Origin of the sequence: Moorena sp. SIO4A1 (assembly GCF_010672065.1) — a bacterium.
Lineage (GTDB): Bacteria > Cyanobacteriota > Cyanobacteriia > Cyanobacteriales > Coleofasciculaceae > Moorena.
The window spans coordinates 7,927-65,597 of the sequence record NZ_JAAHHX010000033.1 but is presented as its reverse complement, the minus strand read 5'-3'; the positions used below and the strand labels follow the sequence as shown (position 1 = coordinate 65,597).

The 57,671-nt window shown below is 43.2% G+C and carries 54 protein-coding genes and 4 pseudogenes; 32 read left to right on the top strand and 26 right to left on the bottom strand.

What is annotated here, in order from left to right; genetic code table 11:
• Nucleotides 1-121: 121 nt before the first annotated feature.
• The 5 genes from F6K53_RS21540 to F6K53_RS21520 form a co-directional block, all read right to left on the bottom strand.
• On the bottom strand, nt 122-850 hold the full coding sequence (locus F6K53_RS21540) for a CmcI family methyltransferase (RefSeq protein ID WP_293027594.1): 729 nt from the start codon (nt 848-850) through the stop codon (nt 122-124).
• Nucleotides 851-979: 129 nt separating this feature from the next.
• Nucleotides 980-1,831 (bottom strand): phytanoyl-CoA dioxygenase family protein, encoded by an 852-nt coding sequence (locus tag F6K53_RS21535; protein ID WP_293027592.1) that lies wholly within the window; start codon nt 1,829-1,831, stop codon nt 980-982.
• Between the two features lie 17 nt (nt 1,832-1,848).
• Nucleotides 1,849-3,159 (bottom strand): DUF3326 domain-containing protein, encoded by a 1,311-nt coding sequence (locus F6K53_RS21530; RefSeq protein ID WP_293027589.1) that lies wholly within the window; start codon nt 3,157-3,159, stop codon nt 1,849-1,851.
• Between the two features lie 222 nt (nt 3,160-3,381).
• A complete protein-coding gene (locus F6K53_RS21525) occupies nt 3,382-3,519 on the bottom strand; it encodes a hypothetical protein (protein WP_293082160.1) in 138 nt (45 codons plus the stop codon).
• Nucleotides 3,520-3,661: 142 nt separating this feature from the next.
• On the bottom strand, nt 3,662-4,933 hold the full coding sequence (locus tag F6K53_RS21520) for a lipid-A-disaccharide synthase-related protein (RefSeq protein ID WP_293082157.1): 1,272 nt from the start codon (nt 4,931-4,933) through the stop codon (nt 3,662-3,664).
• A 171-nt stretch (nt 4,934-5,104) separates the two neighbouring features.
• On the opposite strand from F6K53_RS21520, the gene F6K53_RS21515 reads away from it, so the two are divergent.
• The 7 genes and pseudogenes from F6K53_RS21515 to F6K53_RS21485 all read left to right on the top strand — a co-directional run bounded on the left by F6K53_RS21515 (nt 5,105) and on the right by F6K53_RS21485 (nt 9,749).
• Complete coding sequence (locus F6K53_RS21515; protein WP_293082155.1) at nt 5,105-5,380, top strand: hypothetical protein; 276 nt, start codon at nt 5,105-5,107, stop codon at nt 5,378-5,380.
• A gap of 43 nt (nt 5,381-5,423) precedes the next feature.
• A pseudogene (locus tag F6K53_RS21510) lies at nt 5,424-5,906 on the top strand (cobalamin-dependent protein); the annotation flags it as partial.
• Nucleotides 5,907-6,371: 465 nt separating this feature from the next.
• Nucleotides 6,372-6,920 (top strand): annotated as a pseudogene (locus F6K53_RS21505) (radical SAM protein); the annotation flags it as partial.
• Between the two features lie 129 nt (nt 6,921-7,049).
• Nucleotides 7,050-8,300, top strand: coding sequence for an RNA-guided endonuclease TnpB family protein (locus F6K53_RS21500; RefSeq protein ID WP_075906557.1), 1,251 nt, complete (start codon nt 7,050-7,052; stop codon nt 8,298-8,300).
• A gap of 30 nt (nt 8,301-8,330) precedes the next feature.
• Nucleotides 8,331-8,852: a DUF4070 domain-containing protein gene (locus F6K53_RS21495; protein ID WP_293082153.1), complete on the top strand. Its 522-nt coding sequence runs from the start codon at nt 8,331-8,333 to the stop codon at nt 8,850-8,852.
• Nucleotides 8,853-8,986: 134 nt separating this feature from the next.
• The gene (locus F6K53_RS21490; RefSeq protein WP_293043420.1) at nt 8,987-9,166 is read left to right on the top strand and encodes a hypothetical protein; all 180 of its coding nucleotides are present in this window, start codon (nt 8,987-8,989) and stop codon (nt 9,164-9,166) included.
• Nucleotides 9,147-9,749 carry a hypothetical protein gene (locus F6K53_RS21485; RefSeq protein WP_293027573.1) on the top strand — a complete coding sequence of 201 codons (603 nt, stop codon included), beginning with the start codon at nt 9,147-9,149 and terminating at the stop codon, nt 9,747-9,749. Before F6K53_RS21490 ends, F6K53_RS21485 begins: the two co-directional genes overlap by 20 nt.
• 91 nt (nt 9,750-9,840) lie before the next feature.
• Here F6K53_RS21485 and F6K53_RS21480 read toward each other — a convergent pair whose 3' ends face one another.
• A complete protein-coding gene (locus tag F6K53_RS21480) occupies nt 9,841-9,999 on the bottom strand; it encodes a hypothetical protein (protein WP_293072101.1) in 159 nt (52 codons plus the stop codon).
• Nucleotides 10,000-10,167: 168 nt separating this feature from the next.
• On the opposite strand from F6K53_RS21480, the gene F6K53_RS21475 reads away from it, so the two are divergent.
• The 6 genes from F6K53_RS21475 (at nt 10,168) to F6K53_RS21450 (ending at nt 15,091) form a co-directional block, all read left to right on the top strand.
• A complete protein-coding gene (locus F6K53_RS21475) occupies nt 10,168-11,001 on the top strand; it encodes a CbiX/SirB N-terminal domain-containing protein (RefSeq protein ID WP_293027570.1) in 834 nt (277 codons plus the stop codon).
• Nucleotides 10,998-11,804, top strand: coding sequence for a uroporphyrinogen-III C-methyltransferase (cobA, locus tag F6K53_RS21470; RefSeq protein ID WP_293027567.1), 807 nt, complete (start codon nt 10,998-11,000; stop codon nt 11,802-11,804). Before F6K53_RS21475 ends, cobA begins: the two co-directional genes overlap by 4 nt.
• A gap of 501 nt (nt 11,805-12,305) precedes the next feature.
• On the top strand, nt 12,306-13,277 hold the full coding sequence (locus tag F6K53_RS21465) for a protochlorophyllide reductase (protein ID WP_293072100.1): 972 nt from the start codon (nt 12,306-12,308) through the stop codon (nt 13,275-13,277).
• Nucleotides 13,278-13,735: 458 nt separating this feature from the next.
• Nucleotides 13,736-14,560, top strand: a complete 825-nt coding sequence (locus F6K53_RS21460) for a class I SAM-dependent methyltransferase (protein ID WP_293072099.1) — start codon at nt 13,736-13,738, stop codon at nt 14,558-14,560.
• 103 nt (nt 14,561-14,663) lie between these two features.
• Complete coding sequence (locus F6K53_RS21455; RefSeq protein WP_293072098.1) at nt 14,664-14,828, top strand: hypothetical protein; 165 nt, start codon at nt 14,664-14,666, stop codon at nt 14,826-14,828.
• Complete coding sequence (locus F6K53_RS21450; RefSeq protein WP_293072097.1) at nt 14,825-15,091, top strand: hypothetical protein; 267 nt, start codon at nt 14,825-14,827, stop codon at nt 15,089-15,091. Before F6K53_RS21455 ends, F6K53_RS21450 begins: the two co-directional genes overlap by 4 nt.
• Here the strand turns inward: F6K53_RS21450 and F6K53_RS21445 are convergent.
• Nucleotides 15,063-16,274, bottom strand: coding sequence for a transposase (locus tag F6K53_RS21445; RefSeq protein ID WP_293082151.1), 1,212 nt, complete (start codon nt 16,272-16,274; stop codon nt 15,063-15,065). The two genes, F6K53_RS21450 and F6K53_RS21445, sit on opposite strands and share 29 nt — an antisense overlap.
• Nucleotides 16,275-16,435: 161 nt before the next feature.
• On the opposite strand from F6K53_RS21445, the gene F6K53_RS21440 reads away from it, so the two are divergent.
• The 4 genes from F6K53_RS21440 (at nt 16,436) to F6K53_RS21425 (ending at nt 20,529) form a co-directional block, all read left to right on the top strand.
• Nucleotides 16,436-16,801: a type II toxin-antitoxin system RelE/ParE family toxin gene (locus F6K53_RS21440; protein WP_293072791.1), complete on the top strand. Its 366-nt coding sequence runs from the start codon at nt 16,436-16,438 to the stop codon at nt 16,799-16,801.
• A 268-nt stretch (nt 16,802-17,069) separates the two neighbouring features.
• The gene (gene leuS, locus F6K53_RS21435) at nt 17,070-19,667 is read left to right on the top strand and encodes a leucine--tRNA ligase (protein ID WP_293072794.1); all 2,598 of its coding nucleotides are present in this window, start codon (nt 17,070-17,072) and stop codon (nt 19,665-19,667) included.
• A gap of 183 nt (nt 19,668-19,850) precedes the next feature.
• Nucleotides 19,851-20,024 carry a hypothetical protein gene (locus tag F6K53_RS21430; protein ID WP_293082148.1) on the top strand — a complete coding sequence of 58 codons (174 nt, stop codon included), beginning with the start codon at nt 19,851-19,853 and terminating at the stop codon, nt 20,022-20,024.
• A gap of 124 nt (nt 20,025-20,148) precedes the next feature.
• Nucleotides 20,149-20,529, top strand: a complete 381-nt coding sequence (locus F6K53_RS21425; RefSeq protein WP_293072797.1) for a hypothetical protein — start codon at nt 20,149-20,151, stop codon at nt 20,527-20,529.
• Nucleotides 20,530-20,596: 67 nt separating this feature from the next.
• Here F6K53_RS21425 and F6K53_RS21420 read toward each other — a convergent pair whose 3' ends face one another.
• Entirely contained in the window at nt 20,597-21,154 is a 558-nt protein-coding gene (locus tag F6K53_RS21420) for a pentapeptide repeat-containing protein (RefSeq protein ID WP_293072800.1), read from the bottom strand.
• A gap of 312 nt (nt 21,155-21,466) precedes the next feature.
• Nucleotides 21,467-23,629 carry a Tex family protein gene (locus F6K53_RS21415; protein ID WP_293069726.1) on the bottom strand — a complete coding sequence of 721 codons (2,163 nt, stop codon included), beginning with the start codon at nt 23,627-23,629 and terminating at the stop codon, nt 21,467-21,469.
• 252 nt (nt 23,630-23,881) lie between these two features.
• Between F6K53_RS21415 and F6K53_RS21410 the strand changes: the two are divergent.
• Nucleotides 23,882-24,337, top strand: a pseudogene (locus F6K53_RS21410) (VOC family protein).
• 115 nt (nt 24,338-24,452) lie between these two features.
• Complete coding sequence (locus tag F6K53_RS21405) at nt 24,453-25,664, top strand: transposase (protein ID WP_293069784.1); 1,212 nt, start codon at nt 24,453-24,455, stop codon at nt 25,662-25,664.
• 183 nt (nt 25,665-25,847) lie between these two features.
• Here the strand turns inward: F6K53_RS21405 and msrA are convergent, their stop codons facing one another.
• Nucleotides 25,848-26,312 carry a peptide-methionine (S)-S-oxide reductase MsrA gene (gene msrA / locus F6K53_RS21400; protein WP_287267638.1) on the bottom strand — a complete coding sequence of 155 codons (465 nt, stop codon included), beginning with the start codon at nt 26,310-26,312 and terminating at the stop codon, nt 25,848-25,850.
• Nucleotides 26,313-26,732: 420 nt separating this feature from the next.
• Between msrA and F6K53_RS21395 the strand changes: the two genes are divergently transcribed.
• Nucleotides 26,733-27,131: a hypothetical protein gene (locus F6K53_RS21395; RefSeq protein ID WP_293069730.1), complete on the top strand. Its 399-nt coding sequence runs from the start codon at nt 26,733-26,735 to the stop codon at nt 27,129-27,131.
• A 385-nt stretch (nt 27,132-27,516) separates the two neighbouring features.
• Here the strand turns inward: F6K53_RS21395 and F6K53_RS21390 are convergent, their stop codons facing one another.
• Complete coding sequence (locus F6K53_RS21390; protein WP_293069732.1) at nt 27,517-27,762, bottom strand: hypothetical protein; 246 nt, start codon at nt 27,760-27,762, stop codon at nt 27,517-27,519.
• 509 nt (nt 27,763-28,271) lie between these two features.
• Entirely contained in the window at nt 28,272-28,865 is a 594-nt protein-coding gene (locus F6K53_RS21385) for a PEP-CTERM sorting domain-containing protein (RefSeq protein WP_293069734.1), read from the bottom strand.
• Nucleotides 28,866-29,327: 462 nt separating this feature from the next.
• On the opposite strand from F6K53_RS21385, the gene F6K53_RS21380 reads away from it, so the two are divergent.
• Nucleotides 29,328-29,873, top strand: a complete 546-nt coding sequence (locus F6K53_RS21380) for an N-acetyltransferase (protein ID WP_293069736.1) — start codon at nt 29,328-29,330, stop codon at nt 29,871-29,873.
• A gap of 38 nt (nt 29,874-29,911) precedes the next feature.
• Here F6K53_RS21380 and F6K53_RS21375 read toward each other — a convergent pair whose 3' ends face one another.
• The 3 genes from F6K53_RS21375 to F6K53_RS21365 are packed head-to-tail and all read right to left on the bottom strand — an operon-like array spanning nt 29,912 to nt 34,736.
• Entirely contained in the window at nt 29,912-32,128 is a 2,217-nt protein-coding gene (locus tag F6K53_RS21375) for a tetratricopeptide repeat protein (RefSeq protein ID WP_293069738.1), read from the bottom strand.
• The gene (locus tag F6K53_RS21370; RefSeq protein ID WP_293069740.1) at nt 32,125-33,555 is read right to left on the bottom strand and encodes a caspase family protein; all 1,431 of its coding nucleotides are present in this window, start codon (nt 33,553-33,555) and stop codon (nt 32,125-32,127) included. The genes F6K53_RS21375 and F6K53_RS21370 overlap by 4 nt, the downstream gene beginning before the upstream one ends.
• The gene (locus F6K53_RS21365; RefSeq protein ID WP_293069742.1) at nt 33,552-34,736 is read right to left on the bottom strand and encodes a hypothetical protein; all 1,185 of its coding nucleotides are present in this window, start codon (nt 34,734-34,736) and stop codon (nt 33,552-33,554) included. Before F6K53_RS21365 ends, F6K53_RS21370 begins: the two co-directional genes overlap by 4 nt.
• Before the next feature lie 14 nt (nt 34,737-34,750).
• Here F6K53_RS21365 and F6K53_RS21360 point away from each other — a divergent pair, with 14 nt between their 5' ends.
• Nucleotides 34,751-34,885 carry a hypothetical protein gene (locus F6K53_RS21360; protein WP_293082145.1) on the top strand — a complete coding sequence of 45 codons (135 nt, stop codon included), beginning with the start codon at nt 34,751-34,753 and terminating at the stop codon, nt 34,883-34,885.
• Between the two features lie 400 nt (nt 34,886-35,285).
• Here F6K53_RS21360 and F6K53_RS21355 read toward each other — a convergent pair whose 3' ends face one another.
• The gene (locus F6K53_RS21355; protein ID WP_293028600.1) at nt 35,286-35,519 is read right to left on the bottom strand and encodes a hypothetical protein; all 234 of its coding nucleotides are present in this window, start codon (nt 35,517-35,519) and stop codon (nt 35,286-35,288) included.
• 321 nt (nt 35,520-35,840) lie between these two features.
• Between F6K53_RS21355 and F6K53_RS21350 the strand changes: the two genes are divergently transcribed.
• The 4 genes from F6K53_RS21350 to F6K53_RS21335 all read left to right on the top strand — a co-directional run bounded on the left by F6K53_RS21350 (nt 35,841) and on the right by F6K53_RS21335 (nt 37,751).
• On the top strand, nt 35,841-36,413 hold the full coding sequence (locus F6K53_RS21350; RefSeq protein WP_293069744.1) for a hypothetical protein: 573 nt from the start codon (nt 35,841-35,843) through the stop codon (nt 36,411-36,413).
• The gene (locus F6K53_RS21345; RefSeq protein WP_293069746.1) at nt 36,410-36,679 is read left to right on the top strand and encodes a type II toxin-antitoxin system RelE/ParE family toxin; all 270 of its coding nucleotides are present in this window, start codon (nt 36,410-36,412) and stop codon (nt 36,677-36,679) included. Before F6K53_RS21350 ends, F6K53_RS21345 begins: the two co-directional genes overlap by 4 nt.
• 212 nt (nt 36,680-36,891) lie before the next feature.
• A complete protein-coding gene (locus F6K53_RS21340; protein WP_293069748.1) occupies nt 36,892-37,515 on the top strand; it encodes a DUF938 domain-containing protein in 624 nt (207 codons plus the stop codon).
• 113 nt (nt 37,516-37,628) lie between these two features.
• Nucleotides 37,629-37,751, top strand: a complete 123-nt coding sequence (locus F6K53_RS21335) for a hypothetical protein (protein ID WP_293043963.1) — start codon at nt 37,629-37,631, stop codon at nt 37,749-37,751.
• On the opposite strand, the gene F6K53_RS21330 is transcribed toward F6K53_RS21335, so the two are convergent.
• The 7 genes from F6K53_RS21330 to F6K53_RS21300 all read right to left on the bottom strand — a co-directional run bounded on the left by F6K53_RS21330 (nt 37,726) and on the right by F6K53_RS21300 (nt 46,441).
• A complete protein-coding gene (locus F6K53_RS21330; protein ID WP_293069750.1) occupies nt 37,726-39,198 on the bottom strand; it encodes an aldehyde dehydrogenase family protein in 1,473 nt (490 codons plus the stop codon). The two genes, F6K53_RS21335 and F6K53_RS21330, sit on opposite strands and share 26 nt — an antisense overlap.
• Nucleotides 39,199-39,244: 46 nt before the next feature.
• Nucleotides 39,245-40,051, bottom strand: a complete 807-nt coding sequence (locus F6K53_RS21325; RefSeq protein WP_293028617.1) for an SDR family oxidoreductase — start codon at nt 40,049-40,051, stop codon at nt 39,245-39,247.
• A gap of 15 nt (nt 40,052-40,066) precedes the next feature.
• Nucleotides 40,067-41,140: an N-acetylneuraminate synthase family protein gene (locus F6K53_RS21320; protein ID WP_293043957.1), complete on the bottom strand. Its 1,074-nt coding sequence runs from the start codon at nt 41,138-41,140 to the stop codon at nt 40,067-40,069.
• 271 nt (nt 41,141-41,411) lie between these two features.
• Nucleotides 41,412-42,350, bottom strand: a complete 939-nt coding sequence (locus F6K53_RS21315; RefSeq protein WP_293082142.1) for a glycosyltransferase — start codon at nt 42,348-42,350, stop codon at nt 41,412-41,414.
• Nucleotides 42,351-42,575: 225 nt separating this feature from the next.
• The gene (locus tag F6K53_RS21310; RefSeq protein ID WP_293069752.1) at nt 42,576-43,340 is read right to left on the bottom strand and encodes an FkbM family methyltransferase; all 765 of its coding nucleotides are present in this window, start codon (nt 43,338-43,340) and stop codon (nt 42,576-42,578) included.
• Between the two features lie 27 nt (nt 43,341-43,367).
• The gene (locus F6K53_RS21305) at nt 43,368-44,339 is read right to left on the bottom strand and encodes a glycosyltransferase (RefSeq protein ID WP_293069754.1); all 972 of its coding nucleotides are present in this window, start codon (nt 44,337-44,339) and stop codon (nt 43,368-43,370) included.
• A 413-nt stretch (nt 44,340-44,752) separates the two neighbouring features.
• Nucleotides 44,753-46,441 carry a capsule biosynthesis protein gene (locus tag F6K53_RS21300; protein ID WP_293082139.1) on the bottom strand — a complete coding sequence of 563 codons (1,689 nt, stop codon included), beginning with the start codon at nt 46,439-46,441 and terminating at the stop codon, nt 44,753-44,755.
• Between the two features lie 288 nt (nt 46,442-46,729).
• Here F6K53_RS21300 and F6K53_RS21295 point away from each other — a divergent pair, with 288 nt between their 5' ends.
• The 6 genes from F6K53_RS21295 (at nt 46,730) to F6K53_RS21270 (ending at nt 55,538) form a co-directional block, all read left to right on the top strand.
• Nucleotides 46,730-47,536 carry an ABC transporter permease gene (locus F6K53_RS21295; protein WP_293020438.1) on the top strand — a complete coding sequence of 269 codons (807 nt, stop codon included), beginning with the start codon at nt 46,730-46,732 and terminating at the stop codon, nt 47,534-47,536.
• Nucleotides 47,537-48,286, top strand: coding sequence for an ABC transporter ATP-binding protein (locus F6K53_RS21290; protein WP_293069758.1), 750 nt, complete (start codon nt 47,537-47,539; stop codon nt 48,284-48,286).
• A 152-nt stretch (nt 48,287-48,438) separates the two neighbouring features.
• Nucleotides 48,439-49,410, top strand: coding sequence for a glycosyltransferase (locus tag F6K53_RS21285; RefSeq protein ID WP_293020440.1), 972 nt, complete (start codon nt 48,439-48,441; stop codon nt 49,408-49,410).
• 123 nt (nt 49,411-49,533) lie between these two features.
• Complete coding sequence (locus F6K53_RS21280) at nt 49,534-52,872, top strand: glycosyltransferase (RefSeq protein WP_293082136.1); 3,339 nt, start codon at nt 49,534-49,536, stop codon at nt 52,870-52,872.
• 150 nt (nt 52,873-53,022) lie between these two features.
• A complete protein-coding gene (locus F6K53_RS21275) occupies nt 53,023-54,435 on the top strand; it encodes a methyltransferase domain-containing protein (protein ID WP_293069762.1) in 1,413 nt (470 codons plus the stop codon).
• Nucleotides 54,436-54,476: 41 nt separating this feature from the next.
• Complete coding sequence (locus F6K53_RS21270) at nt 54,477-55,538, top strand: class I SAM-dependent methyltransferase (RefSeq protein ID WP_293069764.1); 1,062 nt, start codon at nt 54,477-54,479, stop codon at nt 55,536-55,538.
• Between the two features lie 278 nt (nt 55,539-55,816).
• Here F6K53_RS21270 and F6K53_RS21265 read toward each other — a convergent pair whose 3' ends face one another.
• The 3 genes and pseudogenes from F6K53_RS21265 to F6K53_RS21255 all read right to left on the bottom strand — a co-directional run.
• The gene (locus tag F6K53_RS21265) at nt 55,817-56,584 is read right to left on the bottom strand and encodes a hypothetical protein (protein ID WP_293069766.1); all 768 of its coding nucleotides are present in this window, start codon (nt 56,582-56,584) and stop codon (nt 55,817-55,819) included.
• A 241-nt stretch (nt 56,585-56,825) separates the two neighbouring features.
• The gene (locus tag F6K53_RS21260; protein ID WP_293069786.1) at nt 56,826-57,032 is read right to left on the bottom strand and encodes a glycosyltransferase; all 207 of its coding nucleotides are present in this window, start codon (nt 57,030-57,032) and stop codon (nt 56,826-56,828) included.
• A gap of 97 nt (nt 57,033-57,129) precedes the next feature.
• Nucleotides 57,130-57,671, bottom strand: a pseudogene (locus F6K53_RS21255) (hypothetical protein); the annotation flags it as partial.

Genomic DNA, 57,671 nt, shown 5'->3' with positions numbered 1-57,671 from the left:
TAGGATTTATGAGGTACGCTGATCAACCTCAAAGTCCCCCTTGATAAGGGGGATTTAGGGGGATCCCTTTGTACCCCATGGCATAGAGAGTTGCTATAGATTGGCTGGCGTAAGTTTCCATCTAGATTTTTTTAAGCATCGAATTCCAATTTTTAGAACCGTTATAACCAAACATATCCTGGTAGTAAGTATCAATTAAGTATTCATCTTGATGCTTCATAAGCCAGTTTTTTAGTGAAAATAGCTTGCGTTTCATCTGTTCAATAAATTCTCGATCTTCCCAATCAGACCACTCTTCCCACATAGCTTTATTTGTGTCTTCAACAATTAGATAATCTCCACTTTGTAAGCCATTATTATGAAAATAGTTTAGGAGACCCACTAAATTAACATGAGCATCTTCTACGATTAACCAAGGATGAGCAAGTGTAGAAAGTAGTGCGGTCGATAAAACCATATCGATCTGGTGACAATCGCCTTCCAAAAATTTTATCTTGGGATTAGCTTTGGCTTTTTCATCAAGTAAGGATAAATCGATATCAACAGAGTAGACACTTCCGTTAATGCCTAACAATTCCAACTGATCTGCTAACCATACTGCACTTCCTCCTGTAGATGCACCAAGTTCAATGATACTTTTAGGCTGGAGTTCGTATATCAGCATAGGATAAATGGCAATTTCCAGAGGACTTTTGTCCATCTGTATCCCTTTCCAGGTTTGTAAATGATAGTTGTCAGTCAGAGGTCTCCAAGCTGACTGGGGAATATCACCTCTATCTTCTCGATCGGAGATTTTGACGAACCGCTTATTCTCTAGACTTTCTTGCTCGGTTAAGTTAGATTTGACCATACTGGGTGCAAGTGGTTATTTAAAGCCTCTGATTATGAGATGCGATTAGCTTATAAGCAGAAGATGCTTGAGTCATAGTTTAGGAATTTTTCGGGGGTAATATTGTTGTCTCATAGTTATTGAGCATCCTCAAAACTTGCTATAAGCTAAGCCAATTCCTTTATCTTCTTCATTTTCTGCTTGGAAGAAATCTTGTTGATTAAAGATGCCATTGTAGTGACCTTCTCTAATCGCCAAATCAGATAACTTGTTCAATGGTTGATAACTGTGATGTGCCTTCCACTCTTCCTTGTAGGGTTCGTTTGACATCCTGTTATAAGTACAATGGAAAATGATTCGCATTTTGTTAGTATAGTTTGGAGTAGAACGATGCAGTAAATTAGCATGGAAAAATAAAGCATCTCCAGCTTTCATTTCGCAAAAAACAATCTCTAATTTATCCAAAACTTTTTGAATTCTTTCAGGATCGGTTACCTCTGAATCGCCAAGTCTCATATGCTTCAAAAGTCCCAACAAATGAGATTTTTTGACCACTTGCATACAACCATTCTCTCTAGTAATGTCCGTGATTGCAATACCACAAGTAATCAGATCGGGAAATATACAGCCATAGTGATACCAAGTTCCATAGTCCTGATGCCAATCAAGATTAGATTTGCTGTAAGCTTTTTTCCTCACCAGTTTGGAGTGAAAATGATAGGATTCTTCACCTAAAATAGCTTCAACCGAATCTACCATTCTAGCTATGCGAGGAAAAACTCCTAGCAGTGAATCACTTAGATGAGAGTAACACACAAAGCTGTTTGAGCTTCCATCACTGTTTTTGTAATACGATTCTGCTGCCCATATGTCTGGATATTTTTCACAAGCTGTATACAATGGTTGGATTTCTTCTAAGTCAAATAAATTGGGTACAATAATGAAACCATTACTATGATATTCGGCAATTTGCTCTTTAGTTAAATGCCTTGTTTTTTTCATATTATACTTAAATTTAATTACAGAAAAATCGGCTGAAGTTGTGGGATCGGACGAATTGTACTTTCAACTGCAATACCATTACGTAAGGCTAATAGCAATCCCGCCGCCTCCATGTAGCTATTGACACGATATATCGGGTTGCCCTGAGTTTCGATTTGCAATCTTTCAGGAGTAATATCGTACTTAGTGGTATTATCTTTAACTAAGATTACCGGCACACCTTGGTCTAAAGATGCTAAGAACGGAATATTTCCCACGGTTGTTTCTGGCATTACCACCGCCGAGACATTCTCTACCGATATCCTGGTTTCCCCTGCTGCTACGGGAGTATCAAACCTTACCGGACGGGGAGAATTGATTAAACCATTGAGGGGCGAACAAACATAGGCACTGGAAATTAATTCTGCTCCATCCCTAGGGTCTACTAATTTCCCAAATCCCGTATGTTCCCACTCTAATAATAAGGGAGCATGGGCAGCAGTAAAGGGATAGAAATTAGTGAGCATGTGGGTCATAATTGCTTCCGCACCGCCCCAAGGATTGGGGATAGATTCCCCTCGGTAGTAAGCTTGACGAATTTTATCGTCTACTTCCAAAGTGGTCATTAAAGCCACTGCCCTAGCGGAAGAATTTTCCACCACATCTAGAGCCTTCATCAATTCGTCCATACCTTTAAATTCCCCGGAAGCATTACCATACTGGGAATAGGTACAGGCGGTTTCTACTGGGCCACCCGTTACAACTACAGGGTCGATATTAATTCCCCCTACAGCGCGCAAGCCATTGAGCGCATTAATCACATTGTTTAAAAATCGCTCATCTCTTGGCTTTTCTATAATTGCTGCAATGTTTTTGCGCTTTTCTGGAATCACTCCAATATTACCCAGGAGTAACTGACAAATCAGATTACCTTCCAGATAAAGAACATTATCCTGACCGAAATAGATATCCGACGCAGTAACGGCATTGGGATTAGTGACCAGATAGTCACAAGCGGTCGCTAACAGATTGGTACTGGGAGTAGCATCTCCGGCAAAACCACCAATTTCTGCTCTGACTCCTGTGGGAATAATACTAACTGCGACAAACGGTTGGTTAGAAACCCGTTGACGAATATTAATGTCTAGTAACGATGACCAAACCGGCTCTCTGTCTGTATCGATAAAGCTGGATTCAAAGGTGAGTGTGTCTCCTTCAACCTTGGTTAAAATCAAGCGAATGGGAACACCTGGTAAGGGAAGCGCAGCAATTTTTTGGGAAATTTCTCTCCAGGTGCGCTGTGGGGGAGGGCATTGGATTTCAAAATCTTTGGTATAGACTTGGGTCATTCTCTGTATTTACTTACTAACAACTTATTCAGCCAACGGGATGAGTTTTACACTAATCATCGACTGCCTTACGAGCTAACAACTCAGTAGGTCTAATTCCCAGAGATTCAGCAAGGGCGAAAACCTAGAGTAATCCATCTTTGATCGTTCATTTCCTTGCCTCCTAAGTTTTCCACTTAGCCATAGTATCGTAAGAATTACTTTTCATGGTATAAAAAAATGTTAAATTTTGTTAAAAGCCCAGTATAGACCGGGAGCCATCGCTTTTGTGATAATGGTTTCGTCAATTTTTATTCCCTGCTGCTGCGAATTTGCCCAATCCACCAAAGTTCCCGACTTCTGCACTAATTCCAAAATCATTATATGGTGTTGACTATATCGATGTTTGGCGATAAATTTTATAGCATAGCATCTTTTTTTTTAGGAAACAGGGAATTGGAAATTGGGTAAAAATTATGTGTACCTCAGTACCATGATAAACTCTATAATTAATAATTAATCCTTAAGAATTCATCTTTGCCATCAAACACTTAGCAATCCGAGCTGCTGCCCCTGGTTGACCAAGGCGTCGCTGTCCATTTTCTGCTATTAGCTGTAACTTGTCTGGGTTCTGCAATAACTGTTGGGCTATGGTTGCCACAAATTCTGGTTGCTGTGCTATTACTAACGATGGACCTAACAAGCGAGTTTGGGCTTCGGCAAAAGCAGGGGTATATTGGGGACCAACTCCTGGCATGGCAATGGCTGGTTTTCCTAACCCGACAAATTGCTCTGTGGCTGTGCCTGCCATGGCGATACAGAAATCCCCTTGGAGCAGGCAGAGGTTATAGTCGTTCTGGGTTAAAATCAGTGTGCCATTTTGCTTGGTAAAGGCCAAAGCTTGTTTGTCCTTGAGCTGGAGATTGAATGGATGGGATGCCAGGGTGACCTCACTCCAACTATGAGCGACTAAAACCTCCCGTAAAAGGTCTTGGCTTAATCCTGGAGCAATGGCAGCGAGAAATAAAAGCGATCGCGAAGCAAAAGTATCCAGTAACCCTGATGCTGCCAAGATGATTTGATCCCAATTGTGATAAGCCTCGGGTATTCTCGAACCCGGTAGTAAGGTAATGGTTAGGGTACGCTTAGTTTCCTTCAATTCTGCATCTTTGTCATAAACCATCGGTGCTGGATAGTTTGGATAAATCCCATCCATCATCGGATTACCCAGATCAAAAGCTGGGATAGACCACTGCTTCAAGATCTCTGTGGTCAGGGTATCTCTAGGAAAAACCCCTAAGCAACGGCGATTAGACATCAGCCAACGCTCCCAAGGCAAATAAACCGAGCCTGACCACCCTTCCCAACGGGGTCGATTGGCTAACCATCCCGATTCATCCCGCAAATAGTATTCGGATTTGGCAGTACCAACAAAGCCATAGGGTAAACCACTCCACCAGGCAAACAACAGTGGTACGATATCTCCTACTGCTAGGATAAAGTCCCCTGATTTAGCCCAACGGCGAATTGCTTTTAATTGGGACCAAATCAATTGCACTAAGCCTCCCTGCACATCACGCCACACTTGCTGTTGGGACATATAGATAAATCCACCCGATGGCATCTGCTCAACGGAGCCGATAATGGGGATATCTAATGGCACATAAGCCTTTCCTTGCCCAACTAAGGGTAACGCGGCTAGTTCTGGACAAGTCGAGTAATGTTGTAATTCCTGTAGAATCTCGACAGCAATCACATCCTCTCCATGACCATTGCTCAGGCATAGTAAACGCATGGTTAATCAGGTTTTAAGATAACTAGGACTTTGGTTGGTTGAAGGTTCGAGGTTGAAGGTTTAAGGTTGAAGGTTCGAGGTTGAAGGTTTAAGGTTGAAGGTTCGAGGTTGAAGGTTCGAGGTTGAAGGTTGAAGGTTCGAGGTTGAAGGTTGAAGGTTCGAGGTTGAAGGTTGAAGACAAGAATTTATAGCGGTTCTGATAGTAATAAAGTACACAAGATTTTTTCCCTACTCCCTACTCCCTACTCCCTACTCCCTACTCCCGATTCCCGATTCCCGATTCCCTACTCCCTACTCCCGATTCCCTACTCCCGATTGCCTACTCCCGATTCCCTACTCCCGATTCCCGATTCCCGATTCCCGATTCCCTACTCCCGATTCCCGATTCCCGATTCCCGATTCCCTACTCCCGATTCCCGATTCCCGATTCCCGATTCCCTAAATTGAGAACTGCTGTAGTATTGTACTATTCTTGATTTCAACATCAAACGTGAGAGTTTTACTCCTGTCTCCTCTGTTCACGAAATCCTATTGGTCTTTTGATAAAGCCATAGAACTGATCGGCTGCAAAGTCGCCCAACCCCCTATGGGTCTGATTACCGTAGCAGCTATTCTTCCTCAAACCTGGGAATTCCGCTTAGTAGACCGTAATGTTCGTTTAGAAACTGACGCTGACTGGGAATGGGCAGATGTGGTGATCGTTTCCGGTATGATTGTCCAGAAACCCGATCTGCTCCACCTGATTGGGGAGGGGAAACGGCGGGGCAAATTGGTAGCCGTTGGTGGTCCTTATGTCACGTCTATAGCAGAGGAAGCTCAAGAAGCAGGAGTAGACTTTCTGATTTTAGATGAAGGTGAGATTACCCTACCGAGATTTGTGGAGGCACTGGCTTTTGGAGAAACCTCGGGAGTATTCCGTGCTCATGGCGAAAGGGCAGATGTCACCAAGACACCAATTCCCCGCTACGATTTACCAAAAAATTTGGGTAATCGCGCCCCGTCCTTACAGGACGGCTTTTTTTTGTTCGCAACTGAAGGCTCCAAAGGAGCATCTATGTATTGACAGTTTGATCGCACCGTGTTAAGATAAAAACATAACAAAAAAACAATTAATGTTCTAGATAAACATGATCTTGAATAAGTAGACAGTGTAAAAAACCTGTTTTGAGATAATCATGTTGCACAATCAAGTCTAACGATTTGGACGTCTATGAAAGTCTAAGATCAAAAAAATGTTCATCTAGATTTGTTATCTAAATTTGTTAACTTAAATTTGTTAACTATTTTAGGTACGGTGGGGCACACCGGAACCCTGGTATTAAACCAAAACGCTTGGGGAGATTTGACCTCTACTCTTCTTGGCTCCGGCCTGGTTGAGCAAGTCGAGTCATTGAGCCAAGAATCCCCGCGTCTCATGACCGGGGAGTGTCAAAGCGAGATGTCGGTACAGTTTTCCCGTGGTTGTCCTTTCGAGTGCGAATTCTGTGACATCTCTGTGCGATATGGCCGTAAACCGCGCACCAAAACCCCTGCTCAAGTATTGGCTGAATTGGAAACCCTCTATATTTTGGGTTTGCGGCTTCCTGTATTTATAGTTGATGATAATTTTATTGGCAATAAACGCCATGTTAAGCTTCTGTTGCAGGAACTAGCTCCCTGGATGGCAGAGCATGGTTACCCCTTTCCTTTGTCCACAGAAGCTTCCTTGAATTTGGCCGAGGATGATGAACTGTTGGAGTTGATGATTGCTGCCAATTTTAGTTCAGTGTTTGTGGGAATTGAAACACCAAATACTGATAGCTTGACCCTGACCAAAAAACATCAAAACACTCGTCAACCCTTACGAGATGCCGTTGAGAAAATTAATCGGGCAGGTTTGCGAGTGATGGCTGGCTTTATTATTGGCTTGGATGGGGAAAAACCAGGAGCAGGCGATCGCATTATCGATTTTGTAGAAGCAACCGCCATTCCCCATCCTGTTTTTAGCTACCCCGGCGAGAAGCCCCGCACCATAATCTTTGATTTGGTGTCGGGATGATAGCCGGGACGGGGTTTATGCAAATTAACATTTATCATTCGCCTGGCTTGTGCTAAGATATTTTACATGGCACTAACCATGAACTACACGTACCGAATTTATCCAGATGCAGCTCAACAGGAATTAATGTTGAGTTGGCTAGAAACTTGCAGACGACTTTATAACCGTTGTTTGCGAGACTTAAAGGACTGGATGAATAGTCGTAAGTGTTCGATTGATAGATGTTCGCTCATACGGGAATATATTATGTCTCCAGACATTCCATTCCCGGGTTATAGGTCACAAAAACGACAGTTAACGCAGTGGAAAAAAACCGAAACTGACCTGAAGGAAGTTCATTCTCAAGTCACTCAAGACGTTGTCAAACGTTTACATAATTCCTGGGAGTCGTTCAGACAGAGAGGGCGAGGTTTTCCACGTTTTAAAAAGTATGGGCGATATCAATCCTTTTTGTTTCCTCAGTTTCCTGCTAATCCCCTCAAGGGAAATAAAATTAAACTTCCCAAGATGGGACTTGTAGACATCAACTTACACCGAGAAATCCCTGATGGATTCAAGATTAAAGGTGTGAGAGTTGTGTCAAGATGTCGAGGAACAAAATGGTTTGTTGTCATAACGATTCAAGCAGATGTTTCTGTTCCCGATCCACCGTCTTTTGGGCGAGCAATCGGAATAGACGTTGGATTGATTGATTTCTTGGCAACATCAGATGGATTAAAAATTCCTAGACAGAAGTTTTTTGTAGACTTACAACGCGAGCTTAAATTGCTGCAACGTAGAGAGTCTCGAAAACAGAAGCGGTCTAAGAATTGGGAGAAAGTCCAAATTAAAATCGCACGATTACACCACAAAATTAACAATACTCGCCAAGACTGGCAACTCAAAGTAGCTCATACTCTCTGTGACCAAGCAGATTCTATTTTTGTAGAGGATATTGATTACCGAGTCATGGCTAAAGGGTTTCTTGGAAAGCATTCTCTAGATGCCAGTTTTGGTCAGTTCAGAGAGTTGTTGAAATGGGTTTGTTGGAAGCGAGGAAAGTTTTTTGCCACAGTAGACCATCGGGGGACATCAAAACAATGCCCTAACTGTGGTGCGGAGTGGGATAATAACCTTTCAATTCGTTGGCATACCTGTAAAGAATGCAGCTACTCCAATAACCGAGATGTTGCCAGTGCCGAAGTGATTCGTAATCGTGGGATTCAAAAGTACCCAAGGACTATTGGGGAAAGGAAACCGCCTGCTGAGAGCGTACTATCGGGGATTTTAAATCTAGATAAGTGCTACGCAGGAACTCTTAACTGTGAGGTTAAGAAGCCCGCGCTGTAATCTCTGATTCAGCGTCGGGAGGATGTCACTATGTTACAAGCCTTGCCCAATACCGCCCTTTGGGATCGGCTCAAACAAGAGGGGCGTTTGCTAGAAGGCAATGAGGAAAATATCAATCAGACAACCCTGACTAATTTTATCCCCACTCGCCCGATAGAACAACTGGCTCAAGAATATGTCAGTTGTTTCTGGGAATTATATAAACCAGAATCCTATTTAGGCAGACTTTATCGGCACTACTTAAATATGAAGCCGAAACCCTATCAGCCTAAATTAGTAATGCCAAAATTTATCTATTTCTGGGCACTGCTAATTATTATCTGGGGCAATGGCATCAAGCGCCAAACCCGCTTCCAATTCTGGGGTCAACTTTTTTCTATCCTCAGGCACAATCCTCAGGTATGGAAACGCTATCTTAGCGATCATGCCTATCTGGAACATTTCCTTGAATACCGCCAAATTGTCCACGATCAAATTCCAGCACAACTCGCTAAGTTTTTAGCAGCACTTGCTAACACTAGACCTCTTGCAGAAGTAGCGGGGGAAGTGTAGTGAGTGTGGGGAGATGGGGAGATGGGGAGGGTGGGGAGATGGGGAGATGGGGAGATGGGGTGATGGGGTGATGGGGAGATGGGGTGATGGGGTGATGGGGAGATGGGGTGATGGGGTGATGGGGTGATGGAGTGATGGGGAGTGTTGTGTTATCGTGGCTAATCCCGATTCCCGATTCCCAATTTCCGATTCCCAATTTCCGATTCCCGATTCCCGATTCCCAATTCCCGATTCCCGATTCCCGATTCCCGATTCCCGATTCCCAATTCCCAATTCTAAATTCTAAATTCCATCATGTCCTTCGATTCCTATAAAACCATTGGCGAAGTACTTCAAGAATTTACAATTACTGCTACTGAAGCCAATTATATCCTGGAAACTGACACTGTAATCAGAGAAGCGTTTAAAGAAGATTTAGAGTTTTGTCTTCGAGAATTTACCGTTGAAGAGTCAGAGTATGCTATTTGTGAGACTATTATTTTTCCGCTCTTAAAAGAAGTATACAGACAGTATCGAGATAAATTTACGCTGTGGAGTCATAAACCAATAACCTATGATCAACAGCTCACGGGAATACCCGATTATATTTTAGCAAAGCGGTCACCCCTTGGCAAGCAAATCTTTGAAAAGCCCTATTTTGTAGCTGTAGAAGCTAAAAAGGATGATTTTATTAAGGGGTGGGGTCAATGTTTAGCAGAAATGATCGCAATTCAAAAGCTTAATGACCAATCTGAGCAAACTATATTTGGAATTGTTTCCAATGGTCAACTTTGGCAGTTTGGTAAACTAAAAGGGAATCTCTATACTAGAGAAATTAACAATTATACAATTTCTGATTTAGAGAGACTGTATTCAGCAATTAATTATGTATTTAGTCAATGTGAACTAGAACTTTAAACTCAGCAATAAGTAAGATAAAGAGCGATCAATTATCCCATAAGTGTTGAACAGGCAACTCAGAACAGGGAACTCATAACAGGAATCTTCCCTATTCCCAGCCCGTAGCGCTATAACTAACAACTTTCGTTACTATAGGTTTTGCCTTCGCGTAGCGTGACCTACGGCCAATCCCATCAGCTGGCCCCTTCACAACTCCCATCTTCGAGATCAAGACTTTGAGTTCCAACTCCAAGCCCCAGTAGGACATTTGCCATCACGGCGCTGGGTTGGGGGATTTGACTGGTGGCTTCATGCTGGTGCAATAGCAGGGAAATTAGCACAATGCAACATTCTTAAGAAATAGTTTATACAAAATTGTCTCTCTAGGAAAGATAGTATTAATTAACACATTCGATCAAGGTAGTTCAATATACCGTTGTCACCCTCATCTGCGTATCTGTTAATCTCCCACGGCAGTCATGACCTGCGTCCCCAGCAGGCTATGGCACAATTGGCTCAGTTGCTGCGAATTCGACTAGCCTCTGAGCAAGCTAAGGCTACAGAGACAATCTTACCGACAATCTCACCACAGGGCAGCAGTGGTGACGGTGATCTGTTAACAGCTAACGGTCTTTCTAGTCAACCTTTGGTAGGTACAGCCACTTTAGAACTAGCTGATATACCCCTACATGAGCAAATTGTCCGATTTGCTCAGCTCGCTAAAGGGGCTGGCTGTAAGGAATTGAAACTATTGCCCCTATTTCTATTGCGGGGAGTACATGTCATGGAGGATATTCCTTGGCAAGTATCTCTAGCGCAACAGAAATTAATAAAGCAACATAACGTAGGTAGTGAAATGGTTATTCATCTACTGCCTCATTTGGGAGCTAATCCAGCTTTGGTGAGGCTGTTGAGAAATCAATGGGCAAAGCTAGATGGCGATGCCAAGATTTTGTTGTCCCATGGAACGAGCCGCCCTGGGGGTCAAGAAGAAACGGGGGCTGTAGCTAACCAGTTGGGGGCTGTGGCGGCCGACTGGTCAGTACAGCCGTCCCTTTGGGAGCAGGTCTCTATAATAGCAAACTCTGGAGCAAAAAAGATTGCCATTTTGGCATATTTTCTTTTTGAGGGAAGAATTACCGATGCGATCGCACAAATGTTACTGGAGATACAGCAGAGGTTGCCTCAAGTGCAGTTGAATCTCGGAAAACCAATTGGGGTGAGTGAGGCATTGATTGATTTGATTATGGATGGGATTAGGCAGAAATGAACCACGAAGACATCAAGGACGCGAAGGTAGTGAGCAATCAATGTTTGGGTAAGGTGTATTTGGTTGGGGCAGGTCCTGGAGATCCCGGATTGATGACCTTGAAGGGAAAGGGGTTATTAGAATTTGCAGATGTGGTAGTTTATGATGCCCTAGTCAGTCCGCAAGTGTTGAAGATGATTAATCCCCAGGCGGAACAGATTAATGCCGGAAAGCGCAGGGGTCGTCATTCCATGTTGCAGCAACAGACAACTCAGCTGTTGATTGAAAAGGCTCACTCTCATGCCGTGGTGGTACGGCTGAAAGGAGGAGACCCCTTTGTGTTTGGTCGTGGTGGTGAGGAAATGGGGGATTTGATTGCGGCAGGGGTGCCAGTGGAGGTGGTACCAGGGATAACTTCAGGAATTGCAGCACCAGCGTATCTGGGAATTCCATTGACCCATCGGGATTATAGTTCTTCCGTGACCTTTGTCACAGGTCATGAGTCAGTGGGCAAGTATCGACCTCAGGTGAATTGGAATGCGATCGCTCATGGCTCAGAAACCATTGTGATTTATATGGGAGTTCATAATCTGCCTCGGATTGTGACCGAATTGTGTGAAGCAGGATTAAATTCCCAGACACCAGTAGTGCTGATTCGCTGGGGCACACGACCTGACTCCGAACAGCTGGTTGGAACCTTAGAGACCATTGTGGCTCAGGTTGAAGAAACACAGTTTTCTGCTCCTGCGATCGCAGTCATTGGTAATGTGGTCAAGTTGCAACAGCTTGAAGGTTTTTCACCGTTGAAGGTTGAAGGGGGTTGAAGGTTTAAGGTTGCAGGTTGAAGGTTAATCGGTTGAAGGTTAATCGGTTGAAGGTTAATTGGTTGAAGGTTAATTGGTTGAAGGTTGAAGGTTGTTCGCCTTTGGCGTTCGGTCTAGGGTAGGTTGAATGTTAATCGGTTGTTCGCCTTTGGCGTTCGGTCTATGGTAGGTTAACCAGTTTAAAGTTAACCGGCTGTAACCTTTAACCTGTAACCCTCAACCTGTAACCCTCAACCTTCAACCTGTAACCTTCAACCTTCAACCTGTAACCCTCAACCTGTAACCTTCAACCTGTAACCTTAAACCTTCAACCTTGTAACCTGTAACCTGTAACCTGTAACCTGTAACCTGTAACCTTAAACCTTCAACCTGTAACCTTCAACCTTAAACCTTCAACCTTCAACCTTCAACCTGTAACCTGTAACCTAAGATAGTATCTTTGATCGCAACTTAGTGTGAGAGCCTAATAAAGTTACGATCAATAGGCCAGTTTTAAACAAAATGGAAAACGATCATAAATCAACGGTCATTATTACAGGAGCCTCGTCGGGAGTTGGTTTGCAAGCTGCCAGAGCTCTTGCCCAAACCTGGGGATGGCATGTAGTGATGGCTTGTCGGAATCTAGATAAAGCTGAAAAAGCTGCCCAAGAGGTGGGAATACCAAAAGACAGCTATACAGCGCTATATATTGACTTAGCTAGCTTTGCCAGTGTCCGGCAGTTTGTGAATGCCTTCAGAGCAACCGGCAGATCCCTCGATGCCTTGGTGTGCAATGCTGCGATCTATCTGCCGTTATTAAAGGAACCGTTGCGAAATCCCGAGGGATATGAATTGAGCGTTGCTACCAATCACCTCGGTCATTTCCTCCTGTGTAATCTGATGCTAGAGGATTTGAAGAATTCATCCTCTTCCCAACCAAGGCTAGTGATTGTGGGAACTGTCACTGCTAATCCCAAGGAATTGGGAGGAAAGATTCCGATTCCAGCACCTCCAGACCTGGGAGACCTCAAGGGTTTTGAAGAAGGATTCAAACCCCCGATCTCAATGATTAATGGCAAAGCCTTTAAATCTGGCAAAGCTTACAAGGACAGCAAACTCTGTAACATGCTGACCATGCGAGAGCTTCACCACCGCTATCATGACTCTACCGGAATAGTTTTCAACTCCCTTTATCCAGGATGTGTTGCTGAAACCGCTCTATTCCGCAATCACTATTCTCTGTTCCAGAAACTATTCCCATTGTTCCAGAAAAACATTACTGGAGGCTATGTGTCCCAGGAATTAGCAGGGGATAGACTAGCAACAGTAGTTGCTGATCCTGACTATAATAAATCCGGTGTTTACTGGAGCTGGGGTAATCGACAAAAAGAAGGTCGTAAGTCCTTTGTTCAAGAAGTTTCTAATGAAGCAATGGATGATTCTAAAGCTAAGCGCTTGTGGGAATTGAGCGAAAAGTTAGTTGGACTAGGGTAACGTTAAATCATGGGCTCTACCGTACTTGTTATGCTAAATAAACACTCTGTAATAGGGAACAGGGAACAGGGAACAGGGAATAGTGGAAAGAGGCTGTATTCAGAAAATTTTGTTAGTTAAATATCATAATTTTCGTTGTACAGTCAGCTTTATGAGTTTTTTCACTCGAAATTTAGCATAAAAGGTACTGCAGAACAAAATCATGGTGCGTCGTTACTAGTTTTGCCGACTCCTTTAGCATGATTTATCCTATTGAGTAGGGAGCAAAATGCTCCCACTACCAAATCACTCATAATCTAGGATTTTTAAATATATCATGAAAATCAATCCTGATTTATCATAAAACCCAAAAATCATGGGATATATTGACACTGTTCCCTGTTCCCTATTCCCTATTCCCTATTCCCTATTCCCTTATTCCATCAATATTATGTTTACATCTAAACTAAAAATGCTAGATGAAAGACATTAAACAACTACTCCAAGCTATCTACTCTAAAGACTTGGAAGAGAAAAAAATTTGGTATTCTTCTGTGGCAGAAGCCTACGACCAGGCCAGACCACGCTATCCTCAGCAACTGATTAACCGTGCCGTGGAGTTAGCCCAACTTCCTTCCGATGGGATTCTTCTTGAAGTGGGATGCGGTCCGGGGATTGCTACGACAGCATTTGCTGACTTGGGCTTCTCTATAGTTGCTATTGAACCCAGCCAGGAATCGTGCCAGCTAGCGCGACATAACTGTAGCCAATATCCAGATGTAGAACTTATTAATAGTACCTTTGAAGAGTGGGAGCTAGAAACTGGTAAATTCCATGCTGTGTTAGCAGCGACTTCTTTTCATTGGGTTTCCAAAGAGATCCGGTATCAAAAAGCAGCTGATGCTCTAAAAGAGAATGGGTTTCTGATTTTGCTATGGAATACTCCCCCTCAACCTAACTATGAGGTTTGCCAACTGTTGAATCAGCTCTATCAAACTCACGCTCCCTCTCTGAAACCCTGTGAAGAGATAGAAACTCATCAACAGAACCTCAGCAAAATTGCAGAAACTGTTATTAATTCCGGGAAATTCCAAGACTTAGTATCGGAACAGTTAGTGTGTGACGTTACCTATAGTATTGATAATTATCTAGCGCTTTTGAGTACTTTGTCACCTTATATAGCTTTAGACCACCAGCAGCGAGAATCTTTGTTTCAAGGGATTAAGGAAATACTAGAGCTAGAAGTGGACAATAGTCTCGAAACTTCCTATCTGTCTGTTCTTCAGATTGCTAAAAAAATCTAGTGGTAAGCATTTAGCTTAAGCGCTACGCGCACGCTACTTGAGGTGCTATCAGCTATCAGTTATCAGTTATCAGCAGACCTCTTGCAAAATTTTCTAAAAATATTTGCGTAATATTTGCGTCAATTATTGTCCACTGTTCCCTGTTCCCTATTCCCTGTTCCCGACATCTAATGTTGTTTGTCTTGGGTTAATATGGCAAATATTGTTGTTTAATGCCATTGGTGCTAGAGTGGTGAAAGGTTTCTTCCCATACAAAGAATCGCAATGAGCAGCAGCCTGAATATCCAGCTAACCGATAAACTACGCCGCTATGTTGATATGCGGGCAAGCGATAATGATGTCTATGCAACCCCTAGCGAATACATCCGGGATTTGATTCGTCGGGATATGCAGGACTATTTGATTGTGTCCGACATTATCCAAGGGCTAGGGGAAATTAGGAATCAAGAATTTGTCCCGGAATCTATCCTCGATATTTTAGAAGAAGTTGACACTCCCCGGTCTAAAGACGCGGGGATTCTTGCTTCATAGACTCGGCTTGCTCAACCTGGTCGGAACCAAGAAGAGTAGAGGCCAAATCTCCGCAAGCGTTCGGATCCAAGATCCAGGTTCCGACATGCCCTGCCGTACCCAAGGCTCGTTTGAGGATATTGATCGCGGCATTGTGGTCTCTGTCTAATTGGCACCCACATTTACAGATATGGGTGCGAGTTGACAGGGACTTCTTTACTTCCTCGCCACAGTGGGAACAGTTCTGGCTTGTATAGGAGGGGTTTACTGCAACGGTTACCCTGCCAAACTTCTTGCCAAAATGCTCCAGCCATTTCCTAAACTGATACCAACCTGCGTCATTAATAGACTTAGCAAGACAATGGTTTTTGACTAAATTTTTTACTCTTAGGTCTTCGTAGGCGACCAGGTCGTTAGACCGGATTACGCAACGTGCCAGTCTCTTGGCATGTTCTTCACGTTGCCTACTTATCCTAAGATGTGTCCTGCCTAATCTATTGATAGCTTTCTTACGGTTGGCTGAGCCTTTCTTTTTCCGGGAAACTCGGCGCTGGTAAAACTTTAAGCGCTTTTCTCCCGTTCTGTAAAATCTGGGGTTAGGTTCACTATCCCCTCTAGAATCAGTGTAAAAATATTTTAGGCCAACATCTAAGCCAATGGTGGCGTCAGCAGGTTCCAACTGTTCATTGATATCAACTGAAACACAGAACTGCACATAATAGCCATCAGCCCGACGAACAATCCGAACCCTCTTAATTTGCTTTTTATCAAAGCGCCATAAGTCCCATGTACCTTTGAGTTTGAGCTTTCCGATTCCCTTTTTGTCACTAAACGTGATTGACTTTTTGTCAGGGGATAGTTTCCAACCAGACTGCTTATACTCAACTGAGCGACAGTGCTTCTGAAATTTTGGGAAACCTTTTTTGCCAGGTACTTTTTTCTTGCAGTTGTCGTAAAAACGAGCGATTGATGACCATGCTCTTTCAGCCGCAGCTTGCCTAGCGGTTGAATTCAATTCATTAGCAAAAGGGAAGTTCTTAGCTAAGGTCTTACAATATTTGTTTAAATCATATTTCGTTAACCCTTTACTATCCATCCACAGTCGAATGCAGCTATTCCTGACAAATTTTACGGTTCTAATAGCCTCATCAATGCCTTTATACTGTTTTTTATTCCCGTATGCCTTGAACTCAAGTATGATCATCAGAACTCGACCTCTTCTGTTACACTATTATGCTAACACGCCCAGCACAAAATGACTACCTACACTCAAAAATGCGGCTTAAGCCGCTATAAACTTTCATCCCCGCTCGCTTTGTGGCGGGGTTTTCAGTTGTTAAAAATATAATAATCCCGATTGTGACTTTGAAAAACTATCTCCTCACCCCCACAGCGCGGCGGCACTTACGGGAAGCAAAAGCATGGTCACGGGCCAGATGGGGCAATGAATTAACAAAACAGTATTTTCATGACCTTGAAAAAGCAGCACAGTTTATCGCCCTTAAGCATCAAAAAGTTGCGAAACGCCAGGAGCTGACAGGGGATAGCTCTCTGTGTTTATTTCCTGTTAGAGAACATTATATTGTCTATGAAGCCTTGGGAGAACAACGCATCGCCATCGCTGCTTTTATCCGTATGGGGAGGGATATTCCGACGCTACTGAGTAAACATGCCGTCACCTTAAAAGAGGAGCTTACCGAACTCCGAAAAAGTAGTTTGAACGAGAATTAATTACTTCTGGCGATCAAAAAAAAATTTTGCTCAAATACATGAACAGGAATTACCAGTACAGATGACTTAATCCAAGCTTTTGTATGGGTATTTTTTGAATTCTAACTTCATCTCATAGATGATCATGTTTATCTTTGTCATCTACGACAAAAGATTGTAGCATAGACTAATCAGAATGTTGTTTGTTGGTGGCGTTTTCATCCCCATGTCTGAAGCCAGGGGCTTTCAACGCCACATTTTCGGAAATCATACCTGAGGAGTATCACTTGTGCAGTCACAATACAACCCCACCGAGATAGAGGAAAAATGGCAACAAATTTGGGAAGAGCAAGGCTTGTACCAAACCCCCACAGAAACTGACAAGCCGAAATTCTATGCTCTGTCCATGTTCCCCTATCCATCGGGTAACCTGCACATGGGTCATGTCCGTAACTATACAATTACTGATGTGATTGCCAGGAAAAGCCGGATGCAAGGCTATCGCGTACTTCACCCCATGGGTTGGGATGCCTTTGGATTACCGGCAGAAAATGCTGCGATCGCTCGCGGGATTCATCCGGCTAAGTGGACATACCAAAATATTGCCCAAATGCGATCGCAATTAAAGCGCCTCGGACTGTCCTATGACTGGGATTGTGAAGTAACTACCTGCTCGCCGGACTATTACAAATGGACTCAGTGGATTTTCTTACAGTTCTTCAACGCTGGATTGGCCTACCAGAAAGAAGCAGCAGTGAACTGGGACCCGGTAGATCAGACCGTGCTAGCCAATGAGCAAGTGGATAGTGAAGGACGTTCTTGGCGTTCTGGTGCCAAGGTGGAACGGAAACTGTTGCGTCAGTGGTTCCTTAAAATTACCGACTATGCCGAAGAATTGCTCAAGGACTTGGATACCTTAACCGGTTGGCCAGAACGGGTGAAGCTGATGCAGGCCAACTGGATTGGTAAATCTGTTGGTGCTTATCTAGAATTTCCCATTGTGGGCTTAGATGACAGCTCAGATGAGGGCTTAGATAACAAAATTGGTGTATTCACCACTCGTCCAGATACAGTTTATGGCGTTACCTATGTGGTGCTAGCACCGGAACATCCCTTGACCGCAAAAGTCACTACCCCTGAGCAAAAGGCTGCAGTTGAAGCCTTCATTGAGGAAGTCAGTAACCAAAGTGAACTGGAACGGACAGCAGAAGATAAGCCCAAGCGAGGGATTCCCACTGGTGGTAAAGCCATTAATCCCTTCACTGGGGACGAAATCCCGATCTTGATTGCTGACTATGTGCTGTATGAGTATGGTACTGGTGCCGTGATGGGAGTACCAGCTCATGATACCAGAGACTTTAAGTTTGCCCAGGAAAAGCAATTACCAATCAAAGTGGTGATTGTCCCAACTTCAGATGATGTCGAAACAGTTAATGACACTCCTCTAGAAGCGGCTTACACCGAACCGGGCATTGTCGTGAATTCTGACCAATTCAATGGCATGGATTCCGTCAAGGCCAAGACCGGAATTATTGAGTATGCTGAACAACAGGGCTGGGGCAAAGCCCGAGTGCAGTATCGCCTCCGAGATTGGTTAATCTCTCGCCAGCGTTACTGGGGTGCCCCTATCCCTGTGATTCATTGTCCTAACTGCGGCGCAGTGGCAGTGCCAGACCAAGACCTGCCAGTAGAATTACCAGAAGATGTGGACTTTAGCGGACGTGGTCTTTCTCCCTTGGCTCAATTAGACAGTTGGGTGAATGTACCTTGTCCCAATTGCGGTACACCAGCTAAACGGGAAACCGATACCATGGATACCTTTATCGATTCCTCCTGGTATTTCTTACGTTATCCCGATGCCAAGAATGACTCCGCTGTGTTTGATTCCAACAAAACCAATGATTGGATGGGAGTGGATCAGTATGTAGGGGGCATCGAACATGCTATTTTGCACTTGCTCTACTCGCGATTCTTTACTAAGGTATTGCGCGATCGCGGTTTACTAAACATTGATGAACCATTCCAACGTCTTCTAACTCAGGGGATGGTGCAGAATACGGCTTACAAAAATACCAAAACCGGGAAATATTTCGCTGTTGTAGATATCGATCCCAATGACCCTAAAGATCCAGACACTGGGGAACCCTTGGCGGTATTCTATGAAAAAATGTCCAAGTCTAAATACAACGGTGTAGCACCAGAAGATGTACTAGCTAAATACGGTACCGATACCGCTAGGATGTTTATCTTGTTTAAAGCACCACCAGAAAAAGATTTGGAATGGGATGATGCTGATGTAGAAGGGCAATTCCGTTTCCTTAATCGTGTCTGGCGTTTAGTATCGGATTTCGCCGCTAATGGTAGCACTAAACCTAGCCCGTCTAATGGTGATTTAACTAAACCGGAAAAAGACTTACGACGAGCAATTCATATCGCGATTAAAGAGGTAACTGAGGATTTAGAAGGGGAGTATCAATTTAATACAGCGGTTTCTGAATTAATGAAGCTAAGTAATGGAATTACTGATGCTAAGTGTAAAGACTCCCCGGTCTATAAAGAAGGGATTGAAACCTTGATTACATTACTCGCTCCCTTTGCTCCCCATATTGCTGAAGAACTTTGGCATAGTCTCGGTCATAGCTCCTCAATACACAATCAACCGTGGCTTGAGTATGATCCTGATGCTTTGGTAGCCGATGAAATTACCTTGGTTATTCAAATCAAAGGCAAAACTCGCGGCACTATTCAAGTTCCCGCTAACTCCGATAAGGCAGCCTTAGAAACCTATGCTCGGGAATCTGAGGTAGCACAGCGATATCTAGAGGGTAAGGAGATTAAGAAGGTAATTGTGGTACCCGGTAAATTGGTAAACTTTGTAGTGGTTTGATCTAAAAAAAGCGAACGCGCCAGGGATAGCTAACGGAGCTATCAGCTCATGCAGTATGTCACAGGCTAGAAGCCTGTGCCACGCAGGGGATAGGTAATGGAGCTATTCCCTATTTCCTATTCCCTGTGCCCAGAGCTATATATTAGGTAAGAAACAATTCATCAGGTTCATTTACCAACAGCTATGTCTGAACAAAACGCACAAGTCTGTCCTATCTGTGGTGTCAAGATCATACCAGGAGGGCAAGTAGAGGATAGAGTCATCTTTAAAGTCGGACCAGTAGGAACAAGAGCTATCCTTTACCAGCGCGTTTGTCAGTATGTTAAGAAACCAGGCTGCATCAATAAGAATCCATAGCAATTATCAATGGGGTGAGGGACTTTCCTTGTAAGCATTCAGCTATTAGCCATCAGCTATCAGCTTTTGAATAAAAGAATGTTGGTATTGCTTAATAATGGAATGATTTTAAGAGTGAGGTGGAATGGGCATCTTGGTGGAACTGGCATCTTGCCAGTTTCATGCTTATTCCCGGGCGGGCAGGATGCCCACTCTACTCCTATTCAGTGGAATGGGCATCAGGGGTGGAACTGGCATCTTGCCAGTTTCATGCTTATTTTCGGGCGGGCAGGATGCCCACTCTACTCCTATTCAGTGGAATGGGCATCAGGGGTGGAACTGGCATCTTGCCAGTTTCATGCTTATTTTCGGGCGGGCAGGATGCCCACTCTACTCCTATTCAGTGGAATGGGCATCAGGGGTGGAACTGGCATCTTGCCAGTTTCATGCTTATTTTCGGGCGGGCAGGATGCCCACTCTACTCCTATTCATTGGAAGATTCAGCAACGCCTCTGTAGCCCATTAGCTGAATGCTGAATGCTGAATGCTGAATGCTGAATGCTGAATGCTAATTCACTTTAGGAGTCCCTAATTTACCTAGGAAGTTGCGCACCAGTAAGGTTAGCATTATCAAGGTTAGCGTTAGTCAAATCAGCGTTAATGAAATTAGCGTTACTGAGGTTAGCCCCACTCAAATCAGCACCATTGAGGTTGGCATTCAGAAAGGTGGTGTTACTGAGGTCAGCACCCCTAAAGGAACTACCACTCAGGTCAGCACTGATGAAATTTGCCCACACTACGCTAGCACCACTGAAGTCGGCGCGACTCATGTTGGCCCCTGTGGCGTAGGCTGAATCTAAGTTGGCATTGCGGAAGGTTGCCCCTGTGCCATCAATAACTCTCATTGCTGCACTTTCGAGCATGGCATCAGAAAGGTTAGCGCCACTGAGATTGGCTCCCTGGAGGTTAGCATATCTCAGGTCTGCTTCCCTCAAATCAGCTCTGGCTAGGTCAGAATTTACCAGGTCACAGCTTCGACATTCCTTAGTTTGCAGCAGTTGTAGATAGTGCTCGCGCACTTCAGCATTGATAGGAGCGATTAACCCTAAGGAGGCTAGCAGTACACTAATTCCTAAGATTCTGAATTTCATAATTTCTGGCCAAATCTTGTTTTGCCTGTATTATGGCAGTGAAGTTCAAGAAATACCCAATATTTCTACCGTGATTGCTAATTACGTAAGCATTTAGCGGTCAGCGGTCAGCCGTCAGCCGTCAGCTAAAAGCTGACGCTATGGAAGCGTCAGCTGATGTAACAGAGATTAAACCAATGCTTACTTGCTTGATTCAAAAGCACCATCTGTAGCCCATAAGCTGATAGCTGATAGCTAATAGCTGATAGCTGATAGCTGATAGCACCTCAAGTAGCGTGCGCGTAGCGCTTAAGCTGATAGCTGAATGCTTACCTAATTACTACTGTGCGATCGCATTGATAAACTAACGCGCTTCAGTTTTTCATTTACTTCCATTACCCGCACCTTCACCACCTGTCCCACTTTGACTATCTGTTTGGGATCCTCTACAAACCGGTCAGCTAGTTGGGAGATATGCACTAACCCATCTTGATGCACGCCGATATCTACGAATGCTCCAAAGTTTACCACATTGGTGACAATTCCTTCTAATTCCATTCCAGGACTTAGGTCTTTTAGCTCATTTACTCCTTCTTTGAAGGTGGCGTACTTAAACTCAGCCCTGGGGTCTCGTCCTGGCTTTTCCAATTCCTGGATAATATCCTCTAGGGTTGGTAAGCCTATGGTATCTGTGACGTAACGGTTCAAATCTACTGACTTGAACCGTTCTGATCCTTGTTTAATCTTGGCTAGAGGTAACTGCAAATCCGATGCGATCGCTTTCACTACGGAATAACTCTCTGGATGCACAGCTGTGTTATCCAAGGGATTATCCCCGTTGCGAATCCTTAGGAATCCTGCTGACTGCTCGAAGGCTTTTGGCCCTAACTTTGGTACCTTAAGGATTTCCCGACGGTTCTTGAATGCACCTTGCTGATTGCGATAGGTCACAATATTATTAGCAATGGTCGGGGTAATCCCAGATACAAAGGTTAGCAGTTGAGCGGAAGCAGTATTTAAATCTACTCCTACATAGTTTACACAACTTTCCACCGTTTCATCAAGTTTCTTCTTGAGTAATTTCTGATCAACATCGTGTTGGTACTGTCCCACACCAATGGATTTAGGGTCAATTTTGACCAACTCAGCTAAGGGGTCTTGTAAGCGTCTGCCAATACTAATCGCTCCTCTGACTGTGACATCTAAATCTGGAAACTCCTCTCGTGCTACCTCACTGGCGGAATAAATCGATGCCCCAGATTCATTCACCATTACTTTAATTGGTTTGCGCTCCATGGTTTTGAGGACTTCCGAGATAAACTCGTCTGTCTCACGAGAGGCTGTACCGTTACCAATGGCAATTAGCTCGATCTGGTAGGTTTCGATTAAATTCTTAATGGTTTTGGCAGCTTGTTCGCGCTTTTGGCTGCCTTGATGGGGAAACACTGGCTGGTATGTGATGTATTTAGCTGTCTCATCCAGGATAGCCACTTTACAACCAGTGCGGAAGCCTGGGTCTATGGCTAAGGTTGGTTTCATTCCTGCTGGAGCAGATAACAACAGTTCTCGGAGATTGGCTTCAAAGGTTTTAATGGACTCTGCATCAGCATAGGTTTTGCGATCGGTACGTACTTCCGTAGTTAGGGAGGTTTTCATGAGCCGATTAAACCCATCTTTGAGCATGGTCTGGTAAAACTCTCGCAGTAGGGTAGCTTTGGTGTGGATTTCCTCAGAATCTAGGTAGGACATAACATAGTCTTCATCAAAAGAGAGTTCCAGCTTTATTACTCCCTCAGCCTCACCCCTGAGCAGGGCTAACATATTGTGTGGCGCTACAGATTTCACTGGGATTTGGAACTCCCGGTACATTTCAAACTTAGTGGTACCTTCGGGATAATCCTTTTTAATCCGAGACACGAATACTCCCGATTTCAGGAAATAATCCCGCAAGTACGCTCGTAAGTGGGCTTTTTCAGCTACAGCTTCCGCTAAAATATCTGAGGCACCTTGAAGAACGTCCTCTACCGTATTGAGCTTATGGTCTGGGGAAATGTATTTAGCCGCTTCTTCAGATAAGGATACTGATTTAACTTCCGGAGTGTTCATCGACTCAATCCAGTCCGCTAAGGGTTCAAGTCCTTTCTCCCTCGCCATGGTTGCCCTAGTGCGTCGTTTCGGTTTGTAGGGCAGGTAGAGGTCTTCCAATTCAGTCTTTTGCTGGCAAGCTTCGATCTTAGCCTTTAGTTCATCGGTGAGCTTACCAGCAGATGCGATCGCATTCAGGATTACTGACTTCCGTTGCTCAAGTTCCGTCAGATAAGTATGGCGCTCAGCTATAGTGCGTAGTTGAACTTCATCGAGAGAACCAGTCAGCTCTTTACGGTAGCGAGCTATAAACGGAATAGTTGCCCCTTCAGCCAGTAAAGACAGGGCATTCTCGATCTGAGTGGCGCTTAACGACAGTTCTTGGGCTAATATTTGAGGAATAGTGGTCATGTTACCAGGAAAAGCGGACATTAAACGGGATTTTAAATAAATTTAAATTAGCAAATTGAGAACGGTATAACCATTAATAATTAACAATTAACAGTTCAATTCACAACTAACAATTATGGTTTCTAGCTCTGAAGTGATCAAACCTACCCTAAGAGCTGATTCCTAAAGTAAATCTTAAGAAGTCTGAAAGCCTTGCTATGATTGTCTTTTGGGTATTAAATAGTTCATTTGTTCTATTTTATTGCAAGCCTTATCCTACAAGGATTACAGCGAGTTTACGAATCAGCTCTAAGCCCAGGTAGTCTCCGTCGAGTCCATCATATTGCTCTGAATGTGAAGGATATCCAAGCATCGCGCCACTTTTATGGTACAGTATTAGGTTTACATGAACTAACTGGAGAATAAGTGCCCAGTACCTTGCGATCGCTAGTCGAAGCCGGAAAAGTCACTAACTTCGTTACCCCAGATGGCATTGTTGTGGATTTGTTTTCCGAGCCAGACCTATCACCACCCGATCCAGACCCCCATCGTGGCTTTAATCGGGTGAATCATCTCGCCTTTGATATCGATCCTCAGTTATTTGACCAAGCCGTAGAGGTGCTAAAACAAAATCAAATTCCGATCGATCATGGTCCAGTAACTCGTCCTACCGGCAGAGGTATCTATTTTTATAAAATTCCCCACAAGCCGAAAACCCCGTGTTTTTAAACCGGGGATGAAGGGTCATAGTGGCTTTAGCCACCGTGAGGAAAGTCGCACTAGTAGTTGTCGATTTGTGCTAGCTGTGTTAGCATAATAGTACAACACAAGAGGTCGATTTATGATGATCATTCTTGAGTTCAAGGCCTACGGCAAAAAACATCAATATTTAGCCATAGAGGAGGCGATCAGGACAGTAAAATTTGTCCGCAACAGTTGCCTTAGGTTGTGGATTGATAATAGAGGCATATCAAAATACGACCTCAACAAATATTGTAGAGTTTTGGCTAAAGATTTTGATTTTGCCAGTGAATTGAACTCAACCGCTCGACAGGCTGCCGCTGAAAGAGCATGGTCATCGATCGCCCGCTTCTATGACAACTGCAAGAAAAAAGTCTCCGGAAAGAAAGGGTTTCCCCGATTCCAGAAGCATTGTCGCTCGGTCGAATATAAGCAATCAGGATGGAAGTTGTCCCCTGACAAAAAATCGATCACATTCACCGACAAAAAGGGAATTGGAAAACTTAAGCTCAAGGGTACATGGGACTTGTGGAGATTTGATAAGAAACAGATAAAACGAGCTCGGATTGTAAAAAGAGCCGACGGGTACTATGTTCAATTTTGCGTCTCAGTCGATGTAAAGGAACAATTAAAACCTGCTGATGCGACCGTCGGTTTAGATGTAGGTCTAAAAGATTTCTACACCGATTCCAGAGGCAAGACTGAACCTAATCCTCGTTTTTACAGGACTGGGGAAAAGCGGTTAAAGTTTTATCAGCGTCGAGTTTCCCGAAAAAAGAAAGGCTCAACCAATCGTAAGAAAGCAATTAATAGATTAGCTAGACACCACCTTAGTATAAGTAGGCGACGTGAAGAGCATGCCAAGAGACTGGCACGCTGCGTAGTCCGGTCTAACGACCTGGTGGCCTATGAAGATCTAAGGGTCAAAAATCTAGTAAAAAATCACTGTTTAGCGAAGTCTATTAATGATGCAGGTTGGTATCAGTTCAGGAAATGGCTAGAGCATTTTGGTCAAAAGTTTGGGAGAGTTACTGTCGCAGTTAATCCTGCTTACACTAGCCAAAATTGCTCTGACTGTGGTGAAGTCGTGAAGAAGTCACTATCAACTAGAACCCATATCTGTCAGTGTGGTTGCCAGTTAGGTAGGGACCATAACGCTGCCATTAACATTTTGAACAGAGCTTTGGGTACGGTGGGGCACACCGGAACCTGGGTCATCGACCCGAACCCTTGCGGAGAATTGACCTCTACTCTTCCTGATTCCGGTCTGGTTGAGCAAGTTGGCTCGTTGAAGCAAGAATCCCCGCGTCTTTAGACCGGGGAGTGTCAAGACCCCGATGGATTTATAGTTGAAATTCGCTGCGATGCGATTGAATGAGACGTAAGCAGTCAGCCGTCAGCCGTCAGCTGTCAGCCTTTGCAAAACGTTAATAGCTGTTCGCGTAGCGTGCGCGTAGCGCTAATCGCTGATAGCTGATAACTGATAGCTTCAAAATTTCTAACGTAAAGACTTCTGCTTTTTTTCAAAATACTGTTGATGATAGTCATCAGCTAAATAATAGTCCGAAGCTGGCTTAATTTCTGTGACAATATCCTTATCAAACTTACCAGAAACTTGCAGCTTTTGTTTTGACAGTCTTGCCAGCACTTCTTGTTCCTGATTGTGGAAAAATATCACCGATCGATACTGTTCTCCTCGATCAGGACCTTGACGGTTCAATGTAGTAGGATCATGGATAGACCAAAATACTTCAAGTAATTGTTCATAGCTGACTTTTTCCGGGTCATACTCCACCTGTGCCACTTCCGCGTGACCCGTTATTCTTGATAATACATCTAGATAACATGGGTTAGGAAAATGTCCGCCCATATAACCAACAGAGGTTGATACTACTCCCTTCACTTTCCGAAATGCTGCTTCTACTCCCCAGAAACAACCACCACCAAATGTCGCTTTTTCCATCGTTTTTATTCAAAAATTGCTCAGGATTTATTCATTATATAGTAGTTATCATTTTTTGAGGGAGTAGGGAGTAGGGAGTAGGGAGTAGGGAGTAGGGAATCGGGAATCGGGAATCGGGAATCGGGAATCGGGAATCGGGAATCGGGAATCGGTAAAAAATAATGTGTATATTATTATGATATAAACTGATAGCTGATGATAGCTGACATTTTGAACTCTAAACTATAAACCCTATCGTATTTTTTTTATTTGTAACAAAATGTTTTATGTTTAAAAATAGCCTTGACTTTTTTAGAGATATTATTAATAATAAAAATGTCTGATATTTCGATAATATTTCTGGACAAAAAGCCGCGCTTCCAAGTTGACAGACAAAGCGCGGCTTTATCCCCAGTCACAAGCTATGTGTGAGGTAATTCTATGATGCCAAAAAAACGGTCAGTAGATCATCTGGTTTACTGTCAGCGAGCTCTAGACCGGCTTGCCCAAATTGCTGAGAGCCAATCTAGACGGGAAGATTCCTATCTTTCTGCCATCACTGAGCGAGAGGAAATCTTGATTAACCTATACAGCAACTGCCGACTGTCCATGACACCCCAGGCGTTTTACCGCAAATGGCCAGTCAATCAAGCAGATATCGGTAACATCTGCTGCCGCTCAACTTACGCTGTAAATACCTGGCTGGCTCAAGGTGCTTGCTATAAAACTCCTAGTGCCGATTCTTTATACCATCTGGCTTTAATGGATTTCGTCTTAGAGAATTTCGAGGCAATTCCAAAGGAGTTATTGAATCGACTCTGCTCTAGGGTTGCTCCGTAAAGGGGTGTTGTCTGTTATAATTAATAATTTAGAATTTAGAATGGTAAATTCCAAATTAGACCTCTTGCATAAGTCTCATAAACCGTGGGTGTTGACAAGGCAAAAGTCAAAAGGCAAAAGGGATAGATTTTGATTTCTATAGATTCTAAATTCTTAATTTTACATTCTAAATTCTAGATTCGCGGATTCTACAGGACTTACGCATTTGCCCCCTAAATCCCCCAATTCTGGGGGACTTTGACATTATTACCCCCCAATTTTGATACCCCTGGCCAAATTAATATTTGTTTACACATAGGTCAACTGGTCGGAGCAAGAGCAGCAAAACGAGAACATCGGGTAGCGGCAAATGGGACTCCTCAGTTTGATAACTAATACAATTGTTTCAACTTATAGTCCCATACCAACTACGAACAAAGGATATTTTCCACATCTGCTCATCCTTTTGTAAACAAATATTAATTTCGCCAGCCGTATCAATACTGGGGGGAAGAGCATCGATAGCTATTAACATCCGAGTCAATCCTTCCTCAACTCTGGTAACTCTATTGACAACCTCTTCCATGGTCTGAATTCTCTGTTGATGGTCATTAGTAAGAGCTTCTACAGAACGGGCTAATGACTCCACCACTGCTTAAATCCGGTCTAATCTATCGTTATTGTTACTCACTGCTATAGGATTTCTAAATAGCTCATGAACACCAATACTAATTTAGTATATCATTTATTTTAGGAATTATAAAAAATTATTCCCGTTTTTTACATTAACCAAAATCCATTTATACTTGATTAAGTCTTGCCTGTTACCTGTTGCTTGTTGCCTTTACCTAAGAGATTTTGTTCACAACTTAAATACAAATGCTACAGCACTCGAAGTAAAGATGTAAGCTATCAGCTATCAGCTATCAGCTATCAGCTATCAGCTATCAGCTATCAGCTATCAGCTATCAGCCATAGGCCAACGGCTGACGGCTGACGGCTGACGGCTGTTCGCGTAGCGTGAGCTTTTAGCTCACGGCTGAATGCTTACGTAAAGATTAAGACATCTTTGTGTTCCCTACTCCCTACTCCCTACTCCCTACTCCCTTTCCTAATACCTTACTCACAAATCAGTTTTTTCCTACTGATAAGTAATTGAGGCTAAACCTTTTGTTTAGATGGGGAAGGTTTCAGCTTACGTTTGATGGTTGAAGCTAAGCCGAGAGTGGCAATGGTAAAGATACTTATACTATGAGTGGGTTCAGGGACAATCACCGGTTTCGCAGAAAAACTAATGGGTAACTCACTATCTTCCGGTCCTAAATTTTGAAAACCAGTGATAAATGGCGGTGCCGAAAAAACTTCAAAAAAACTAGGGGGCTGCAAAAAACTAGCGAAAAAGACATTAACAAAGTTTCCAGCTGAGGTGGAAAACCCAAAGCCGTCAGTTGTTAACTGATTAGCATCAAGACTAATTAAATTGTCAACTTCGAAAGGTTCGTTTCCCGGTGTAGAAGTACCAGTAGGTTGCAAACCAGTAATTGTTTCGCTGTTGCGCGTGCCAGTAATTTCAGAAATCAGGAAAAAACCCAAATCATCAGGAGTATCATTAGTAGTGAAAGTACCACTGGCTTCGATACCAGGAGCAGAATAACTCCAGTTCCAATTTAAAGCTGAAGCTGCTTGGGGTGCCACCAAAACTAATCCAGAGGTAGCAATCAGGAGTGTAGTAGATAGCAGAGTTAGATTTTTCATCGCAAATTTAGGGTTGAACAAAACTATACCAAAGGGAACAGGGAACAGGGAACAGGGAACAGGGAACAGGAACCCACCCCTAACCCCTCCCAGGAGGGGAACGGGAGTAGGGAAAAGGGAACAAAAATTATCACAATTCATTTAGGATTGGTATATCAGTTATGAGGTACGCTTTTCAACCTCAAAGTCCCCCTTATTAAGGGCAGGGCTGTTTCATTCTCATGAATAAATTGTAAATTCAATCGGTTGAAAGGCAGCTGGGGTGCTGGAGAGAAGGTTTTTTTAAGGTTAAAAATACCTTTTTATGAATAAAAATTCCCCCTATCTCCCTATCTCCCTATCTCCCCACCTCCCCAGCAATCGCATTTGAGTCCGACTTTGAAACAGCCCTGCTTATTAAGGGGGATTTAGGGGGATCAAGTTGTACCTTATGGGATATAGAATTAAATAATAACTCAATACATGAAGCCGCACAACATGATTATCCGAGATGCAGAAATAAGGGATCGTGAGAGCGTGCGCTCCTTACATATATCGGCCTTTCCGATCGGGGAGGGTGATATTGTGGCAGGTCTCGCTGATGACCTCATCTCCAATATTACCGAGCCTTGTACCCTATCATTGGTAGCGGTCGATGACAATGAAATAATTGGAAACGTTGCATATAGTCCTGTATTTATTGCCGAAAAACCAGATTTCCATGGGTATATTCTGGCACCACTCGCTGTTAAGCCAGAATGCCAAGGTAATGGTGTGGGGAGTAAACTAATTGATGCTGGGATTAAGCGATTGCGTAGTATGAATGTGGATATTGTTTTCGTGTATGGTGATCCTAGGTATTATGAACGATTTGGCTTTAAAGCAGAGTTGGCAACACATTTCATTACTCCATATCCATTGAGTTGGCCTTTTGGTTGGCAGGCGCTACTACTTGGGGAGATAGAGGAGCCAGATGCTGCTGTTAATATCAAATGCGTAAAGTCTTTAAATAATCCTAAACTATGGTGATAGGTTGCTAGGATTGCTATAATACTTTCAATTAGGCTTTAAAACCCTAGTATTCTCTTTAGTTTGAGCCGATTTGCCAAATTAGATATTTCCAATAGATCCTCCAAGTTACCGGAAATAATGCAGGTCATGGGATGTTCCTCTCCCAACTGCTTGACAGCAATCTGTAGAGCCTGTTGGAAGAAGGTTTCGGCTTCCGAGTACCGCCCCTGAGTTGAGTACAGTAAAGCCAGGTTGTTGAGGCTTTGTGCCACATCTGGGTGTTGTTGACCCAGCAGGCGTTTCCTCAGCTCTAAGGTTTGCTGGTACATCGGTTCTGCTTCTTCGTAGCGTCCCTGCCTCCAGTACAGTCCTGCCAGGTTGTTGAGGCTGGTGGCCACAGCAGGGTGTTCTTCACCCAGCAGGCGTTTCATCAGGTCTAAGGCTTGCTGGTACAGGGTTTCGACCTGTTGGGATCCCCCCTGGCTAAAGTACAGATAAGCCAGATTGTTGAGGCTTTCTGCCACATCTGGGTGTTGTTGACCCAGCAGGCGTTTCCTCATCTCTAAGGCTTGCTGGTATAGGGGTTTCGCTTCTTGATACCGCCCCTGGCGTGAATACAGTAAAGCCAGGTTGTTGAGGCTGTCTGCCACATCTGGATGTTCTTGGCTCAGGAGGCGTTTCCTCAGCTCTAAGGCTTGCTGCAACAGGGGTTCCGCTTTTTCGTAGCGCCCCTGGCTCCAGTATAGTAAAGCCAGATTGTTGAGACTAGTGGCCACATCTGGGTGTTCAATACCCAGGAGGCGTTTCCTCAGCTCTAAGGCTTGCTGGGACAGGGGTTCCGCTTCTTCGTAGCGCCCCTGTTTTTGGTACAGTTTTCCCAGGTTGTTGAGGCTGTTGGCCACATCTAAGTGTTCAATACCCAGCAGGCGTTGGGTAAGCTCTAAGGCTTGCAGGTAAAGGTGTTCCGCTTCTTCGTAGCGCCCCTGGTTCTCGTAGAGTGCTCCCAGGTTGTTGAGGCTGGTGGCTACATCTGGGTGTTCAATACCCAGGAGGCGTTTCCTCATCTCTAAGGCTTGCTGGTACAGGGGTTCCGCTTCTTCGTAGCGCCCCTGGCTTTCGTACAGTGCTGCCAGGTTGTTGAGGATGATTGCTACATATGGGTGCTCTTGATCCAGCAGGCGTTGGGTCAGCTTTAACGCTTGCTGGTACAGGGGTTCCGCTTCTTCGTAGCGCCCCTGGTTTTTGTACAGATAAGCCAGGTTGTTGAAGCTGTTTGCCACATGTAAGTGTTGTTGACCCAGGAGGCGTTTCCTCAGGTCTAAGGCTTGCTGGTACAGGGGTTCCGCTTCTTCGTAGCGCCCCTGGCTTTCGTACAGTCCTGCCAGGTTGTTGAGGCTGCTTGCCACATGTAAGTGTTCTTGGCCCAGGAGACGTTTCCTCAGGTCTAAGGCTTGCTGGTAAAGGGGTTCCGCTTTTTGGTAGCGCCCCTGGCTTTCGTACAGTCCTGCCAGGTTGTTGAGGCTGCTTGCTACATCCGGGTGGTCTTGACCCAGGAAGCGTTTCCTCAGGTCTAAGGCTTGCTGGTACAGGGGTTCCGCTTTTTCGTAGCGCCCCTGGCTTTCGTACAGTACTGCCAGGTTGTTGAAGCTGCTTGCCACAGCTGGGTGTTCTTCACCCAAGCGCTCTCTAACCGTTAATAAGCATTCCTCATACCAAGGCAAAGCTTGTTCGTAAGCCCCTTGACCCTCGTAAAACCGGCCTAAGCCCACAAAAGGCCAGATTAAATCTTCGTCATTTAAGTAATTGTTTTGGTTAGTGGCAACTTCCACCAGGTGAGGGATAGCAGAGGTAATTCCTAAAATGTCTGACTGAGTTGGGGTCTTAGGAATCTCCTTTGCTATTGCTACGATAGCTGAACAAAAGCCCTGTTTTAGGTTTTCAATATCAGCTAACTGTTCTCCCTTGATACTCAAAAATTCTCTAATCCTTTCCTGAATTTGGTAGGTATTATCATCCAACTTCTGTAGTAAATACTTTTGAACTAAGATATCCCGATTAACGACCAAATCAAAGTCTAAGCTAGCAGCTCTAGCCGCCTCGGATACTAATGACCATGGCATAGGCGCTAAAGCAAACAAACTCAGCAGAGCAGCCATGGTTTGAGCTGAAGACTGTAAAGAATCCCAATTGAGTTCCAGCACAACATCTGTACCAGAGTCACCTTCTTGAGATTGCTTCTGCTCTAGGAGCAATAAAATTTCTTCTAGCATCATGTACTCCCTGGCTTTGAGTATAGCGCTGCCACATTGTATAACTTTAAAGGTATACAGCCAACGAATTGACAGATTGCTTTGGCAGTTTCTAACTCCTTTTCAACAAAGTCTTTTCCTACTAATTTTACTAATAATTCTAGAGCATCAGTTTCTGGTAATTTACCCAAAGCAAGTGATGGATAGGGTAACTCTGAGCTACGAGTAGTAATTAACACCCTAAATCGAGAACCCATGGGCGGTAAGTAGTTTTTAATTTTATCGATATCAGTGACATTATCAAACACCAATAAAACTTTACCTGGTTGCCACTTTTTCCAGCAATAAGCAAGTTGGCTAGCAATGCTGAGATTTTTAGGCATCGGAAAACCAGGAAAATCATTCACAAATGCAAATTCCGAGAGCTGGGTGACAATATCGACTCCCTGGAGATTTAACCAACAACAACCACCGGGAGAATTTTCTAAATTGTACCAAGAGTATTGAATTGCTAGTTCTGTTTTTCCTACTCCCCCCTTACCTATAATATCAGTAATTGCTACAATATTATTTTGCTGTAATAGCTGATGTAACTCTTCCAGTGGCTGGTGTCTATCCACAAACTTACAGGCTTGAGTACTGGGTATATTGTGGGCAACCTCAAAGGGATTAGGATGATAATCCTCCTGATCACCATTCCAACTGCGACGATAAAAATAGGTTGGTAGTTGTTGTTTATTTAAACTAGCAAATTGTTGCTTAACCTGTTCAGCAACTACTGCCATATCTGGCAGCCAGTCATGATGCTCCAAGGCTTTTCTTACGGTTTGGGAAAAGTATCCCGTTTTTGCGGAGGAGTTAACTCTGGCTTTCTCCCCTTCTCTCGTAGCTAGTAAAACAAACTGTTTACTGTCTTTCTTGGGTTGACCACTAGGAAACTGTTTCCCTCCCAAATTAGTTGGTCGCCCTTTTGACTCTAAAAGATAATTAGCACAAGCATCGACTATACAAATATGATGGGGAATTTTAAAAGCATCTGACCCTAAAAGCAGTAACAGGGAATTAAAATCTAGATTCTGCCAATTCGTTTTACTAGCATCAGCACAAAGTAGCCTGCGATTTCGCTCCGAAGTAATCAAACCATGACCTGCCCAAAATATAAACAGTAAATCTCCGTTTTTTTGGGACAGATCATTGGTAATGATATCAACTATATTCTGCTCGGTTGCTGGCTTTGACGTTATTTCAAAGTTATTAACCAGTTCACTATTTTCAGATAAAGGAGATAAACAGAGCCTGATATTATCTGTTGGCACTCCTTGTGATAACAACCAATCAGCAAACTTGATAGCATCATGAACGGGACCATTAACATTCCAGTTTGTTGGTTGATAGTTTTCAATACCGACAATCAACCCATAGGTTTTTTCTGGCTTAGCACTAATAGTCATGGTAACCTCGGGATAATTGCCTTCCAGGTAGCAGGGTTTGTCCAATAAGCGCTGTGAGCTTGGGGAAACGGTTGTTTACTGTCCACCAAAACATCCTGGACTTTATTAGGGAATAGAGTAGCACCAATGTAACTAAGGAAATCGCGTAAATCATAAATATTCAACCACTCCGGAAAAAAGTCGGGCAGAGGCTGACCAAATTCTAGGCTATATAAGGCATTAATTTCGTATAAAAACGGGGCTTGAGAACCCACTGTAATTAATAATTTTACTTGTTTTATTGATTGAGTCACCAGTAAATCAACACAAGCAATTCCTCCTAAACTATGGGCTAATATAACAACTGGTGGTTCAGCGTCTTCTATCGTTTTCTGGATAAAATCACGTATTTTCTGGCCGCGACCTTGATAGAGCATGATATCACAAGGGATAGGGAAATTTGCCTCAGTGATGGCAGCCCTCTTACTCATAACCCAAGCTGTAGCTGGACGCGCCAATAAGGAAAGTGGTTTTTGGAGCCAGTCACCCAATCCCAAGTCTTCCTCCTTACCCAAAGCATTACTTAGTGATCTCACCAGTTGATCACGCAATTCCCGATTAGGAAGTATGATGGAATTCTGATGGTGCTGCTGAGAGTCAAACATTGCCTGAGCAATAATTGCTCTTGCGAGAGTATCATAACAGTCACTATCTGAATCAGAGACTTGGTTTAATACGTCTTGATAAACAGCACTACTCGTAACATGGCGTCGTGCCTGATCAAACCCCTCTGCTATACCTGCTGATTCTAATTTTTCTTGCAATTCTCCACTAGGAATTAAATCCAGCAACCGGTAATTTAATTGATCACCAGGTTGCTCTCCAAAGGGATTACTATCACCACCAGTCCTAGGTTGTAAAGACAACAATCCCAACTCATAAAGGGGATTGCGATATAACTGCTGCCAAAGAATAATAGTTTGATCCTCTTCTTCTCCCTGATCCAGAGCTAAAGTAGCATCATATGGGGGTATCGAAACCCCTTTAGCATTGAGCTTACTCCCAAATTCCCCACCCCAACAGCAAGGAACAACGGTAATATCCGGACGTTGTTTCGTGACAAACCCCTCAACTATCCTAAAGGTTTGCTCATAGGCAGCTTGCCTAACCCCTGTGCCATGGACAAATACGAGAGTTGTCATAGTTTAGAAGATAGTTGATCAATATCTATATATTTTACCCTCAGCGGTCAGCGGTCAGCGGTCAGCGGTCAGCGGTCAGTGGTCAGCTATCAGCGGTCAGCGGTCAGCGGTCAGTGGTCAGCTTATTTTATTCAAAAGCTGAAAGGTAAGCATATGACCTACTTGAGGTGCTACTTGAGGTGCTACTTGATGTGCCGTCAGCTGATAGCTGATAGCTGATAGCTGATAGCTGATAGCTGATAGCTGACCGCTGTTCGCGTAGCGTGCGCGTAGCGCTTAAGCTTTAAAAAAAAAATCGGTCAAGTGTTGGTTAACCCCAATGCTTGACCGAATTCTATTTTGTAAACCTAATTGAGTACAGCTTAGCTGTTATCAAATCCAAACAAAAACTGAATCAAGTAATCCATTCTTGTCAAGTTACTCAGTAACTGCTTTCCAGCAAGTACATCCTAACTCTGTTTACATTATACTCCTCCACAAAATAACTTGCAAAAAATAACCTCCACAATTCCTGGCCGCCAGGGCGGCAAACCCTGGCAAACCCCTATCCTAGTCTAAGTACAAATACCGAATCAAAGTGGTCATAACCTCACCAGGATTTTCCGTAGGCTCCGGAGTGCTCCACTCATCGGGATAGGCGTATTTAAGGGCATAAATGGCATAAATAGTATGGCGAACTTGTTTAGGAGAACCGATCAAGATGTGCTTGACTTTCTTAGGTTTGCGACCTTGATTGTCAGGGTTTTGATTGTCATCGGAGTTGGGGTTAATGTTTTGATTCATGACTAGTTATTGTTTGAAAAGGTTGATAATAATAATTTATTAATAAATACATAAAATGTCAAGGGGTTTAGAAAATTTTTTTTATTACGAAATATGGAGATTGTGGAGAGGGTGGGGAGGGTAGTAAGTATGGTAATTGTGGGAAGATAAACTAGTTTTTATTTGTTTACATTTTTGATAAACTCAATCGTATATAGTTTGAACTTTGTGGGGCATTAGCGCGGTATTTTAGGTACTATTTTTACCTAAAATGAAATAATTTTACCCTCAAATTACTGAAAAATGCTATAATAAAATTAAGCATTTAAACCGAATAATTCTATGATTACAGTTACACGAGAAGAAATTGAGCAATTTCGGGATCAATTGGCAAATTATCCAGAGGCTTTGGCTGCCCTTAATGAGATAGAAGAAGAGGAAGGAGATTTGGAGTATGCGACTGAAATTATAGCTTCGGAAGCCGGAATAGAGAGAATAGATATACAAGAGAGTTGGTTGCAAAATTTAGCCAGGCGGTGTCGCCATATAATTTGTCAAGATGAATTTAGAGACGATCGACTCGCTGGAGTAACTACTGCGTTGGTTGCATCTCTAGCTGCATCTGGTAATTTGCCCCTGGCATTGGCGACTCCAGTAGCTATTTATATAGTTAAGATTGGAGTCAAAAGTTTCTGCAATGAAGAGGAAATAATAAACCCTAAATATTATCCATTAGCACAAGAATTGATTGCCGATAATCAAGGTAATATCCAGAAAGTATTAATTGATTTTCAGGACTATAAACGTTTAATTGAAAGCTTTGAAGATGAAGGACTATATCGTGCTATGATGGAAGTTAAAGATGAAACACCTTTAAGTTTGGAAGAAGCATTAGCAGAACTCGACAAAGAATGAAAACTGAATATCTTCCAACCTTTATTAAGGATCTTAAATCTCTGAAAAGCACCCCTTTTTATAATACGATTAAAAAGTTTACCTTTCAGGATATTATTTCCTGTCAAAATCTTAGGGATATCAAAAACATCAAAAAATTAAAAGGAGAAGATAATGCCTATCGAATTCGTGTAGGGGATTATAGAATTGGATTTTTCCTAAAAGGGGATACTATCATATTCTCCCGTGTTCTCCATAGACGAGAATTTTATCGTTATTTTCCTTAAAGCAATCTAAAATAGCAAAGGTAACAGGAATGCCGCCGACATAAAATTAATAGCGTTGCCTAAATGTGGGATGATTTTAATAGCTTTGTGGAATGGGCATCTTGCCTGTTCCTACTCTGATGGTGGAATGGGCATCTTGCCTGTTCCCACTCTGATGGTGGAATGGGCATCTTGCCTGTTCCCACTCTTATCATTATCGGGGAGAAAAATTAGTGGACAGCCGAAAATACGCCCCAGCAACCCAGCGCAACCGGGAAGCAATTTTACAAGTACTTTTAGAGATATTACCAGCCACTGGCACAATTTTAGAAATTGCTAGCGGTACCGGAGAACATGCTATCTATTTTGCACAACAGTTAAACCCTCGAAAATGGATTCCTTCCGATATTGATGCTTCCCTTCGTGAAAGTATCATCGCCTGGGCTAACCATTCCCCTAGCGACAACCTTTATCAACCCCTTGATATTGATGTCAGTCAGCCGGTTTGGAAAGTAGAAACGGAAATACTATCAGAAATACCAGATATTGTAGCGATGGTGAATATTAATATGATTCACATTTCGCCTTGGTCTACTTGTCTAGGATTAATCGCAGGTGCTGGTCGTATCCTTTCATCAGGAGATATTCTATATTTATACGGTCCCTACAAACAAGGTAATAAACACACTGCACTTTCCAATGCTGATTTTGACTCCTATTTACGACAACAAAACCCAGAATGGGGAGTACGTAATTTAGAAGATGTTGTAGAGGTTGCCAGTAATCATAATCTCATCCTTGAAAAAACTTATCAAATGCCAGCTAATAATCTTTCGTTAGTATTTAAACATACCTAAGTAAATAAAAATAATCGTAGGGTGGGCAGTGCGTAATATAAATTTCCAAGCCTGTAGTAGCTTTGATAAGCACTGCCCACCAACAGTAAATAAAAATAATCGTAGGGTGGGCAGTGCGTAATATAAATTTCCAAGCCTGTAGTAGCTTTGATAAGCACTGCCCACCCTACATCAACTACTCCCTACTCCCTACTCCCTACTCCCTTACGATCAAAATTGCTCAGGATCAATATTAATATAGATATCCTTCAACTCAGAATAGACATCCAAGGCTTCTGTGCCTGGTTCACGGGTACCATTACCGGATTGCTTGAGTCCACCAAAGGGCATATGGGGTTCACTGCCATAAGTACCGGCATTCACTACAGCTACCCCAGTTTGGACTTTCTCACAAAACCGTACTGCACGGTGGATGTTGCGAGTGTGAATCGAAGCAGTTAAGCCATAGGGAGAATCGTTAGCAAGAGCAAGAGCTTCCTTAAAGTCTTTGACCCGGTAGAGACTAGCAATCGGACCAAATAATTCACATTGAGAAATTTCTGCGTGGGGGTCTACATTCTCTAGCAGGGTCGGTGCCATATAGAAACCAGTAGCATGGTCAGGGTCCTTTAAGCGATCGCCTCCCACCAACACCGTTGCTCCTGCTTGCTGTGCCTGTTTCACCGCTGCAATCATGTTAGTCAACTGTTGCTCATTAATCACTGGACCAAGGTCATCCTGATCAGTCGGACCTAATTTTAATTCCTTAGTTTTCTCCACTAATTGGTCACGGAATTGATCATAGATGCTGTCAAAGACAATGATTCGACTAGCAGAAGCACAACGTTGACCAGCATTACTGAACACTGAGAGTAAGGTCCACTTGATGGCATTGTTCAAATCCGCATCATCACACACGACCAAGGGATTCTTACCCCCCAACTCCAGGGATACCCTGCCAAAGCGCTCCCCAGCTACCCGTTGCACAATTCGTCCTACTTCTGTAGACCCCGTAAAGCTAACCACAGCCACATCATTATGAGCAACCAAGGGAGCGCCCGCTTCTTCACCATATCCCTGAATAATATTGAGGACACCAGGGGGTAACCCAGCCTCTTGAGCAATTTGTCCAACTATCCAAGCAGTGGCGGGAGTGTCTTCTGCTACTTTTAATACCGCGCTATTGCCACAAACCAGTGCTGGAAAGATTTTCCAGGCTACATTAGCAATGGGAGTATTGGCCGCAATAATTAATCCAGCGACTCCCAGAGGTTGACGCACAGTCATGGCATATTTATTAACCACACCGCTGGTAGTGGTGCGACCATACAACCGTTGTCCTTCACTCGCGTAGAATAATCCTAATGCGATCGCACCGCCAGTTTCTCCATAAGCTGAACCATAGGACTTACCGGTTTCTGCTGCTACTATCTTGGCAATCTCCTCCTGACGGGCTTTCATCCCTAGGACAATCTCGTGTAAGATAGCACCCCGTTGTACCGGGGGAGTATCAGCCCAAGCCGGTTGAGCCTGTTTAGCTGACCTTACCGCTTGCTCAATATCTGCTGCTCTTGAGCGAGCCACCTGACATAGCACTTGACCATTAGTGGGGTCTAGCTTATCAAACCATTCTCCTGTGACTGCTGCTATTTGTTGACCATCAATCCAGTTCAAGACTTGGCTCGGTAAATAGTCTTGTGCCATTATTTTTTACCCCTTGAGGGAACAGGGAGTAGGGAACCAGTCTAATCTACCACACGGTAAAACCGCCATCGACTCGGAGTTCGATACCTGTGACATAGGCAGAGGCATCGGATGCCAGAAACACTAATGGGCCAAGTAAATCCTCAAACTCGGCCATCCGTCCTAGAGGAACGCGATCGCAAAATTGACCTTTGAATTCCTCATCCTGTCCACCCAATACTCCTCCCGGAGAAAGGGCATTAACCCGGACACCAAAGGGTCCCCAGTGGGTAGCAAAGTACCGGGTTAAATTCACCAGTGCTGCCTTCGATGCCCCATAGGCAGGGGGTTTCAAAAAAGGAGGGTCGCACTCCAGATGCTCATAAAACCGGGCATCGGGAGATACGCTCCCATACAACGAACCGATATTAATGATTGAACCTCGTCTAGCTTCCACCATCGGGCTACCGAAGACTTGGGTCACCTGGAATGCTCCCAAGACATTCACCTCAAACACCTTGCGGCAAATCTCTAGGGGGATCTCGTCCAAGCTATAGGTTGTCACTGGACCAGGAGGTTGGTCAATCCCAGCATTGTTGACAATCACGGCAGGAATGCCCATGTCAGTCAGGATGCGATCGCGGATTGTAGTCATGGAAGTGCGATCGCATATATCACCCCGCTCCAAACACAAACGAGTCTTGGGATAATGCCCTTGAAGTGTCTCAAAGGAGCTTGGCACCTGAGCCAATGGTAGGTCTATCCCCACAACCGTTGCGCCAGCATCCAGTAATGCCCGACTCCACACCGGTCCAAGTTTACCTAAGACTCCAGTCACAATAGCGATTTTGCCAGAGAGGTCAAAATAGTTCACAAAGCCAACAACACCCTACACAGCAACCTGTTCAACATTTTCCACCAACCCAGCCAACGTAATCGACTCATCCACCCTTAGGGGTTTGGTTAAGACTTTACCAATCACATTGTCCAATTCATAGGGGGGTAAACCATCCCCTGGGGATTTCATCGCGATATCCTCTGGCCTTAAAACATGTCCTGCAGGTAAATTATCCGCAGCCACCAGTTTTTTCCCCATCTTGAAGTAAGCAGGACGTTCATTCAGGTGTACTTTCTTCACCCCATCCCCAAAGGCTTGGCGAGTGCGTCTGAGGTCTCTTACCATCTTGCGCAACCCTGTCGGTTCTAACGAGAAAGCATGGTCTGTTCCTTTCATCGCCCGGTTCAGGGTAAAGTGTTTCTCAATCACACGAGCCCCGAGAACATAAGCCGCCACTGCCATAGCGATACCGTTGTCATGGCTAGATAGACCAATCACAATATCACCGAACAGTTCCCGATAAGTTTCGATCACCTTCAGGTCAAGTTCTTCAAAGTCCGCTGGATAGCTTGCCGTACATTGGAGGATACACAACTGGGGATTAATCGGCATAATCGCATCGTAAACCCGTTGCACATCTTCTAAAGTAGCTGCACCGGTGCTAACGATCATCGGCTTCTGGAATTGGGCAACATGTTTAATTAGGGACAAGCTCTTAAGGTCTCCAGAAGCGATCTTATAGGCTGGCATATCCAACTCACCCAAAAAGTCCGCACTCGGAATATCAAAAGCAGTAGAGAAAAACGTAATCCCTACTTCTTCAGCATACTTTTTCAGTTCCTGATATTCGTAAGCACCAAATTCTAGAAACTCCCGATGCTCACCGTAGGTCAAACCAAAACTATTTTCATGGTCATAAGGTCTGTCAAAAGCAGCTTTAGTGTAAAGCGTACGATTGTCTCGTTTTTGTAACTTTACCGCATTTGCTCCGCATTCCTTAGCAATCCGGAACATTTCTTTACACTTTTCCAAGCTACCTTGATGGTTATTCCCAATTTCAGCAATTACAAAGCAATCGCTATCATCATTAATTTCAAAGCCATTAATAGTCAGTCTTCGGGACATTTTACACTCCTACAACCAATAAATTCCTATCGGTTTTTCACCACTGTCCAATGGTTTACCATTAATTAGCTAGGATTTCAATACGTATTTATCTTTTTCTCAGCATTTAGCCGTCAGCCGTCAGCCGTCAGCCTTTAGCTGATAACTGATAGCACCTCAAGTAGCGTGGCACAGGCTTCTAGCCTGTGATTTAGTGCATTAGCTGATAACTGTTCGCGTAGCGTGCGCGTAGCGCTTAAGCTTACCGCTGATAGCTGACCGCTGATAGCTATCAGGATAACGGCTCGACTTGAAATGATCTCGGTCGTAGATATCCTGGACAATGTTGAATTAAGTGATAACTTTTACCTTGAGTAGTCATCGGATCAGTGATACTAATATACCGACTGGTCATGATATTGTGCCAATCCCGAGGGATGAGATTCCAGAAGATCGGTTGGTCTGAATTGTAGTGTTGATCAAACCCGATCCCTTTACGAAACAATGCCCAAAGATACTTTTTCAGTTGCCATAACCAACCTGCTTTAGCATACTTTGAGTACCGTTCCGCATAAAGGGCTTTATACTGCTTTTGCCTCTCCATCATTTGGGCATATTCTGGAGAATTAGGATCCGAACTCCAATTCCGGTAATGATGAATAGCAATTTTTTTAGTATAAACGATATCATTCCCTGAAAATAAAACTTTCGTGGTCAAATCCGGATCAATCCCATAATCTCGAAATACTTCACAGAATCCACCCACCTGTTTTAATACTGAAGTTCTCAGCACACCTTGGTTAACATTTAATACACCAACTACTGAAACACCACCGATGTAAGGGGCACTCACGAAGGGGCCTTGTTTATCCCTGACTTTCAGAGCTACCATCCCGATCTTCGGCTTTTCCTCAAGTATTTTTACCGCCGTATCTAGACCCTGGTTAACGATTACATTATCATCACTGACCCAACACACATAGGGAGTATCTACCAGTCTGAACACATCATTATAGGCTTTAGCTTGACCAAGCTTTTCGCCCACCAAAACCGGAATCACCTGTGGATTTTCCGATGCGATCGCATTTAAGTACTCAATAGTGCCATCATCAGACCCCGCATCAGTTACATAAATTTTTGTAGGGGTTGATGTTTGTTCAAGAATACTAGTAATACATTGCTTCAGAAGACTCAATCGATTATAGGTACCAACAACAACAGAAAGTTTCATGGTTCCTTCACTCCTCACCTTCACTCTTAAAAATTAACGTAAGCATTCAGCTATCAGCATTCAGCGGTCAGTGGTCAGTGGTCAGTTGTGGCACAGGCTTCCAGCCTGTGACTTAACTCAGATTAAACCAATGCTTACCTGTTTTATTAAAAAGCATCTCAAGTAGCACCATCTGTAGCGCATAAGCTGATAGCTGATAGCTGATAGCTGATAGCTTGCACAACCCTAACGGACATACAAACAATGGCAGAATAATGGCTGTCCAGACTTGATAGAATTAATTTGATTTTTAATTCCCGCAAATCGGTAACCTAACTCTACCAAACAGTCATGTACCTCTTCAAATAATGGTTGTTCCTTATACAGAGGAACAAATGACATTTCTACCAGAACACATCGCCCTAGGGAAAATAGCTTTTTTCCTCCCTTAATCACTTTATCTTCAACCCCTTGGACATCAATTTTTATAAAAACATCTCTCTCCAATTGATCAGACTCTAATTCTGACTGTAATAGGTCATCCAGGGGGCAAACCTTTACTTTAATTTCACTTTCTCCTGATGTCTGTGGAAATTCCTTCTTACATAGTTCGCTTATGCGTAACATCGAAGAAGCTGGCCCGTATGAATTCTCATAAAAGAACTCTTCTCCTTCATAATCCGACAAAGCCACATTAAAAATTTTTAGATTAGGAATCTTAGCCGCTTTTCCTTCTAAGTCTGATAGATAAGATGGCAATGGTTCAAATACATAGGTCTGTTTAGCATTGAAGTAACAGGCTAAAAATTCTGCAAAATCCCCATTATTTGCTCCAATATCAATCACCGTCTTAATCGAATAGGTTTCACGAACCCATCGCCATATATCCCGTCCTGGGTCCGGACTCGCTTCCACAATTTGTTTGTAGTCTGAAAGCCTTAGCAACTTTAAATTCATGGACGCTAACAGACGATTTACCAACCGACTAATTTCCTGTTTCACCGAAGCCATTTATTTATTTATTTACTCCTCGACAACTTAATAAACTAAGTTCATAAACTGGTCTGCTGTTCTAGTTTTGTCCTCATAGAACCTAGTTACTCGTCTCCGGAGATCCCGCTTATATCGATGATAATAAATTCCTTCCCATCGCTGCAAGTAAGCCTCTCGGTCATGGTCTAAAACAGCATTGTTAGTCTGGCGAACCGCTTCATTGCTATCATAATAATGTTCAACATAAGCCCCTGGACAATCTACAATCTCATAATTAAGCTCCCACATCTTTAAACAGAGATCCCCATCAGCTTTATAAAAGATATATCGCTCTTCATCCGCCCAGTCAACTGCTGCTAGCGCTTCTTTTAAGTACATACCATGATTAACAAACAGCTTGCCACCAAGGGTATGTTGTACATAGTATTCTTGATCCTCTGGCCAATTCCGAAAATAGAAAGCTACTCCCCCTATTTTGATGCCAGCTTTTTCCACCTCTTCAAACTTATCCAGCCCTAAATTAACCGCATTTGGTAATAGCAGACAATCATCACTGATCATCAAAATATATTTCCCTTTAGCTGATTTAAAGCCAAGATTCATAAAATACCCCCAACTGCGGCGCTTGAGTGGCTTTCCTTGGAATTCCCCTCGGTTATGTTGGATGATAGTAATAATATCTTTCTGCTGAATTAGCCATTCTAAAGAACCATCCGTTGACCCCCCGTCAATCACAATGATTTCATAGGGAACGCGAATCTGATTATCTCGAACACTTTGAATCGCTTTTTCCAGTAAAGGTCTACGGTTATAACTCCCTATCACCACCGAGACCATGCACGTTTTATCAGAGGTAACTACTGGTTTAGCTAAAGACTTTAATATCTTCAAACGACTCAATTGTCCTGGATTAGCTAGTCCTGGATTAGCTAGTTGAATAGGAGACTGAGTCAATGAGCCGTGATAAAACTTTTTGACTTGACGAAAAGGCTTAGCCAGAATTTTGATATAGTTCATAAGGCACTCCTGAACACACCTGTATGGAGCCATCACCAAGCTATTGAGCTTAACCTGATTTGGCCGTTATAGTGTCACCCTCGGGGATAATGATATCAAACTATCCCATTATTTATGTTATAATACCAGCTCGTTATGGATATATAAATCTAAAAATTTTTAGATTATCAAAGGGAGCAGGAAGCAGTGCGTAGGGTGCGTTAGGGGCGCGCCTTGCCATCATATTCAACGTCGTAGCCAGTAGCCCCGTAACGCACCACCAAAAGGCTCGCCCTGATTTTCCGCCTCTTCGCGCCTGGTTGGGATAGTCCGTCCGGAAATTGATCACGGGCAAGATGCCCGTTCCACCCCTGATGCCGGAAATTGATCACGGGCAAGATGCCCGTTCCACCCCTGATGCCCGTTCCACCAATCTAGACGCGATCAATTCCCAACCGTTCCGCTGGATAGATAAAAGGAGAACCAGACAAGATTCCATCACAGATAATATCCAAACCTGGATCTGCACCAGGAAGTAATTGCTCTAGGCTAGTAATATTCAGCTTCACGTAAGGATTTTCAGATATGGGTTCGGTAAATTGTAGGGGAATCATCCGTCTGAAAAAGAAATGGTAGGCGTACATCCTGGCTCGTTTAAGGGCATTGGCATCCAACCGTTCACCAAGGGGTAGCTGATCCAAGCACTGGAAATACTCCTCTGCGGTAGAGGGATCCATAGTAATTCCCTTATCTCGGATCCAAGCTTCACCACCAACGATCACCGGAATGCCTACACTGGTCAACTCTACTCCAGTTTTTGTCCCATAAATAATCACCGAATCGCACTGCTCCATCGCTGCGTAGGTACTCACAGGACTTTCTGGAGGAATGATGAAAATATTTTTAGGCAATTGAGACCAGACCTTCTTGATTTCTGGCAACAAAGGTTGGCGAGAAGGCAACGTTCCCCGAATCTCTGCCGGATGAATCCGAATCAGCAGTTGTAAGTCAGGACGTTTAGCAAAATACTCAATCGTTTGGAGTACCCACGTTAGCATATTGGGGAAAGCTAAGCCACGATAGTGCAACTGGGCATCCCACATTACATTAGTGAGCATCCCAATCACTGGCTGGTTCAGGTCAAGCCCCATCTCCTCAGCATTTCGGCTAAATTCTTCATCAGGTTTTTCATGAAACCAAATCCAATCCCGAGTGCCCTGCCATCGACTTTTCAAATACTGTAGGATGTCATCTGTCATTGCCTCAGTCCAAGGCATGGTTTCCCAGCCATGGAGAGGCTCACTGAGCATAGTGTGATGATAAGTGTCTCCGTGGCTAAAAATAAAGCAACGCTTACGATAGGCAATAGCCCAGTTAACCACCCGCACTTGGCGTGAGCGACACACCTCACCAATGATGCCATGAGGTAAGTAGATGCCATGATTGAAGCAAGCAGCCTTAAAATTATACTTAGACAGTAGCTTACTGATAGCATACGCAGTCAGCAAAGCCCCTTCAAAATATCGACGCACCACGATTTCACTCTTGGGTTCGTTATCTAGATTCCCACTGGTAAAATAGCGCAACGCCCCAGCATAGGCATGTTCACCTATATTCCAGTTGCCCAGGCAATAGTTTTCAATCTCTGATAGCCTTACGTGTGCTGCAATTTGTTTGGCTTCTTGCCTATCAAGCCCAGTGAGCAGTTCACTAAAGACATGGTTCGTCAACTGCAACGGTTGATACAGATAACGACCGGTTGCGAAACAGTTTTGGCACTTGATCGTTTCTAAATCATAGTTTTCAATCCTTTCTTGAGGTGTATCCAGTTTTTGAAGATTGAGGCAGGCAGGCAGAGAATGGTCACACAGGAGAGTATGAACCTCTGCTCCTCTGAGGGTAAGGGCTACTGCTAGTAGACTTTCTGGTAGTGACAGTGGCGCTAATCCCCCTACGGTAGTTGCCATTAGCACCTGAGGTCCCTGGTGAGACCGTTGCTTGGCTTCTCTCCAGAGGGAGGGGTTAGTTTCGATAACAGGTCGCCAATCTAACAAGTTACTTTGCCCTAGTTGCCAAGAAAGTAAGGGACTTGGCTCTAGTTCGTCAGCACTAGTCAGAGACATATAATCAAGTCAGATACTTACTTCTCAAGGGATTATACCAAGTTCCTACTCGACAAATTTCCCTAAACTATGATAAGAATATACACACCGAAACAGAACGGGTGCGCTCCGGAAGCGAACGCGCCGTAACCAAAAGTGCGGGGTGGGAACACGACAGGGCGAATTTCTTCGCAGTATATGTTATGGTTCTAAAAATGCGCATCTAAGAACCAGTGGGGAGGCTAACTTGAATCCCTATATATATATTCGGTTCTATATCTTCGGTTCTATATCTTCGGTGTATAAATTATGACCTTATCCCTCAAGGCTAACACCGCACGGTGGCAATTCCAGCGCTATTGGGAGTTGCTGTATATATTAACAGAGCGAAATCTGAAGGGACGTTATCGAGGATCGCTTCTGGGAGTATATTGGTCTTTGTTAAATCCTTTGATTATGACAGGACTATATACAGCAATTTTCGGTGCTACCTTTGCCTCCTATTATGACAACTCAACCATTAACTATATTCTGGCTGCTTTTACTGGGTTGCTTGTGACTAACTTTTTCTCCGCTTCAACCAACCAAGCATTAGTCAGTGTAGTTGGCAATGGTGCCCTGTTGAATAAAGTTCGTTTACCAATAAGTGTCTTTCCGGTTTCAACCATTGCTGCTAATGTGTTTCAGTTAGCTGTTGGCAGCTTTCCTCTCCTAGCTATTGTCACGTTGCTTACTTCAAAAAGTGTAGTCAATTTGCTAGCGTTGAGTCTTCCGTTAATCGCCTTAATTTTGGTTAGTATCGGCATCGGGTTTCTCGTCAGTGTTCTCTATGTTTTCTTTAGGGATTTACCTTATTTCTATGAATTAGTATGCTTTGTGATCTGGATTAGCTCTCCAGTCTTTTATCCAGCAGCAATTGTCCCAGAGGCGGTTAGACCCTTTTTGTTTTTAAATCCTTTATTGCCGATTATTGAAAGCATTCGACAGATTTCTTTGTCAGGAGGTTTGCCAAATGTAGGGTTAATTGGACACTCATGCCTAAGTGCCATAGTAATTGTATCCTTAGGCTGGACTTGCTTTCGAGTTTGGCAGCCTCACTTCATGGATTTGTTATAGATGACAGAAGAAGTTATTAGACTCGATCGGGTTTCATTGTGGCGAAGAACCCAAGAAGAGTTTTCCTATGACCTCAAAAAAACTATAATATCATTTTTGGAGGGAAAATACCGCAAACCTTCCAGGAATTTAGTCCTTGATGATATTGATCTAGCAGTAAAACCTGGGGAAAAAATCGGCATCATTGGACCGAATGGTTCAGGGAAATCAACCCTACTTAAAGTTATCTGTGGAATCTTACAGCCGACAGGGGGTCAGGTATGGATAAGAGGTGAAATCGCTCCGATGATTGAACTAGGAGCTGGATTCGATCCCGAACTTTCCGTAGTGGATAACATCAAACTCTATGGCGTGATGCTAGGTTTCTCTAAACAAGAGATGAAACAGAGAACCCCATCGATTTTGGAGTTTGCTGAGCTACAAGACTACAAGTTAATGCCAGTGAAGGGATTATCCTCAGGGATGTCAGCGCGGCTAGGCTTTGCCATTGCCACTGATGTACAGCCAGATATTTTAATTTTAGATGAAGTGTTATCCGTAGGGGATCAAAGTTTTAGAATTAAGTGCCAGCGACGCATGGAAAGATTTTGGGAGGCTCATGCCACTGTTTTAGTGGTCTCCCATGATTTATCCTTTGTGCGCCATTACTGCAAGCGGGTGATTTGGTTAGACAAAGGCAGGATAAAGTTAGCGGGAGAGAGCAATGAGGTAGTCGATTGTTACTTGAATAGTGTTACCGAAGTGGTTTAACCTTAAAAAAAGTTAAAAGTTTTAAACAAACGTTAAAAGCTTAAGGTAAATGAAAGATGGTAATCTGAGCAGTTGGAATATAGTTAAACCCTATAGTTAAACCTGTAAAACCAGTATTATCACCCTGATAGTGATAATTCCGAGGAGGACGTGTGAGGATTTCAATTATAACTGTATGTAAAAATGCTGAGCGATTTATAGAGCGAGCGATCAAGAGTGTCGTCTCTCAGACCTATGAGGATATAGAGTACATTATTATTGATGGCAACTCCCAAGACAAAACTAAGGAGATTGCTCATAAATATAGTGATCAGATTAGCCGATTTATTAGCGAACCTGATGGCGGTATCTATGAAGCAATGAATAAGGGAGTTAGGTACTCGTCTGGTGAGTTTATTGCTTTTATTAATTCAGATGACTATTATCTTGATAAAAAGGTCATCCAAGATACCGTTAACTTCCTGTTGGCAAATCCCTCCTGTGATTTTTTGTATGGAGACCTAGAGGTTAGAGAGCAATCTGGGTCTACCATTTTAGTGAAACCTCCCTTGCCTGAAGACGTAGCTGATGAACTGATCTGTGGATGTTTGCCTCACCAAGCCAGCTTCTCCAGAGCTAACTTGTTTTTCTCTAAAATAGGGCTTTTCAATGAACGCTACAAAATATCATCGGATTATGAATGGTTTCTGAGGCTAATCCAGAATGAGACTGTGAAATTGTGTTACTATCCTCGGACAATCGCATCCTATTATGCAGGGGGACTTTCTAGTCAGTTAAGAAAATCTCTACCTGAAGCCCATAGTATTCAGAACCAATGCCCAATGTATAAAGATTCCTACTGGTTGAACAGAAGAATCCTAAAATATCAGGAATTCATCATTAACCTCAGAGAATGGCTTCAAAACGCCGAAAACGGTAGAAATACACTAAATTTCAACTATAAAGCCCTTGAAAACAAATATCAAGCCATTGAAACGGAATACCATGCCCTGAAGCTTGAATTAGAGCAAGCCCGGGCGAAAATTGCTCAGATTGCCAAAATTGCTGAGATGGAAAGCGGAATAAATCAGAATGGAAAAAGTGGTAATATCAAACTCAACTTGAAAAATTTGGAACAAGTCTGATTAGGATAGTACCTTAGACTAACAGATTAGACTAACAGGTTAGAAAGACTAACAGGTTAGAGGTTATCTCTTGCCAAAGTTATTGCCAAGTTTTTTTCAGGTTTGTGTGAGGAGCTGTGTCATATGCCAAGTAATAGGTCAAAATCAGAACTAGATTATGTGATTGCTCCTGAGATTAAAGACGATGATTTTTATAAAGCGATTCAGAGGATAGCTCGGGAAGAAGATATCAAGACGGTTCTAGAAATCAGGTCTTCATCCGGTGCGGGAAGCACCGAAGCGTTTGTGAAGGGACTCCGGGAAAACCCGTCTAATCCAGTGTTATTCTGTATGGAGGTTTCACAACCTCGTTTTGCTGAGTTAAAGGAACGCTATCGGCAGGACTCTTTTGTCAAGTGCTACAATATTTCATCAATTTCCCTAGAGCAGTTTCCTAGGGAATATGAGGTTAGGAAATTTTATCATTCCCATCGTAGCCCTCTAAATAATTACCCTCTTGAACAAGTCTTAGGTTTGCTTCGTCAAGATATCGATTATGTTAGGGAAATGGGAACCTCTGGAGATGGGATTGAAACGATTAAGCAAGAAAACCAGATCGAGGATTTTGATCTAGTCTTAATCGACGGCTCCAAGTTCACGGCTCAGGTTGAATTGGATCAGGTTTACGGATCAAAATTTATCCTACTTGATAATATTTGTACCTACAAAAATTATAGTAATCACCATCGGTTATTAAGAGATAAAAACTATAAACTGATTGAGCAAAATGCTTCTGTGCGCAATGGTTACTCCATTTTTGCTAAAGCGGATAGCCCTCATTCAGCTGAAAAGTCAGGTGAAGCCTCAACCCCTCTTCCAATCAATTTTTTTACGATTGTTATCAATGGTGAACCCTTCATTCGCTATCATATTGACGTCTTTAGTAAACTGCCATTCCGATGGCATTGGCACATTATTGAAGGTGTAGCGAAATTGAAGCATGATACTGCCTGGAGTTTAGCTACGGGTGGGTATGTCAGTGATGAAATTCACCATAATGGTCGTAGTATTGATGGCACCACAGAGTATCTCGACCAACTGATGGAACGCTACCCTGACCAGATCACCGTCTATCGCAAACCTGATGGGGTTTTCTGGGAGGGCAAGCGAGAAATGGTGAATGCTCCCCTTGAGAATATCCAACAAGAGTGTCTGTTGTGGCAGGTAGATGTGGATGAGTTGTGGACAACTGAGCAAATCTGTAAAGCCCGACAGATGTTCATCGACCAACCTGACAAGACGGCTGCTTTCTTCTGGTGTTGGTATTTCGTTGGAAAAAATTTAATTGTTAGCAGTCGCAATTGCTATACACAAAACCCCAAACAGGAATGGTTGCGTGTGTGGAGGTTTCAACCGGGAGCTGTCTGGGCAACCCACGAACCCCCAAGGCTAGTCCAACCGTCGTCAACTAATCAGTCAAATCAGTCAGCTAATCATGGGCAAGATGTAGCAAGCATCAATCCATTCCTACATCGAGAAACCGAAGCACAGGGACTGGTCTTTCAACATTTTGCTTATGTAACACCGGAACAATTGCAGTTTAAGGAGAGCTACTACGGCTACCAGAATGCTCTGGCCGAGTGGCAGGGACTACAGCAGCAGTCTGAATTTCCGGTTTTTCTGCGTCAACATTTATCTTGGGTTGAAGATGAAACCCTGGTTGAACCGGCGGATATCTGTGGTATAGTGCCGATTGCTCAGAAGGAGCCTGACGGCGAAAAATGGCAGTTTTTGCAACTGGAAGAATTTCAGCAACAAACTATGAAGATTGAAATACCATTCCCCCAAATTGTGGTTGATGGGGTATTTTTCCAATTTTTTCCTAACTCTGGGATTTCCCAAGTCTGGAAGTCTTTGCTAGAGGAATGGGCAACTAATGGCTTTGCTGACCATGTGATTGTTTTAGACCGGGCTGGAACGGCTCCGAGGATTCCTGGAATTCGCTATCGCCCTATTCGAGCTTACGATTACAACAAAACGGGAGCAGATGCTGACTTGTTGCAGGAAATCTGTGATGAAAAGGGGGCTGATCTATTCATTTCCAGCTACTATACCGCACCCCTATCTACTCCTTCTGTATTTATGGCTTATGACATGATTCCAGAGGTGATTGGTGCCAATCTTAACGAAGCAGGTTGGAAAGAAAAGCATTACGGTATCTTACACGCTTCACGTTATATTACGATCTCTGAAAATACGGCTCGAGATCTGATTAAGTTTTTCCCCCATATTTCCCCGTCCAAGGTAACGGTAGCTCACTGTGGGGTCAAAAAGGTTTTTTCCCCGGCAAGCGATGATGATATCAATGAGTTTAAGACTAAATTCAAGGTGACCAAACCTTACTTACTCTTAGTAGGAGAAAGAACTGGTGTTAATGGCTATAAAAACGCTATCTTTCTGTTCAGAGCATTATCTAAGCTGGTGGATAAGGAAGAGTTTGGGGTAATTTGTGTCGGTGGTAGACCTGAGTTAGAACCTGAGCTAGCTGCCCTGGCAGAAGGGATAACAACGATGGTTCTGCCCCTGAGTGATGAAGAATTAAAAGTAGCGTATTCTGGTGCGATCGCTCTGGTTGTCCCCTCTCTGTACGAAGGGTTCGGATTACCAGTTACCGAAGCAATGGTTTGTGGTTGCCCTGTAATTACCTGTCGTCACTCCTCTCTTCCTGAAGCAGCTGGGGAAGCAGCATTGTATGTGGATCAATCTAATGTTTACGAGCTGATTGATGCGCTCTACAAAGTTCAAAACCCAGAGGTTCGTAACCCGTTGATTGCTGATGGGTTTGAACACGCGAAGAAATTTTCCTGGTCAAAGATGGCCGATACCGTGGTAGAGGTTCTGGTCGAAACTGCCAAGACCATCAAAAATGATGGTACTGGTCTAGGTTCCCCCCTTTGGGGAGAATTCAGGAAGTTACAGGCTCAAATCCAAGAACAGCTACCCCCAAGTCCGTCCCCAATTCAAGTTCAGCCAACTCAGCTTCCGTCAGGAGATCTCGAACAGCAATTGATGTACGCAGAGGCTCAACTTCAACAAAAACAGCGGGCACTTCAAGAAGCGGGGTCAACTCTAGCGGCAATGGAGTCCAGTAAATTCTGGAAACTGCGGGTAGGCTGGTTTCGACTAAAACCTCTGTTAGTTCCAGTAGTTAGTCTAATTTTAGGGATCAACTTACTACTGCTATCTACCGCTATGTATGCTGATAGGACTCTAGTAAAACTAACCTCATTCGTTTCTCCTGTCCAAGGAAATCTATTCTTTTCTCTTGGCGGTAGTTTGTTGTCCATTGCACTAATGTTAGGTATGGTGGGCTATCTTGGCTATATGAAGCCTCAGGTTCTCCGCAGGGTCAGAATTGTCATGGGTAGTGGGGGATTAGCGTTGATAGGTTTGACGGTACTACAGAATATTAACCTGTTGTAGATAACTGCCTAGTTTTCCAAGTCTTAATTCTTAAGACCCTTTATTTTTATTCCCTCTCTGGGGACTTAATTAAAAAAAGGCTTTTCAATCCGGACTTGTGATCAGACGTAAGTTCGAGCTAATTTATCAACACCTCCCTACAACAACAAGATGACACAAACGTTAAGACATATCTGTTGGTGTGGAAATACTGAGCTAACTGAATTTTCCCCCGACTACTTGGCGTGCTCTCAATGTGGCACTCTAGTGTCAAAAACTGGTTTGAGGGCTGAGCAGCTCCGTATAAAGGATGATAACCATGACTTCTACGGTAAAGAGTACTGGTTGTCTTATCAGACCGAGCATTATGGTTTTCCTGATATTCGTCAACGAGCCCGTCAAGACTTACCAGAGCGATGCCTCTACTGGCTGCGTACTCTGATGGCTTATAAACTACCGCCAGCCAAAGTGCTTGAGTTAGGTTGTGCTCATGGTGGCTTTGTGGCAATGATGGGCTGGGCAGGTTTTGAGGCTATGGGTCTGGAGCTTAGCCCTTGGGTTGTGGAATTTGCCCAACAGACATTCAATATGCCCATTTTGTCAGGACCGCTCGAGGATCAGCAGCTAGAACCAGAATCTTTTGATGCTATCGTACTCTACGATGTCATGGAGCATCTACCTGATCCAGTGGCTACCATCAGCCATGGGGCATCTCTTCTCAAGGAAGATGGTATTTTCATTGTCCAGATGCCAAATTATGAAGAGGGTAAAACCTATTCAGAGATGGTTGCTCAAAAGGATCATTTTTTAAAGCTAATGCAACCTATTGAGCATATCCATCTTTTGAGTCGGCGAGGGGTGTCGCAATTCTTTAAGAACCTCGGTTTTGAGTTTCTGCAATTTGAACAACAGTTGTTCGACTATGATATGTTTTTCGTAGCTAGTCGGCAGCCTTTTGTTCCCTATACTGATGAGCAAATTAGTTACTATCTGCTCAAGAGTCAATCTGGGCGAATGGTTCAGGCATTACTGGACAAATCCTCTGACTTTAATAAACTCAAATTTCAGTATCAAAACATCCAAGTTCAGTATCAAACTATCGAGACTAGGCGTGCTGAACTTCTGAAGATTATTGAGCAACAGGGTCAAGAGATAGCTTCCTTGCGCTCTCAGGTCAGTGCAACTGTCACAGACCTCCAGCAGACTAAATCACAATTAATCCAAGCCCACTCAGACCTTCAACATACTCAGTCACAATTAAATCAATCAAACTTAGACCTTCAAGATACTCAGTCACAATTAAATCAATCAAACTCAGAAAATGAACAAACTCAATCACAATTAACCCAAATACACTCAGAACTTCAGCATACTCAATCACAATTGGCACAGTCACAGGAAAAAATTCAGCATTTTCAGCAAAATCAATTACAGCAGATTCAGAACCAACTGAACGAAGCTAAGGCTAAGTTGAAGGTAATTAATGTAGAAATTGCGGCCATGAAGACCAGTAAGTTTTGGAAATTGCGATCGCTCTGGTTCAAATTTAAAGGGTTTGTCGGTTTACCTACAGATAACGAATAAAATTTTCAATAATTAACGTCAGCTAAAATAGGAGTTTAATCATGGTTGATCAGCTGCTTGAGCAAGTTGTCAGTGCTAAGGAATCATTCAACAGTTATGAGACGGTAAAAGAAGCTGTTGAAACCATTGATGGTTTCCTAGTTCCTGGCCAAGAAGAGTTCTTATTCAATAAAGTGAAGTCCCTCCCTGAGGATGCTCTTATTGTTGAAGTTGGCTCTTATAAAGGAAGGTCTACGGCAGCTATGGCGTTTGCCTGTGTAGGGACTAATCGCAAGATCTACTGTATTGATCCATGGATAGGGCAATGTCACGACATACCAGAAAAGAGTGTCTTTGAGGTCTGGAAAGAAAACCTTGATAAATACCAACTGACTCCTTATATCAAATCTTTTCAGGGATATTCTTTAGAAATTCTGAAGCGTTGGGGTGAATTAACTGGAGAAAAGACGATTGACTTTGTTTTTATTGATGGTTCTCATGAATACTTAGATGTGCTGACGGATTTTGGGTTATTATTACCCCTGATGAAAGTTGGAGGATGGATGGCTTTTCATGATGTTGTTGAAACTTGGCCTGGATCCAACTATCTATGGCATGATATTGTCAAATTTCGTCTTACAGACCACGAGTACTCAACGACCCTTGCCTGTGGTCGAGTTAAAACGACTCAAGAACTCTCCAAGGAGTTACAAGAACTTCATGAGTTGCGGACATTGCTAGTTCAATCACAACAGCTTCAAGATAGCGGAATCCTAGAATTGCAAGAAACTCAAACTAAACTTCAACAAACTCAAGAGCAATTACAACAAACTCAAAAGCAATTGCAACAAACTCAAGAGCAATTACAACACGCCAACGCCAAAGTAAAGCTAGGTCAAACTAAACTTCAACAAACTCAAGAGCAATTACAAAATGCCAAAGTACAGCTAGTTCAATCACAACAGCTTCAAGAGAGTAAAATTATAGAACTGCAACAAATTCAAGACGAATTACACCACACCAAACTAGAAGTTGCGGCCATGAAGACAAGTAAGTTTTGGAAATTGCGAACGCTGTGGTTCAAATTCAAAAGGTTTGTTGGTATCCCTACAGATAACGAATAAAATTTTCGGCGTTGCTTAATGATGGTATAATTTTAATCTCTGTGACCCCCAATCTTGTTGGTCACGGGAGCAGGGGGATTTAAGCAGCAAGAGACTAATGCTTTCAATAACTCATCCTTGAGTTCAGCAACGCCAAATTTTCAAGGATCAACCTTAGGAAAAAACGGAACCTGGTGAAACTATTGACAGTGCAAAGGTTATAAGCCAATGAACTGTCAAAACTGCCAAAGTAATAAGCTTCTAAAATCCTGCTAACAGACCAGGGTCAAGTTTTTGCTCTACTGAATCTGTTTACGAGGAAAACTAACAATTTTTTGATAGTCTAAAGGGTTAAAAAACCGCTCAGGAGTAAAGGGAGGAGAAAAGGCATCATTGACTAAATCTTCACGCACATAAAATCCATTGGCAGAATATAATCCGCAACCTACTAACACCATCCCCTTACTGCGAGCTAGGTTATCTAAAGCTACAAGAGAAGCTCCATAAGCCGTAGCATTACCATCCCAGCGATAATTAGGGTCATAGGGCATGATCCATTCTTGAGGTGGTGGATAGGCAGGATTATGCTCTAAACAAACAACTCTAGGTTGTATAACCGAAATAGCCTCATAAACGTAATAGTCATTACTATCAATATCCACTGACAGAAAATCAATTTCTCCAGTAATACCACCCCTTTCAATTAAATCATTAATATTTTCGGCGTTAACTACCGCTTCGATAAATTTTAAGCGACCTTCCCCGATGGCATCTTTCTGATTGGCTGGAATAGCTTGTGCATAGTCTGGATAGGATTCTAGCCACAATCCTGTCCATCCCTTTTCTAAAAGATAACGACTATTGTTTTCTTCTCCTGTTTCTGCTCCAAACTCCACAAAAACCTGGGATTTTACACCAATTCTATTAAAAATTTCCTCTATAATGCCGTCTTCATCCGATTGAGAATATATCTTAAATCCAAAATGCTCTAACCTTCGTGGATCATCCCCTGCTTGAATCTTGCGGTCTTGTTGAATTTGTTCTATAACTGAATCCTGTTTATTCATGACTGTATTACCTTAAAACCCAACCAAATTTTTGGTCACTAGTTATCATTGGTTGTATTATACATTAAATGTACCTCACATCAATCTAAATACTACCGTGTTCGGGGTTTGATTAGCAACTGATACTGCTGAGAAACTTATAGCGGTGTCCAGGATTCATGACCTAATTGAGCGATAACCATCCAAAGTCAGTTGAGCAGTCTTTTGCCATGTTAAAAGCTTAGCACGTTGCCGTCCTTTCTCAATCTATAGATGCCCGGTGTTCTGAGTCTTCTACAACTATTTCCATAGTGTTAACTAGTCCATCCACAGAATCTGGCTCAAATAAACTAGCTGCATCTCCTACCAATTCAGACAAGGAAGAGGTTAAGCGGAAGATAACTGGACATTGGCATTCCATTGGCTCTAGGGTGGGCAAACCAAATCCCTCATAGCGGCTGGTATAAATTAGGGCTTGGGCGTTACGATATAGGGTTTTGAGTAATGAATTGAGCAGTCAGAGTTTTAGTTTTTCTATGGAATTACATGCTCAAAAGTGCTTGGATTCAATTATCTTTTTCCAGTATTTGCTTTAAGAATTGCTTTATTTTTATCCTTACACCCCCCCCGAGTCTCCGGATTATCTTAAAGGGATGAGAGTTGCTTCCCTTATCCAGTAGACTTTCTAGGAAACTTATCGCCCCCGCATATCTACGAGGAAAACTAACAATTTTTTGATAGTCTAAAGGATTAAAAAAGCGCTCAGGAGTAAAGGGAGGAGAAAAGGCATCATTGACTAAATCTTCACGCACATAAAATCCATTGGCAGAATATAATCCACAACCTACTAACACCATCCCCTTACGGCGAGCTAGCTTCTCTAAAGATACAAGAGAAGCTCCATAAGCCGTAGAATTATAATCCCAGCGATAATTAGGGTCATAGGGCATGATCCATTCTTGAGGTGGTGGATAGGAATGATTATGCTCTAAACAAACAACTCTAGGTTGTATAACCGAAATAGCCTCATAAACGTAATAGTCATTACTATCAATATCCACTGACAGAAAATCAATTTCTCCAGTAATACCACCCCTTTCAATTAAAT

What these genes read in the sequence shown, in the direction of transcription:
- F6K53_RS21540 (WP_293027594.1), bottom strand. Translation starts at nt 850, where the DNA reads ATGGTCAAATCTAACTTAACCGAGCAAGAAAGTCTAGAGAATAAGCGG.
- F6K53_RS21535 (WP_293027592.1), bottom strand. Translation starts at nt 1,831, where the DNA reads ATGAAAAAAACAAGGCATTTAACTAAAGAGCAAATTGCCGAATATCAT.
- F6K53_RS21530 (WP_293027589.1), bottom strand. Translation starts at nt 3,159, where the DNA reads ATGACCCAAGTCTATACCAAAGATTTTGAAATCCAATGCCCTCCCCCA.
- F6K53_RS21525 (WP_293082160.1), bottom strand. Translation starts at nt 3,519, where the DNA reads ATGATTTTGGAATTAGTGCAGAAGTCGGGAACTTTGGTGGATTGGGCA.
- F6K53_RS21520 (WP_293082157.1), bottom strand. Translation starts at nt 4,933, where the DNA reads ATGCGTTTACTATGCCTGAGCAATGGTCATGGAGAGGATGTGATTGCT.
- F6K53_RS21500 (WP_075906557.1), top strand. Translation starts at nt 7,050, where the DNA reads ATGAACTACACGTACCGAATTTATCCAGATGCAGCTCAACAGGAATTA.
- F6K53_RS21495 (WP_293082153.1), top strand. Translation starts at nt 8,331, where the DNA reads ATGTTACAAGCCTTGCCCAATACCGCCCTTTGGGATCGGCTCAAACAA.
- F6K53_RS21490 (WP_293043420.1), top strand. Translation starts at nt 8,987, where the DNA reads ATGGGGAGTGTTGTGTTATCGTGGCTAATCCCGATTCCCGATTCCCAA.
- F6K53_RS21485 (WP_293027573.1), top strand. Translation starts at nt 9,147, where the DNA reads ATGTCCTTCGATTCCTATAAAACCATTGGCGAAGTACTTCAAGAATTT.
- F6K53_RS21480 (WP_293072101.1), bottom strand. Translation starts at nt 9,999, where the DNA reads ATGTCCTACTGGGGCTTGGAGTTGGAACTCAAAGTCTTGATCTCGAAG.
- cobA (WP_293027567.1), top strand. Translation starts at nt 10,998, where the DNA reads ATGAACCACGAAGACATCAAGGACGCGAAGGTAGTGAGCAATCAATGT.
- F6K53_RS21465 (WP_293072100.1), top strand. Translation starts at nt 12,306, where the DNA reads ATGGAAAACGATCATAAATCAACGGTCATTATTACAGGAGCCTCGTCG.
- F6K53_RS21460 (WP_293072099.1), top strand. Translation starts at nt 13,736, where the DNA reads ATGAAAGACATTAAACAACTACTCCAAGCTATCTACTCTAAAGACTTG.
- F6K53_RS21450 (WP_293072097.1), top strand. Translation starts at nt 14,825, where the DNA reads ATGAGCAGCAGCCTGAATATCCAGCTAACCGATAAACTACGCCGCTAT.
- F6K53_RS21445 (WP_293082151.1), bottom strand. Translation starts at nt 16,274, where the DNA reads ATGATCATACTTGAGTTCAAGGCATACGGGAATAAAAAACAGTATAAA.
- F6K53_RS21430 (WP_293082148.1), top strand. Translation starts at nt 19,851, where the DNA reads ATGTCTGAACAAAACGCACAAGTCTGTCCTATCTGTGGTGTCAAGATC.
- F6K53_RS21425 (WP_293072797.1), top strand. Translation starts at nt 20,149, where the DNA reads ATGGGCATCTTGGTGGAACTGGCATCTTGCCAGTTTCATGCTTATTCC.
- F6K53_RS21420 (WP_293072800.1), bottom strand. Translation starts at nt 21,154, where the DNA reads ATGAAATTCAGAATCTTAGGAATTAGTGTACTGCTAGCCTCCTTAGGG.
- F6K53_RS21415 (WP_293069726.1), bottom strand. Translation starts at nt 23,629, where the DNA reads ATGACCACTATTCCTCAAATATTAGCCCAAGAACTGTCGTTAAGCGCC.
- F6K53_RS21405 (WP_293069784.1), top strand. Translation starts at nt 24,453, where the DNA reads ATGATCATTCTTGAGTTCAAGGCCTACGGCAAAAAACATCAATATTTA.
- msrA (WP_287267638.1), bottom strand. Translation starts at nt 26,312, where the DNA reads ATGGAAAAAGCGACATTTGGTGGTGGTTGTTTCTGGGGAGTAGAAGCA.
- F6K53_RS21395 (WP_293069730.1), top strand. Translation starts at nt 26,733, where the DNA reads ATGATGCCAAAAAAACGGTCAGTAGATCATCTGGTTTACTGTCAGCGA.
- F6K53_RS21385 (WP_293069734.1), bottom strand. Translation starts at nt 28,865, where the DNA reads ATGAAAAATCTAACTCTGCTATCTACTACACTCCTGATTGCTACCTCT.
- F6K53_RS21380 (WP_293069736.1), top strand. Translation starts at nt 29,328, where the DNA reads ATGAAGCCGCACAACATGATTATCCGAGATGCAGAAATAAGGGATCGT.
- F6K53_RS21375 (WP_293069738.1), bottom strand. Translation starts at nt 32,128, where the DNA reads ATGATGCTAGAAGAAATTTTATTGCTCCTAGAGCAGAAGCAATCTCAA.
- F6K53_RS21370 (WP_293069740.1), bottom strand. Translation starts at nt 33,555, where the DNA reads ATGACTATTAGTGCTAAGCCAGAAAAAACCTATGGGTTGATTGTCGGT.
- F6K53_RS21365 (WP_293069742.1), bottom strand. Translation starts at nt 34,736, where the DNA reads ATGACAACTCTCGTATTTGTCCATGGCACAGGGGTTAGGCAAGCTGCC.
- F6K53_RS21355 (WP_293028600.1), bottom strand. Translation starts at nt 35,519, where the DNA reads ATGAATCAAAACATTAACCCCAACTCCGATGACAATCAAAACCCTGAC.
- F6K53_RS21350 (WP_293069744.1), top strand. Translation starts at nt 35,841, where the DNA reads ATGATTACAGTTACACGAGAAGAAATTGAGCAATTTCGGGATCAATTG.
- F6K53_RS21345 (WP_293069746.1), top strand. Translation starts at nt 36,410, where the DNA reads ATGAAAACTGAATATCTTCCAACCTTTATTAAGGATCTTAAATCTCTG.
- F6K53_RS21330 (WP_293069750.1), bottom strand. Translation starts at nt 39,198, where the DNA reads ATGGCACAAGACTATTTACCGAGCCAAGTCTTGAACTGGATTGATGGT.
- F6K53_RS21320 (WP_293043957.1), bottom strand. Translation starts at nt 41,140, where the DNA reads ATGTCCCGAAGACTGACTATTAATGGCTTTGAAATTAATGATGATAGC.
- F6K53_RS21315 (WP_293082142.1), bottom strand. Translation starts at nt 42,350, where the DNA reads ATGAAACTTTCTGTTGTTGTTGGTACCTATAATCGATTGAGTCTTCTG.
- F6K53_RS21310 (WP_293069752.1), bottom strand. Translation starts at nt 43,340, where the DNA reads ATGGCTTCGGTGAAACAGGAAATTAGTCGGTTGGTAAATCGTCTGTTA.
- F6K53_RS21305 (WP_293069754.1), bottom strand. Translation starts at nt 44,339, where the DNA reads ATGAACTATATCAAAATTCTGGCTAAGCCTTTTCGTCAAGTCAAAAAG.
- F6K53_RS21300 (WP_293082139.1), bottom strand. Translation starts at nt 46,441, where the DNA reads ATGTCTCTGACTAGTGCTGACGAACTAGAGCCAAGTCCCTTACTTTCT.
- F6K53_RS21295 (WP_293020438.1), top strand. Translation starts at nt 46,730, where the DNA reads ATGACCTTATCCCTCAAGGCTAACACCGCACGGTGGCAATTCCAGCGC.
- F6K53_RS21290 (WP_293069758.1), top strand. Translation starts at nt 47,537, where the DNA reads ATGACAGAAGAAGTTATTAGACTCGATCGGGTTTCATTGTGGCGAAGA.
- F6K53_RS21280 (WP_293082136.1), top strand. Translation starts at nt 49,534, where the DNA reads ATGCCAAGTAATAGGTCAAAATCAGAACTAGATTATGTGATTGCTCCT.
- F6K53_RS21275 (WP_293069762.1), top strand. Translation starts at nt 53,023, where the DNA reads ATGACACAAACGTTAAGACATATCTGTTGGTGTGGAAATACTGAGCTA.
- F6K53_RS21270 (WP_293069764.1), top strand. Translation starts at nt 54,477, where the DNA reads ATGGTTGATCAGCTGCTTGAGCAAGTTGTCAGTGCTAAGGAATCATTC.
- F6K53_RS21265 (WP_293069766.1), bottom strand. Translation starts at nt 56,584, where the DNA reads ATGAATAAACAGGATTCAGTTATAGAACAAATTCAACAAGACCGCAAG.